The sequence below is a fragment of the Novipirellula artificiosorum genome, assembly GCF_007860135.1.
GTDB lineage: Bacteria > Planctomycetota > Planctomycetia > Pirellulales > Pirellulaceae > Novipirellula_A > Novipirellula_A artificiosorum.
In genome coordinates, this window is the sequence record NZ_SJPV01000001.1 from 810,007 (window position 1) to 867,677 (window position 57,671).

Consider the following 57,671-nt stretch of genomic DNA (forward strand, 5'->3'; position numbering starts at 1 on the left):
TCCGTAGCGTCATCTGCCTCCTTGCTGCGGTCTCGACCTGCCCCGCCCAAGATACCAGCGTAGGCATCCTGCCATTGCGAGTCGAATCGACTCCCATCAACGACGGCCCCACGGCACTCGATGAGTATGTTGCCGCACCCGACGACACCTATCAATGGCAGCTTGTCGCGAGCAAAAGAGTCGACGGTTTTCGATATCACGTCATTGATTTGAAGTCGCAAACCTGGCTCACACCCGCGGAAGTCGATCGACCGGTTTGGCAACATTGGCTTACCCTGATCATTCCAGATGCGGCAACGTCGGAGACCGCCATGATGATGATTGACGGTGGCAGCAATGGCAAAGCGGCCCCCGAAAAATGGAATCCGTTGGCAGCCCAAGTCGCCCTGGCCACACGCAGCATCGTCGCCACCGTCAGCATGATCCCAAACCAGCCGCTGGAGTTCTCAGGCGATGGCCAGCGCCGCTATGAAGACGATCTGATCGGTTACACATGGGACAAGTACATGAAAACCGACGACGCTCGGTGGCCAGCTCGTTTGCCGATGACCAAAGCAGTCGTACGGGCAATGGATACCGTCGAAGCGTTCACGGCGCAAGACAACATCGATGGTCCTGCGGTGACAAGTTTCGTTGTCACCGGGGCCTCCAAACGAGGTTGGACGACTTGGACGACCGCGGCCGTAGACGATCGAGTCAAAGCGATCGCCCCCATTGTGATTGATGTGTTGAACGTCAGCAAATCGATGGACCATCACTTCGCGGCCTATGGTTTCTGGGCTCCGGCGATCGGCAATTATGTTCAGCATAAGATCACGGATCGATTCTTTGATCCACAATGTAAAGCGTTGCTGCAGTTGGTGGACCCGTTCGCCTACCGTGATCGACTTACCATGCCAAAGCTGATCCTCAATGCTGCGGGAGACCAATTTTTCCTGCCAGACTCGTCCCAGTGTTATTTTGATGAACTGCTTGGCGAGAAACACCTGTGTTACGTCCCCAACGGTGACCATTCGCTTGGCGGAACCAACGCCTTGGAGAGTCTGATCGCATTTCACTACGCCATCCTTAACGAGATCGACCGCCCTGATCTTGCTTGGGAATCCTTAAACGCCTCGAGCACTCGTATCGAGCCGACCATGAAGCCGAGTCAAGTCACTCTGTGGCAAGCGACCAACCCGAACGCTCGTGATTTCCGAGTCGAGACAATCGGCCGAAGTTACCTCGCCTCCGAGATTCAACCATCCGCGGACGGAAGCTACCTTGCAGAAGTCGAGGTACCCGAACAGGGCTTCACAGCTTTCTTGGTCCAGTTCGAGTTTGATATTGGCGCACCGACGCCGCTACGGCTCACCACTCCCGTTCGTGTCATCCCCGACACTCTGCCCTTTGCGGACCACTTGGAACGCCGCGCTCGGGTTGACCAGCCGAGGCAAACCGATTCATGACCCAAGAGGCAAACGAAGGCCCGGTCGTGATGGTGACCGGCGGCTCGTCGGGGCTAGGTAAGGTCATTGCTCGAACGTTTCTTGACGCGGGATTCCGTGTCGTGATCGTAGGACGCAATCAAGAGCGACTCGACGCAGCGAAAAGAGAATGGGGCAAATTAGAACAGGTCAAGACTGCCGTTGCGGATGTCTCGACCCACGCGGGAGCGGCAAACGCAGTTGCCGTAACGAACGAACACTTTGGACGACTCGATGCCTTGGTCAATTGCGTCGGCAGCAGTGATCGTGGACTGGTTGAGAATCTGACACACCAGCGGCTGGATGAGTTGATTCAACAAAATGTCCACACCGCCCTGCTCTGCTCCGTCGCCGCCTTGCCACTGCTCGAAGTTTCATCGGGCGCGATCGTCAATATCGGCTCACTGGCGGGAAAGGTCGGCGCCCGCTACCTCGGTGGATACTGCGTGGCCAAACACGCCTTGTCGGGGTTGACTCAGCAGATGCGACTGGAACTAAAACCTCGCGGGGTTCACGTTGCCCTGGTTAGCCCAGGACCGATCCGACGCGATGACGCGGGTTCACGCTACACAGCACAGGTGGACGAGACGCTGCCTGCGGACGCGGCAAAGCCAGGTGGTGGCACCTCCGTCAAAGGCATCGCTCCAGAAAAAGTTGCTGCCGCAGTCCTCGATGCTGTCCGCCGGCGACGCCCCGATGTTGTGATGCCAGGATACCTTCGGCTGCTGATTGCGATCGGACATTTATCACCGCGCATCGGCGATTGGCTTCTACGAAAATTGACCTCATCCAAGGAACGGAAACCCTAATTCCGATCTCCCACCGAACGAAGTGTTGGCGTAAATCGAAGCGATCCAATTGGCTCCTGAGAAGGCGATGTCGATTGCGGACAGCCAACCCGATCAAGAAAAGTTGCCTACTTTGGCTGATCGAGCTTTCGCTTTGCCCAGGCTGCCGCGCCCATCGCTCCGGCATCATCCCCCAGTTTTGCAGCAACAACCTCGAAGACGTCCTTGTAGACCGACATCACGTTCGCTTTAGCAGTCTTTCGAACGGTATTGACGATCAAGTCTTCCATCGCCTCCACCAAACCGCCGCCCAGAACGATTTTGTCGGGGGCGAGCAGGTTGACGATGTTGGCCACCGAGATGCCGATGCTTCGCGCCGACTCTTCGACAAGCTCCTTGACGATCTTGTCCCCTTTTTCAATCGAAGCCGCAAGGGCACCACTACGGATCTCACGGAGGTCCGTGCCTGCTTCCTCGAGCAAGTGAGGGGCATCGCCACGCACGGCTGCCTTGGCAGCCTCTGCGGCAATCGTTAAGCGGCTCGCTTCGGCTTCAAGCGTCCCAGAGATTGCGGATCCGCTCGCTCTGCGATCGGCCGAAACGCGAGTGTGCCCGATCTCCATGCAGCTGTACTTGGCGCCTTGCAGGATTTGGCCATCGTAGACACAACCGCCTCCGACGCCGGTTCCGGGAAAAATCCCCACCGCGCATCGGGCGTCTTTGGCCGAACCAAATAGATACTCACCATACAACCCTGCATCAACGTCATTCAGCACGATCACGCCGCAATCAAAACGCTTCTTCAAAAAATCGCCCACATCGACGTTGTCCCAACCCAAGTTGGGGGTCATCAAGATACGACCTTTCACCAAATCGATCGGTCCTGGGCATCCAATCCCGATCCCTGCGATGTTGGCCTTATTGAGATCATTATCGCCAAGCAGTCTCTCAATCGTCGAAGCGATCCGCTCGATCCCGTTCTCGGACCCTTCGCTGCCTTTGGTTTTTCGGCGACGACGACCGAGTTCCTTCCAATCCTGATCGTAAGCAATGGCGAGCATTTTTGTACCGCCGAGGTCAAAGCCGATCCAAATCGTTTTTGTGTCGGATGCCATAAGTTGTCCAGCAAAGGAGTTGAATTGGAAGTCATCCCGCGACGACGTGTCAGGGGGCAAGACAATGTACCGCGAACCGCATTGCGGCAGGAACGAAAATCACGAGACGATGACGACTTAGATCTTTATCAGTGCTTCGCCCGTCATTTCTTTTGGAACCGGCAATCCCATCAACTCGAGCAACGTTGGCGCGATATCCGCCAACCGCCCCCCCTCTCGCAGCTGCTTGCCTTCCAAACCGGGCTCGACCACGATCAGCGGCACCGTGTAGGTTGTGTGCGCCGTATGCGGGCCGCCCGTTACCGGGTCAATCATCTGCTCGCAGTTGCCATGGTCGGCCGTCACGACCAGCGATCCACCTTTCGCAAGCGTCGCTTCAACGACTTGTCCGACGCAGCCATCGACGGTTTCAACGGCTTTGATCGCAGCTTCCAAAACGCCGGTGTGTCCCACCATATCCCCGTTGGCGTAATTCACGATCAACAAGTCTGCTTCACCCGATTCGATTTCTTTCAAAACCTTGTCCGTGATTTCGTGAGCCGACATTTCGGGGGCTTGATCGTAGGTCGACACTTTCCGCGTCGAGGGTGCCATTTCGCGATCTTCGTGGCTAAAGGGTTCGTCACGATAATCGTTGAAGAAGAAGGTCACGTGGGGGTATTTTTCGGTCTCGGCACAGCGAAATTGGCTCAGCCCAAGCGACTCGACATACTCGCCGAGAATGTTGGGCATTTTGGCTCGTTTTTCATAGATCACCTGTACCGGCAATCCCGTTTCGTAACCGGTCATCGTGGCGAAATACAAATCGTCAAGCTTTTTACCACGATCGAATCCTCCACCGTCAATGTTCTTCCATTTTTCGTCGTCAAACGTGAACGCCTTGGTAATTTCACGGGTACGATCGCCACGATAGTTGAAAAAGATCACGGCGTCGCCATCGGCAACGACCGTCGGTTTGCCGTTGTGCAAAATGGAGGTTGGCTCAATGAATTCGTCACCTGTCCGATTGGAATCGGTGGGGTGATCGTAGTAATTTTGGATCGCCTCACTGGCGGAGTTGGCAGTCGCTTCGGAACCCTGGGTCATCGTTTTGTAACACGCTTCCACGCGTTCCCAACGCAGATCGCGGTCCATTGCGTAAAACCGACCCATCACCGTGGCGACATAACCGACACCCTTTTCCTTCATCGCCGCTTCGAGTTGGCGGACATACTCCAACCCGCCTGTCGGTGACGTATCGCGACCATCGGTGATGGCATGCACGGCGAAGCGGTCGGAGTCCAAGTCGTGACGCTTCACCAAATCGACGATCGCGATCGCATGGTCCAAATCACTGTGAACTCGGCCGTCGGACATCAGGCCCAACAAATGTAGTTTGCCGCCAGTCTTCTTGACATGCTCGATCGACTCGAGCAACACCGGATTGGCGAAGAACGACTCGTCACGAATCGCTCGTGTGATTCGCATCACCTCTTGGTCGACAATTCGTCCCGCACCGATGTTTTGGTGCCCCACTTCGCTGTTGCCCATCACACCATCGGGAAGTCCAACATCTTCGCCCGAAGTCGCGATCAGGACATGGGGGTACTTTGCCATCAACGAATCGGCAACCGGCGTTTTGCCCAGATAAACCGCGTTGCAGTCGTTCCATTTCGAATCAGGATTCTGGCCCCATCCATCACGGATGATCAACACGACGGGCTTGCGGCGAACTTGGGTCAAGGCTCTATCTCTCTTATCAAGCGGGAGAATCAAAGGGATCGGGAATCCTAGTTTTAGCTAACCGAGGCGGTTTTCGGAACGGCCTGCCGAGCCGCTCGCCTATTTCGAACCTATCCGAAAAGGGGTCTGACCCTTTGTCGACCGACGTTTCGATTGCTCAAAAACTCGGTGTTTTCCAATGGAATCGCTACCGATACGCTCAGACCAAGAGAGGGTCTGACCCCTTTTCGGATAGGTTCTTATTGCGGATTGCCAGCAGACGCGAGTGCCAACCGTCTGCTGAATCGGCTAATCTGCTCACTCCAACCGACTTTTTCTCGTTTTTTGCTTGCCGCCTTTTATGAGCTTATTGGCTTTTGACGCTTCAGGATCCATTAACGCCGACTACGGTGTCAAAGAGCACCAACTCGACTCCGTTGCAGAGGAATTTGAGCGAATCCGTGCAAAGATTGCCGAGGCGAACCCGTTCCCCTGCGACAACTTGGCACAAAAAAGTGAGGACGAGTCTTCTCGTTTTTTTCGTCTTCCTGAAAAGGAATTGGCCGACTATGCCGAGCGCCGTGAAGGGTCGCTGCTCGGCCGCATCTTCAAAGTGGCCAACACGATCCATGAGCAGATCGATGCCGTGGTCGTGCTGGGCCGTTCCCAAATGATCGAGGGGCCGCGAGCGATCATGCAGGCATCATGCGAACCCTTTCACAACGAGTTATCCCGCGCCGAACGTGGTAGTCGGCCTCGGATGTATTTCGGTGGCAGCGACTTCGACAATGATACCCGTGCCGCTCTGCTGCAGCGACTGTCGTTGGGTGGTTACGTCGACACGCCCCCCGAAAAACGCTGGGCCTTGGTGATGATCGATAGCGATCGCCTGGACGCTTGCACCACCCTAGAAAGCCGCATGGCATTCCATCAAACGCTCAGGGAACTCGAAAAATCCAACTGGCTTGCAGATCCTTCGAAGAGCTCCAATTTCGTCATTCCCATTGCTCGACCCGATGGCCCTCTTGGCGACATCGCAAGATCGCTCGGCTGTGAAGACGTGTTTGAAATCTGCAACGATGTCCCCGATGCTTCGAGCGTTCTGTCGTCTGCGTCGCTAATGCCCGCTGCGCTGCTGGGCCTTGATTGCATGATGCTGCTCGAAGGCGCAGCGATGATGAACCACCATTTTTTGCAGTCGCCGTTTTCCGAGAACATCGTTCTCCAATACGCCGCAGTCCATCACCTGCTGCGGACCGATCGTCAGATCACCACGCGGACACAGAACGTTTGGTCGGGTGCCTTGGCCGCGTTAGGAAAATGGTACGAACGACTGATCGAGGACCAACTTGCCGGCATCATCCCGCTGACATGGATGCAGCGCCATGAGTTTCCTAATCACCATCAAGTCATAACCCAATGGGTCGTTGAGTCGCCGAGAATCGATCCGCTTGCGACCGTCCTCAGCGATCGACCGCTACCCCATTTTGCCTGCGAAGCCATCCAACACGCCAACCGCAGCGCCGGTGATCTTTGCTGCCCGACGATGACGATTTCGCTTTCTCACATCGACTCGCACACACTCGGACAGTTCTTCCAAATGTTGATGATCGCGACCTGGGTGGAACACACGATGGAGTCCCAGGCAGGAAGGGGGATGGGAAAGAACGCGGTTCACGGAGTAGGATGAAAGGTCGGTCATCGTTCCAAACACCACCTAACCCAACCTTCCCATGTCAGCGATTGATCAACTATTTACCGAGCTTCGTGGTGCCAAGCGAAAGGCGTTGATGCCATTTGTGACCGCAGGAGACCCTGAGATCGACACGACCGAAGCGATCCTTCGCTCGCTCGCCGGCGCCGGAGCGGACTTGTGCGAACTGGGGGTTCCCTACAGCGATCCGATCGCCGACGGGCCCGTCATTCAATCTTCATATCAACGTGCCTTGGAAAGTGGCTTCAAGTTGCAACAAGTGTTTGAGATGGGCAAGCGAATGGTCGGCGAGGTTGCAATGCCTCGCGTCACGATGGTCAGCTATTCGATCATCCACCGGGTTGGAGTCGAAGCGTATGTTCAAAAGGCCGTTGAAGCGGGTTACGCCGGCGCGATCGTTCCCGATTTGCTGGTTGAGGAGGCCACCGAATTCGCCCAAATATGTAAGGCCGCCGACTTTAGCCTGATACAACTCGTCACTCCCACGACCCCCAAGGAACGGCAAGTTCGGATTGCCAAATCGTCATCGGGGTTCCTGTACTACGTTTCGGTGACCGGCATTACCGGTGAACGGACCGCCCTGCCCTCGGACCTGGTCGACAAGGTGACATGGCTGCGAGGCGAAACCGATTTGCCGATCTGCATCGGCTTTGGGATCAGCAGTCCGGAAACGGCCGCGACCTTGGCCCCCGTTGCCGATGGATTGATCGTGGGATCGGCCATCGTCCGACGCATCGCCCAAGCAGAAGGCAAACAGGATGCCGTCGAAAAAGTCAGCAAATTTGTCCAACAGCTGCGGTCTGCGATTGACGCCGTCTAGCCCAGATTATTCGTTGGAGTGGTAGGCTTTAGCCGATTGCGGCTGGATCCTTGCTGAATCGGCTAAAGCCTACGACTCCAACGTGCGCAGTCTGTTTCTTACTCAATCGATGTAAGCTGATTGCATACAAAGGGTTACGGGGAAAAGGTTTGGACGGATGAATAATCCGGGCTAGCACTCCTTGGACAGCCGCATGCTGAGTAGAAATCGAGTGGACCTCGCCCCGATTATTTGAGCCTACCGGATAAAGAGAGACGGCGCGTGGTGTTCGGAAACACGAGTTTCCGATGACACTTATCGCACGATTCGCCAACAGCGATGAATCCGGCGATTTCGAAAATCCTCGGGCACCGTTTGATTGGAGATCTCGTGGACTTCACTGGCGGAGACCGATTCGACGTCAAACTTGAATCGCCGGAAATTCGTCGAGAAATAGATCACGCCTCCTTTGCGCACCAGTGGCATCAGTTCGTTGAGCAACGGGAGCGAATCGGTTTGCACATCCCAATCCTCTTCGGTTCGTTTGCTGTTGGAAAAGGTCGGCGGATCAAACACGACCAAGTCATACTTTTCGCCTGGGGGATGGTTGCGAAGGAACGTTTTGACATCTTCGGCGACAAACCGATGCTGATTGCCCAAGAACCCGTTCAGTCGCATATTCTGCCAACCCCAATCCAAGTAGGACTTCGATAAGTCGACACTTAAGGTGCTCTTCGCACCGCCAGCGGCCGCGTAGACCGAGAACGATCCGGTGTAGGCAAACAAATTCAAGAAATGCTTCCCGTCCGCCAACTCGCGCACCATTTGTCGCGTGATCCGGTGATCCAAGAATAGGCCCGTGTCAACGTAGTCCGCCAGATTCACCAAGAACTTGAGGCCGCCTTCATGGACTTCGATCTTTTGGTTCGTTTCATCCACCTTTTCGTGCTGTGTCTTGCCGCGTTGACGACCGCGACGTTTGAAAAACACATTTTGTTTGGGCACTTCGAGCGTCTTGCCAGCGGTTTCGGCCATCAGATCGAGCCAGTTGGCGTGTTGGGCCGGGTCGCGATCGTGAGGTCGCTCGTATTCCGTCAGATGCAAGTAGTCCTCGTAACGATCAACGATCAGCGGGATCTCGGGAATGTCACGCTCATACAAACGAAAACAGGTGATCCCGCGCCGCGTGGGCCAGCGGCGCAGATGTTTGGCTCGCTTACGAAGCCGGGTGGCGAACAGTTCCGCTTGCTCAAGCCCCTTGTCCGACAAATGCCCAAAGGCCGGTGTTCCGGATGCGTGAACGTAGGGCTTCGGCTTCACCCCGTCCGCAGTTGATGGTTTTGTCGGTGCCCCGGTTTCCAGTCCGGTTTCCGGCTCACGCGCCTCTCGCAGCCCGTTTGCATCGGCCTCCAACTCACCGGCCACCAGTTCGTCGTTCACCGGCGCGTCGTTGACCGGCTCGTCGTTCACCGGCTCGTCGTTCACCGGCTCGTCGTTCACCGGCTCGTCGTTCACCGGCTCGTCGATCGCCGGCTGATTGGTCGCCAGCGGATTGATCACCGGCTTTGGGCCGTGGAATTGATAATAGGTGCACTCGATCCGGCCGTTATACAATTTACGGCGTCGATCGGCCGACCGCCCAACGACGCGTTCAAACCGTGGATAAGCGGTCAACAAATAGTGTGACCAAGTCGGCAACTTGCGCAGGACATGCGGAATCGATTCGTACAGCGCATCGAGTTCGCGTTGTTCGCGATAGCTTTCGTTGCCAATTCGCAAGCCGTAAGGAGGGTTGGTGATCAAGCAACCGAATCGTCGTTTGCTGGTCAATTCGCTCAAGGGCTGAGCGTGAAAGTGAATGTCGTCGGCGACTGCGGCCCGCTCTGCATTCTCTCGAGCGGCACGCAAAACCCGACCGTCAAGATCGCTACCGATGATCCGCTCTTCGAGTGGCGGCAAGATCGCTGCCTGGGCAGTTGCCCGAGCGTCTTGCCAAAGCTCCGCGGGATAATCTTGCCACGCCTCGCAGGCAAACTCTCGCGTCAACCCCGGCGCGATGTTGCGTCCGATCCGTGCCGCTTCGATAGGGATCGTCCCGCTGCCACAGAACGGATCGATCATCGGGCGACCCGCTTTCCAGTAACTCAGCAACACCATCGCCGCAGCCAGTGTTTCTTTCAGTGGTGCTTTGGAGACATGGGTCCGGTAGCCGCGCCGATGCAAACTTCGTCCTGTCGTATCGATCGTGATCGTCGCGACGTCCTTCAACAGCGCGATATCCACTTTGTACTCGCAGCCCGTTTCCGGAAGTGTCTCGGTGGCGTGATCACGACGCAGCGCATCGACGATCGCCCGTTTAACGGTTCGCTGGCATGCCGGAACGCTGGTCAGCGCCGACTTCACCGACCGACCCGTGACCGGAAAACTGGCATCGACGGCAATCCATTTACCCCACTCGATTGCGCGCGTCGTGTCAAACAAGGCATCGAAATCAGCTGCCGGAAACTCGGCAATGCGAATCAAGATTCGATCCGCTGTCCGCAACCACAAATTGGCTTCAAGGATCGCTGCTCGGCCACCACGAAAATGGACTCGGCCCGCTTCGCCAATCGACGCATCGATTCCAAGCGATTCAAGTTCGCGGCGCACGATCGCCTCGAGCCCAAAGGCACACGCGGCAATCAGATCGTAGGACTCGTCGTTCAAGTTCGAACTCATGGAAGGAAACCGATCGGGAATGGGGTCGAGCGATCAGTCTACCGCGAAACCAACAAAACCACTATTCGGGCGGTTTTTCGTTGCCAAGGATCCACGTGTCCGCAACAATGGACCGCCATCCGGCCCCCTTTCGTGCGAAGCGGCTGAGCCAACTCACCATCCATTCGGAACACAAGATCCTTTCCATGAAGTTCAACTCGCTTTGCATGGCCTGTTTTGTGGCAGCCATCACACTCCACGGCACCGTTTCCGCACCGGCTCAGGATCATCTCGACTGGGCCCAAACGCCTCCGATGGGATGGAACAGTTTCGATTGTTTCGGCGCTGCGGTGAACGAAGACGAAATTCGCGGGAATGCCGAGATCATGGCGGCACATCTGAAGGATTTTGGCTGGCAGTATGTCGTTGTCGATTACTGCTGGTTCTATCCCCACGTTGCCGCCCTGAACAATCCGCCACAAACCGAAGACTTCAAACCTTCGCTGCCGATGGATACGTACGGTCGGTTGCTTCCGGCGGTCGATCGGTTTCCGTCGGCAACGGGCGACACCGGTTTCAAGGCTTTAGGAGACCATATTCATTCGCTCGGGCTGAAATTCGGCATTCACGTCATGCGTGGCATCCCACGCGAAGCGGTGGCGCGGAAGATGCCGATCAAGGGAACACAGTACACGGCCGACCAGGTCACGGACCAATCAACGTGTTCATGGCTCAACACGATGTACGGACTCGATATGGATCAACCGGGTGCCCAAGCCTACTACGATTCGCTATTGGAACTGTATGCGAGTTGGGGCGTCGACTATATCAAGGTCGATGACATCGCCAGTCCTTATTGTGACAAGGAAATCGAAGGCTACCGCAAAGCAATCGATCGTTGTGGGCGACAGATCGTGCTCAGCCTCTCACCTGGCAACGAAACACCCACGGAAATGGCCGAGCATGTCAAAGCCAATGCGAACCTGTGGCGGATCTCCTCCGATTTCTGGGACAACTGGGAATCGCTGGAAGCCCAGTTCGAAAAACTCCACACTTGGGAAAACTTCATTGGAGCCGGGCATTGGCCCGATGCAGACATGATCCCGTTCGGAGTCCTGAACCGGCGTGGCCCCCAAGATGGCTTGGAACGGGTCTCGCGGTTGACCGCCGCAGAACAACGGACCTTGATGACTCTATGGTGCATCGCCAGATCACCCTTGATGTATGGCGGTGACCTGATGCGGATGCGGCCGTCTGAATTGAAGCTCTTAACCAATCGCGACGTCCTGGCGGTTAATCAACACAGCACGAACAATCGACAGCTGTATCGCTCGTCCGGCCAAGTCGTCTGGGTCGCCGACGTGCCCGATTCAAACGACAAGTACATCGCACTTTTCAACACTCGCGACCACGGGGAATCAACCGTAGGTATGAGGTTGGCCGACATCAAGGTCAAAGACAACGCGACGATGCGCGACTTGTGGAACGGTCAGGAAATGCCTTTGGTCAATGCACTGTACGCGACGATCGAAGCTCACGGGGCCGGGCTGTATCGGATCCATCCCGAGTGATGCAGCGCACCGGTTTGTGGAGACGGGGTGGTCGTCGTATAATGGTGATCCCCGCCCATTGACCAGAATCCGCAGCGGCGTCGCTTGCGTTGTTGGTTCCTACCTACCGTTCCTCTCGCCGAAGCTCTCCGCCATGTTCATTCGCTCTGGACTCGCGTTGCTCGTTGCCCTTTCCCTGCCTACGTCCGCCCGTGCGGCGGAGTGGTTCGTCGAGGGTTCGATCGAGACCTCAGGTGACGGCTCGACAGCACGCCCGTTCAAGAAGATTGGTGAGGCGATCGATGCAATGCAGGGGGGTGACATCGTTACGGTTGGCAACGGCGTCTATCATGAATCATTGCGACTTTCCAAAGGGGGTTCACAAGACCAGCCCTCGACGATCCGAGCAGCCACCGGTAGCCGCGTGATCGTCAGCGGATTCAGCAAGATTGGCCAGTGGCAACCGTTCCGCGAAGGGGTCTATGCGACGACGGTGCCCGACAAGGTAACGAACTTGTACGTCGGCTACCGGCCGCAGCGAATTGCCTCGTCGCTGGATAAGGCCGATGCTTGGGTGCCCATTGTCTCGAGCGATGTCCCCGGCGGAATCGTCGATGTTGGCGACCAGCTGAACTCCCTTCCAGCTGCTGCGGAAATCGTCAGTACGCCAGCCAATGTTGCCGCGTTTGTCTTTTTCGGGCGTGGCAATGTCTTCAAGATCATCCCCGTCGATTCGATCGATTCGACTCGCGGGCGACTGGCCATGAATGCAAAAGAACTGCGAGGACTCGGTGCGAATGATCGATTGACCCTCTGTAATCACCACCTGCTGATCGATCGCGCGGGCGAATGGGCGTGTGAAAGTGAAGGTGACAAATGGAAGCTCTACTTCATGCCCGGCGACGCCGATGACTTACTGCGGACGCAAACCGTTAAGCAACCGCGACCGTTGTTGACGCTCGGGCATTGGAAGGACCCACAATCCGATTTCCGAGTCGAAGGCATCGAGTTTGCTGGTAGCGGATCGAGCGGTTTAAGTGCGGGCAAGGTCCAACGACTGACCGTCGACCGATGTATCGTTCATAACCACGCAAACAGCGGCGTCTCGGTTCGCAATTGCCAAGACATCCGCGTCGCCCACTCGATCGCATTTGCCAATCATACCGGTATCTCGATCGTGTCGACCCAGCGAGGCATGGTTGAACAAAACGAAGTGCTCGCCAACTACGTCGATGGAATCATTGTTGCCGGCGACATCTCGGGGAAGGATGCGGAACCGGAAACTCATGATGTGACCCTACGACAGAACTATGTCCATCATCATTTGCTGCACGGACACCCTGACAATTTCCAAACGTATCGTGGCGTGCATGGCATCCAGTTTCACGACAACTTGATCCTGTTGTCTGGCCAAGGATTAATGACCGAACAGACCTACGGCGGCGAACTTACCAACAATGTTTTTTTCGGAACCAGCGCTCGGTTGGTCATTTTCGGCCACCACAGTTCCAATGATTGGACCGTCACCCACAACACCTTTGGCTTCGGTGGCTGGGGCAGCATCGGGATGGATGGCAAAAATTACGTTATCTCGCAAAACCTGTTTCTCAACAACGTGCTAAACAGCGAAAGCGACTTTGAAGGTCAAGACAACCTGTTTTTGAATGACGCCGAGCGAGAGCAACCGATCCCGGGGAATCTGCCTCATCTTCAAGGTATCGCAACCGATCTGGATCAGTGCCGTGATGATCGACTTGCCTTGCGCGGTGTCGACGTCCAACAATCCTTTCGGGTTGGCGACCAGATTGAGATCAACGGTGACGGTAGAATCCGCACCGTCACGGAGGTTTCACCGTCCGGCATCGACTTCTCCCCTGCCCTGCCCGTCCGGCCTTGGCGAAATACGATCGTCTGGAATTGGAGGACGCAGACCGATTTCTCACTGGCCTTTTCAGCCGTCGAGTCCGACGGGGTGATCGGCGCGACGTTGGACGCCGCAGCCTACCGCGCCGGCGATTTTGATGGTGATGGCCAACGTGATCTCCCTGAAATGTCCGCTGACCTTCGCAGCAGCATTCCTGAAGCGAATGACCTGGTCGTGCTGTTGCATCTACCTTAAACGACGAGACAGGACATCGGATTCCCCCCCTGGCCGTCGACGCCGACGGTTTCTCCGGTTCCAAGCAAAACCTCCCTTCCCACCTTCGACTATGAAAACCCACCTTCGACTCGCCAGTGCAATCGCCCTAGCCTTCTTTGCAAGTGCCACGCTCGCTGCTGAGTTCTTTGTGGCTCCAAATGGCAACGCCAATCATCCCGGTACTGCCAACAAACCCTTTGCGACCATCGTGCAAGCTCGCGATGCGGTCCGCGTCTTGAAAGCGTCGCGTCCCTTGCAAGCCCCCGTGACCGTTTGGATTGCCGGCGGTACTTACACACTTGAAGAACCGATCTCGTTTGGTCCTCGAGACTCGGGCAGCGAGGAATTTCCAGTGCTCTTCAAGGCCGTCGATGGGCAACAACCGGTGATCGATGGAGGACGCAAGGTCTCTGGCTGGCAAAGACATGATCCGAATTTGTGGGTCGTCACGCTACCGGAATTTGCGAACCGCAAGCGGAGTTTTCACCAACTCTACATCAACGGCGAACAACGGACGCGGGCAAGAATTCCGAACGCAGGTTACTTGCGAGTGGCCGCATGTCCGGAGGGTACACCCAAGACAACCAATTATCACACGGATTGCAAGAGTTTCGAATTCAAGCCGGGTGACATCCGCTCGGATTGGACGAACCTCTGCGACGTTGAAACAATCGTCTACCACTTCTGGACCGATTCGCACTTGCCCATCCAAGAAGTCGACGAGCAAAAGAACCTCGTCACATTTGCCCATAAAGCAGGCAAGGTTTTCACCGATGACTTTACCGAAGACGGCGCCAGGTACATCGTTGAAAACGTTTTCGAAGGTTTGGACAGCCCCGGCGAATGGTATTTGAACCGTGAAACGGGCCAACTGTTCTATTTCCCGCTGCCCGGCGAAGACATGACGAACGTGCTAGCCGTGGTCCCAGTTGCGCCGTCGCTCATTGAAATCCACGGTGATCTTGCAAAGCATGAATTTGTCGAGCATCTGCAATTTGAGGGGTTAGCCTTCACTCACACGCAATTCGAACTACCGCGTGGCAACTCGAACGATCGTCAAGGCTCCGCCAGCGTTCCAGCGGCAGTGGCCTTGCATGCTGCCAAGCATTGTCGGTTTCAGAATTGCCTTTTTAGCGGCCTGGGAACCTGGGCCATCGATGTGACCGCAGGTTGTTCCGCAAACCAGTTCCTTGGTAACGAGATCGCAAACGTCGCAGCGGGTGGCATTCGCATCGACGGTGGGACGGAGAAGGATCCGCCCTGGCATCGCAGTAGCCACAATCAAATCACCGACAATCATCTTCACCACTACGGAGTCGACTATCCGTCGGCCGTCGGCATGCTGCTTGCCAACACCGAAAGCAACCGGGTGGCCCACAACGACATTCACCACGGCGGCTACACCGGCATCTCCGTCGGCTGGGTTTGGGGCTACCAGCGAAGCATCAGCCAGAATAATCAGATTGAGTACAACCATATCCATGACATCGGCGGCGTGCTATCCGACATGGGCGGCATTTATACCTTGGGCGTCTCGCCGGGCACGGTGATCCGCAACAACCACATTCACGATGTCACGGCCAACCACTATGGCGGATGGGGGATCTATCACGACGAAGGCTCGACCCATCTGTTAGTCGAAAACAACGTCGTCCACCATACCAAATTCGCGCCGTTTAACATTCACTATGCGAAAGAAGTGACGGTGCGTAACAATATCTTTGCGTACGGAATGCTCGAACAAATCAGCCGTGGCAAGAGTGAACCTCACAAGAGCGTTTTCTTTGAAAACAACCTTGTTTATTGGCGTGATGGCGAACTGCTAACCAAGAATTGGAAGGATGCTCCCTACACCTTCCACTTCCATCCCAAGCAGGAGTCGGGGACGCGAGAAGTCACCAGCACCTTTGAATTCGATTGGAATCTGTATTTCAACCCCAATATGCGAGTTGAGGAGGTCCGTTTTGCCGGCGATACTTGGAAAGAGTGGCAAGCACGAGGCAAAGACAAGCACTCGAGATACGCCGATCCTCTTTTCGCAGACCCTGCCTCGGGGGATTTCACGCTGTCGGCCGCCTCACCCGCATTCGAGTTAGGATTTCAGCCGATCGATTTGAGTGGCGTCGGGCCGAGGTGCGAGACAGGACCGTAGCAACCAGTGCGTTCCCGATTCGAACACGCAAGAGGAAAGGGGACGGGGGCAATTTCAAAGAGGAAAAGGTACGTTTCACATAAAGACCCCCGTCCCCTTTTTCCCCCGGCAAGCGATCATCGAGCAGTAGACCTGAATCTCAATCCCGTTGTCGCTGTGGCTGATCAAGTGCGCCCCGCCCATCAGCTGCTTGTAGAAGCGAAAGAAAATTGGCTCATCCGACGGAAGCGCGCGGAACCCAGACTCGAGGTTTTTTGGAGGTATGGCTCCGGTGTCCAATGCTCTCTTAGAAAAGAGTCCCCGACGGTCGGTCGTCCGCCGGGGACCGGTAGCACCCTTGGCGCACCGTCGACCGGGATATCCCTTGTCAAGTTGCACCTCTGCAGAGCTCCACTCCGTTTCTCCCGGCAACTGCACGATAACCAGTGAAAATAGCTCCTGCCAGCAATGATGGGACACCGGAGAGATGCCTCGAAAACCTCCTGCGCACGCTTCCGCCGGATGAGCCAGAAAATTTCAATCGTCCAGCGGTAAGAATAGATCAACGCAATGATTTCGGCGGGCACGTCCAATAGATCCGCAGCGAGTCCAGGGTCAGCGTTAGATCGTTCGTCCAACGAAGTTCACCCGCCTCTTCGAGTTCCACCATCAAACGCCGCGAAATCGCCGCGTTTGCCAAATCGATCAATTGTCCCACCACTCGATCATTGGCATTTCCAAGCTTTGTCTCGACATCACATTGGATGCGTGCTCTGCGACCGAACCCACAATAAAGAAGGGCCATGTTGAAGCCCTCCCTGCCTCAACATGGCCCATCAATGCTGGAACGATGACACCGATCGTTCCACCCTCCCAATCCATGGTGCTAATAACATCGGCAAGGTCGATCGATTCTCTACAACACTTTCGCGATCGATTCCCTTTTTTTGACTGAAAAACGAAACGCCGCAGTGATGGATGACTCCAACCTCTGCGGCGCACGCTAGACTTTAACGATTAGGCAGTTCTCACACACCGTCAGGTGGACTCCGACGAGTTGCTAATAGCGACAACTGTCACAGCCGGGATCCCTACATGCACACGGCGCACTTCCCGGCGACGCCCTCAGCAGCGAACAATCGAGCGGTTTATGGGCTGCCGAGCGCGCCGCACAATCGCACATCCCGTGGATGTGTTTGTGGTGCTTTGCACACTGCTTCGCACGTTCTTGGGCGTAGCCATCCCAAAGCCCCGTGTAACAGGCGTCGCTTCGGAAATACTGCAAGATCGACGAAGAGGGCAAGTTTGGCGTCCGGTGCGGGATCATTACATACTCTTCTTGCGGATGCCCGCACCCTCTTTGAGCACACGAACCGCACCCACAGGATGGACCGTCGCACGCGCGAGCGGATTGGCAAGCTCCACATCCGCACCCCGCGCCATACGCTTGCGGTACGGGCATCGCCGCAACTGGGTTCCGATTTCCATAGGCTTGTCCATTGGGGATGGGGGGATTCGGCGCGTAACCTGGTACGTTGGCCGGTGCATTGACAAACTGCTGAGCCGGTGGATCCGAAATCGGCTGCGGGGCCGATCGATTAGGGTTTTGAAGTTCATCGACTCGGGTGAACCGATCTTGAGAATCATCGGGCGGAGTGTTCCAAGCGGGTTCCCCTCGGTCAAACGTGGAGGATTCGGAAACCAATTGAGATGCTTGGTCGGGGACCGGTTGGACGTCAGCCATCAATTGTGGCTCATCGTAGGTGATCTCTTGGAGCAGTGAGTCCAAGTCGCCATCGGCCAATGCGCTGGAAACCACCAGTGCAGCGAGGCTAAAGAAAGCGATTGACAGTAGTTTATGCATAGAACGTACTTCCATGTGGAGAGGATGGTTGACTTAAGCAGAGCAGCCAAACTCGATCGTTGACGATGCATTGGTAAACAAATGGAGGAAATCGTGACCGCATCGTGCTGAACGAATCCGCTGGTTACTTAAGCATTCCCGCGCGTCAAGACATTTACAAATCTAGCGGCGCAATTCCGTGGAAAAATGTAGTCAGGACGCTGCAACAATGGTTGCGAGCGACCAAGTCTTCGCCACCGCTTTGGTTTACCTAACCCCTACTTCATCGCATCGAGCAGGGCCGCTTCGATGCTGGCTTGCCAGTCGGAGTCCATGATCTTGTTGCCATCACGATCGGAGACGTAAAAGACGTCAGCGACTTGATCAAGATGCGTATCAATTTTCGCGAAATGCAACACCACATTCTGCTGCACGAATGTCGAAGCGACACGATAGAGCAAACCGACTTCGTCATACGCAAAATAGGAAACGATCGTGAACCGCTCCACGGTATCATTGTCAAACGTTACCTTGGTCGGTAACACATTGACCTGCGACCCTTCCAGATGCTTCGAGGACCACGTCCGACGCTGTGGCGGTAGCGGTTTGTCAGGTGAATCCAACAATTGACGTACTCGCCCGCAGATCTCGTCGGTGCGACTTCGCGGAGGGCACTCGGGATAGTCGGGATCACTGATCCAAAAGTCGTCCCAAGCGACCTCATCCCCGACCGTTTCGATCTGAGCCCGAAGAATCGACAACCCCGCGGTGGTGAACGCTCCCGTCGCACGCGCGAAGGTTCCGATCGACTGTTTCGGCTCGCGGCGGACAACGGTGTACCGCATCGCCGACAGGACCGGATCGTACTGAGAGAGACAAATTGCCCCAGAATCCGCGTCCAACTCTTTGGCAACTTCTTGCAATTGATCGACCAACTGATCCGGTTCACTGCGAGTGAGCAGTGACAAGGGAAGGTTCTCAAGCAGTTCGAAACACGATCTCCGAGCAGCCTTGGCTTCCAAGCGAGCCGAAACCCGCTCATGGATCTTTTCAATCTCGGGATCGTCTTCGCTACCGGGCAAATGACCGGTATCGAAGTATCGCCGCGTCCTTTTGTAGAGATCCTCAATCAAACTCAACTTCCAATCGGTCAACACATCCGGACCGACGGCTTGTAGATCCGCTACGGCGTGAACGATCAATAACTCGAGCCGCCGGATCGACCCCACCTCCGCCGCGAATGACAGCACGATCTGCGGATCGCTGAGATCGTGTCGAAAGGCAACCACATTCACGATCAAGTGCTTTAGCACCAACCAGTGCAGCGTCTCGGTTGAAGCCGCATCCAACCCTAAACGCTCGGCTGTCTCCAACGCAATTCGAGCCCCAACGGCACAATGCTCTTCATCGTAGCCTTTGCCAACATCGTGAATCAGCAACGCCAAATGGAGGAGCCCTTTGTCTTTGAGCCGTCGATAGCGGCGTCCCATCGGCGACGAACCGTCGACCAATAACGTGGCCGCTTCCACGGCGCGGATGCAATGCACGTCCACAGTGTATTTGTGATACGCGTTGAATTGCAGCAATCCGCGTGTGCGTTTAAATGCGGGGATGAACTGCTCAATGATTCGCAACTCATGCAATCGCCGCAGCAGTTCTGCCAGACGACCGGGATGGCTTAACAGCGACAAAAATGCGCCAATCGAATCGGCATCCGGCAGCGTCGGCGGGCGTTCTTGCATCGCCAACCGAATCGCTTGCCACGTCCGATGCGAAATACGACGACGATTCTGGTTCGCCAAAAACATCAATCGCAACACATCCGGAAGACTCGACGCAAACGTCTTGAGTGCTCGGTCCGGCACCCAAATGTGCTTGGGTCCCATGCGGATGTTTTCGGAGACCTTTCGCGACAGCGATCGTTCGACCAACTGATGCAAAAAGGGCTGCGTTCGAGCATCATCGGCGAAGAAGCCGGATGCATAACGAACATTCCGCGTGTTGTCAAAATAGTCTTGCATGAACTGCTCGACCGGCAACTTGCCTTCTTCGCCAGGATAGCCCCACGCTTTGGCAATCTCCAATTGCATCGGACGATCCAACACATCCTGGCTTTTCTTTTCGCGAAAATGGATCTCATTGCGAAGCCGCAGCATGAACTCCGTGGCGCGACGCAGCACGCGATAATCCTCTTCCGGCAATCCTCCAAGCTTGACCAAACGTTCCAGATCGGTCTCGCCGTAAAGTGCGAAACCAATCCAACGGATCAATTGGATGTCACGGAGCCCACCGCGTGACCGTTTGACGTTCGGACGCAACAGATAATTGGTCTCGCCCCACTTTTTGCGTTCTTCTCGACGCGCGGCAATCACATCCGCAACAATCCGTTTTTGTCGTCGCATCGCTCCGTGGCGAAGCATATGAAAGTACTTGCTGTAAAGCTGCAAGCTACCCGAAAGCAAACGCGATTCGGTCAACGAGGAATAGATAACCGGATCCAGCCACGCTAACGAGCACGCTTCGTTAGCCAAACGGATCGAAAAGCCAACTTGGATCCCCGCGTCGACGAGATCACGCGTCAGATTCGCTGCTGCTTGCGTGGCTAAAGGTTCGGATTCGCGAGTGGTCAACAGCATCATGTCGGCATCCGAATAGGGCGCCAAATCTCGCCGTCCGAATCCACCATGAGCAACCAGCGCCAGACCGCCGAGGAGGGGGTCGTTTTGGAAGGATTCGATTGCACCATTCCAAACATCAAGCACGATGTCGTCGTACAAATCGGCTAATCGCGCGGAGACCAGAATTCCCTGCGAACCCGAATCATGTTGCAATTGAGCCTTTGCACGCCCCTCGCGAAGACGTTGGCGACATCGAAGGACGACGGGACGGAGGGTGCTAGCAGTCATGCAGAACGAGCGGTCTAGATGGCTTCTTCGCCGCGTTCGCCAGTGCGAATTCGGATCGAATCCTCAAGATTGGTTACGAAAATTTTCCCATCGCCGATCTGGCCAGTTTGGGCCGTCTGCACAATGGTATCGATCACCATCTTCAAATTCTCGTCGGCACAAATCACTTCGATCTTGACCTTGGGCACAAAATCGATCGCGTATTCGGTCCCACGATAGATTTCCGTATGCCCTTTCTGTCGGCCGAACCCGCGGACTTCACTGACGGTCATGCCATGAATTCCGTGATCCGTCAACGCGTTTTTCACGTCTTCCAGTTTAAAGTGACGGACAATGGCTTCAACTTTCTTCACAACGATACCTCAATTTTCTCGTCTGACGAACTCGATTCGGTAAACTCGATCGGTGAGAGCCTTTTCAGAATTCACGTGCCACCCGAAAACGCCCTCAACCCACGCGTGATCCTGAACCCATCAACCGAGTCCAAAATCCTCGAGACATTGTACACCCGCTATGCAACCCCACCAGCGGTCAGGCTCGAGAACGTTCGGATTCGCCCCAAACTGCCGGTTTGGTGATTTCGACGCCCCTACATCCGCGATTGGGAAAATTCTTGCAAACGCACCATGAAAACCTGCGACGTTTTTGTCCGCCGATGGCGGCTCGTCCCGCGCAGCGAAGCCGCCCTACGTGCTCGGCCTTTCCCAGTGAACTTCTGCTACCTGGGCATCTCGATTCGCGACTCGCGAAAGCACGAACAAAAGGTCGCTGAGCCGGTTGAGGTAGACGATCAGTTCCTCCGTCACACTCACCTCGTGTCGCCGGACCAAGGTCACCACTCGGCGTTCCGCTCGACGACAAACCGCTCGGCAAAGGTGCAGTTGGGTCGCTGCACTCGTCCCAGCCGGCAAGATAAAGTTCTTGAGCGGCGAAAGCGTTGCCTCATGCTCGTCAATCCACTGCTCCAACCGGGCGATGTGCGTCGCATTGATGATCCGCATCTCATGCTGGTCCGGCTCCGGCGTCGCCAATTCGGCACCGATCGAAAACAACTCGTTTTGGATCTGCTGCAATTGACCATCGACCTGCTCGGAAACGACCGTGGAACGAGCCGTGCCGATGCATGCATTCAACTCATCGACCGTTCCGTAAGCTTCAATTCGGTCATCATCCTTGGAAACGCGCGGACCCCCAAACAAGCCGGTACTGCCGCAATCGCCTGTGCGTGTGTAGATTTTCATAATCGATAACTAATCAAAATATGGGCCGCTGCACAATCCGTGTGCCCAAAACGCAGCTCGAGACCGCCTCCGAGAACGGCATGCACATCGAACCTGACCGAACCGTCCAAGCCGCTGGCTTACTGCTATTTCTCCGCGAACCCCAAACTGAGTTCTTGCTGATGCGTCATGCCAGACGCTGGGATCTTCCCAAGGGACACTGTGAACCGGGGGAATCGTATCGGGAAACGGCGCTGAGAGAAACAGCCGAAGAAACCGGGATCGAGGCCGCGGCAATTTCGCTCGATAGCGACTTTGCCTTCGAGATCTGTTATCCCGTGACTTACAAACGAACTGGCGACGAAGTGTTCATGAAAACAGTGAAGTATTTCCTCGGTTACCTTCAAGACAAGCCAAAGCTAAAGCTCACCGAGCACGAGTCGTCAAAATGGTTCCGCTGGGATCCACCTCACCGCATTCAAGACAAAACGATCGATCCACTGCTGGCCGCCGTGGCCAAGTATCTAAAAACCCAATCAAAAATCGACTCCACTCGGAGCGGGAGGATCTGCTAGGGCAGGTCCACCGCCAAATCCGCTGGGGCAGCATCCGCTTGATCTAGCATGTCGTTGAACTCGGGGATCTTGCGAAGCGGTTCGAAGTCCAAATCGGTGGTTCGCAAGGCATCGATGTCGGTCCAACCGAGTCGGATCAGTCGCTGCGTGAGGGCCACTGCTCGGTTTTCCGCATCGATTTTTTCCTTTCCTTGCAAGTGTTCCGAAATCAACCCAAGCCCGACCGCCGCGTATCCGGAATGCATCAACGAAGTTTCCTGTTTTGCAAATTGATTGGCGATCTCCATTGCCTGGTCGACTTGCCCACTTCGCGAAAGCACTTTCAACAAGCAACCTTGCCGATCAACGGTTCTCGATTCCTCAATCAGTGACCGCAGTACACTTGCCGCCCGGTCGTACGTTTCGCTTGAATCACGTCCCTCCGAGTCTTCGAATACCCCTTTCAAATAGAGGCAAGCTGCGATTTGATCATCGATTCGTCCTATCTTCGATCCGCTTGCTTTCAATGATTCAAGTGATGCCATTGCATCGCGGAGTAGCGGTTCGGCATCGGGATACAAGTCGGCAATCATGGATCGTTCGGCCAATTGCCGTTGCTTGAGCACCAAGTTGTAGGTCGTCGCCGGATGACGGTTTTGCGAAGCCAGCTTTTTGAAAAGCTCAAGCGATTCGGTTTCCGTTTGAATCATTTCGGCAATCCTCCCTTGACGCTCGTACAACTCACTCAGAGTCCCCAGCGATCCAGCATACTCACCCATTGCCTCGGATCGATTGGGCATCCTTTCAAACCCCTGCCGCCGCGCATCGACGCTGCGTTTGACAAACGGTTCCGCCTTGTCCGAATTCCCTTGTTCCAAATACAAACGTGCGAGACGGCCGTAGACTTCCGCCATGCTTTGCTCGACGACCAAATCATCAAATTGGTCATATTTTTCAAAGTGAGCCTCACGCTGTGTGATGTTTTTTAAATAGCACTTCTCGGCATCGTCGTAATGATCGAGTGCTCGATGAGCATCACCGATCCAAAACGTCAACCGCATCGCGCTGACGTCAGGACGATTCAGGTTCCCGCTGCCGCGAAGTTGGTTCAATCGACTTTCTGCGTCCAGCAATTTTTCAAGTGCCTGCTCTGCCTTGCCAACCTCGAGATAGATTTGTCCAAGTTGCGCGATCGCAGATGCACGAAAGGTCTCGTTGGTGGTGCTGTTTTCGTGCCGCTGATGCACTTTTTCGATCTCGGCCAGGATCTTATCGAGCACTTGTTCGCGAAGTGGATTGAGCTCGGGACGATTGTCAAAGAAGTCTCTCGTCTGGTACAAGACCGCTCGTGTCGTATCGCGCGCCACCAAGGCTTGATCTTCCGCCAATTCCGCATTGGCGATCGCTTCTTCCTTGGCATGCTTTTCCGCGACTTGCTGCTGATGAATCAGCACCGCCGAACCGACGCCACCCAGCAGCAAACAGAGCAGCAGCCCAGCAGCGATGCCACTCAGCGTGGCGACTTTTGGATTGCGGCGACACCACTTCCAACAACGCTCCGGCAGTGTGATCGGACGCGCTTGGATCGGTTTTCCATCGAGGACACATTGGATCTCATTTGCCAACTGTCCCGCCGTTCGATATCGTTTCTCAGGATCCTTCTCGAGACACTTCAAGCAGATCGTTTCCAAATCACGACTCATGTGCGGCTGTAACTTCGAGGGCGCCAACGGCTCTTCGGCGATCACTTGGCGGATCGTTTCGTAGGGCGTCGGTCCAATGAACGGAGCCCGACCCGTTAGGGCCGAGTAGAGAATCGCGCCGAGCGCGTAGACGTCCGCTTGTGCACCAATCGATTTGTCACCGCGTGCCTGTTCGGGAGCCATGAATCCCGGCGTTCCGACGATTTCTCCCGTCTTCGTTTGATCTTCGATATCCCCCTCCCCTGCTTCGGCCAGCCGTTTGGCAAGTCCGAAATCGGTGATCTTTGGCACCCCGTCATCGGTGATCAGAATGTTCTGCGGTTTCAGATCCCGATGCAGAATTCCCTGTTCATGCGAGTAATGAACTGCATGGCAAATCTGGACCATCCACTCCGACGCCTGTTGGCTGGTGAGCGACGCATCACGCAGTCGCCGAGACATCGTCGTGCCACGGACAAACTCCAATGACAGGAAGGGTAACCCATTGAACCGGCTCACCTCAAACACCGAAACGATATTCGGATGTGAAAGCTTGGCGACCGCTTGAGCTTCTTGTTCAAATCGTTTCTGTTGCGACTTTGATGCGTGGGCTCCCACCAAAATCATCTTGATCGCGACCAAACGATTCAACGGTCGGTGACGCGCCTTGTAGACAATCCCCATACCTCCTTTGCCGAGCACGCCAAGCTCTTCGTATTCTGGCGGCAGTACCGCATCCGCCGGCGGCGTTCGACTCGACCGGTCGGACTGGCCGACCGGGGTCCACTCTGCCGTAGCGGCCTCACCATCCACTGCATCGGAGGCAAAATCAAGCGTCTCCTTCGTGGCCTCTTGTAAGACTTCGCTTGCCCACTGCGAGCGACTCCCCGCTGCTGAGGCCGATTCCAAAGCGGTGTCCAACCGTCCCATTTCGGCCCGCAGCGTCGACTTGAACTGCTGCTCGATCTGGGACAACAACTCGATCGCCGAATTCGCATCCTCTGGCGCCGACGATTTTGCAGCGGCGTATTCCTGTGCAATCGAGCGCGCGAGCGTTGCGATCGCGGCGTTGATTCTGGGAGAATTACTCATGGGAACCCACCATTGGAGAAGAAAAGGCACTTCGCCAGCTTACAGGCAGTTCCAATGGGGGGCAAACAGAAAGATCCAGAAAGGGAACCCTGTCAACGTTGGAACCCAGGCGGAAGAATAGCGTCCAGCGAAGAAAGGGAAACAAAAAACGACATGGTTTCGTCTCACCCTGCTGAGCGAGAATCAAGTTAAGCGGGACACGTTTCTCCCGCCTGCTGCAATCGGTGCCTTTCCCGCGCCAGTTTGGCGCGCTCGAGCGAGAATTCAATTTCCGATTGACGGATTCTCTCTTCCCAATCGTCCTTGAGCAACCTCAACATCTCTCGTTCCTCTTGAATCAGCGGTGCTGCATCGAGTAGTTCGGCAATCGCTGCAGCACCGACGACCGCTTGACTTTCGATCGAACCGGGACGTTGCCGGAGCAGTTCCCGTAACTCGGCGATTTCACGATCGCGATCCTTGACCACTCGATCGGTTTCCGCAACCACATCGACCAACTTCGTTCGCTGGCGTGGATCGTAGGCATCTTCACGCTCGAGTTGATCCAAGATCAACCGTTTTCGTTCTTCCCAAGTCATCGAGGCAACCGACGGCGCAACGGATTCGTCAAAGCTGGCAAGCCGCTTGCGCTGCGAGGCAATCTCAGCCGCCAACGCTTCATTGGTTTGAAGCAACTCCGAACACCGTCGCTGTACCGAATCCAGTTCATGCAGCAGTTGTTTCAACTTTGCCTTCTTGACTTCGACCGCATCACTCGTGCTGCAACCGACTTGCTTCGCCTGCTTGCGAAGCTCGTTGCGTTGCCGCGTTCGACGGCGCAAGGTTGCAACCAACTTGCGAGCGCGGCGACGATTGATCTCGAGTGCATCTCGCAGGTTCGGTTCGATGGGTTCGCTCGCTTCACAACCCTCGTCGACTCCTTTCCAGGAATCGGCGAGCCGCTGCGAGATTTCGCAAAGCATCTCAAGATCCACAGATACCTGGCTGTCGCAAAGGACGCGTGACATAGGTTCACCCCGTCCAGTCAAGTGCGACTGGAGGCTTGAAGGTTTGAAAAGTTGAAAGAAAAGGATGCGGACCGCGCTACAAATAGGCTGCCCCCAACCTTATCTCTACGTCGCAAATCAAACGGAGTCAAAATAAATCGGATCGAAACGGATGCATTCCTGGTTTGCCCGAGAACAACCTGCTCATGTGTGCGCTGAAGTGTCTAGTAGCGAACGGCAGAGGGAACCACTTCGACTTCGTAGGCACCCAGGAAATCTAAAATGGGCACCAAGGCTTGATTGATGTTGGCTTCGCTCAGGTTGCTGGTCGCGAGCGTGATCCGGTCCGCGGCGGCAATGCCACCGGTGGTTGCGTCGAGCGGCAACCACTTGCCATCGACGTAGCCAAGCGTCCAAGCGTGGTAAACCAGTCGAGGCGAGCTCTTCTCTTCATATCGATATCCGAATGCAACCCGTGCGGGGATTCCTTTGGTACGTAACAACCCAGCCAACAAGACCGCATACGCGGTGCTGTCACCTTGACCATTGCGGGCAACATCCGACGAGCGCGGGAACAAGGTCGGCGTTACGTTCAGTTGTGTCATGCGGTTAATCGACCCAATTAACTCCAAGGCCAATTCGAGCTCATCATACTGCCCCGTCCCGCTGGAGGCTTGCGCAATCTGACGAACCATTGTTTCGCGTGAATCGATAATCTTGTTTGGCGTCGTGTCGACATCCAAGACCGGAAATTCGGCACTGACAAAACCATTTTTGGGCGCCTCATCCAGTCGCGTGACCAACACCAACCAAGCACCGTCGTCCATCGAACGAACGTACTGCCCCGGCTGAGGCTCGACCAGTGACGCGTTGGCATCGATCGGTTCTCGTAGCGGCACCAACTTGAAACCGACACGCTGCGTTTGATCCGCACGATCAAGTTCGTTCACCATTTTCACCGAGGCCAATGCCACCGACTCCTCTGCCTCAGCGATCCCTCGCGTCGCCGTCCGCATGTCCGTTCGATAGGTGACCAAATCAAGCTCAGGGTTGTAGGCACGTAAGACTTCACCCTCTTCCGATGTCCAGACGACCAAGTACTTGCGCAACCCATCCCCATGGTCAACTTGAACACTAATCTCACGCAGACTGTGGTCGGTTCCATCGAGCGACCGCACCGCCGAATTGCCGAGGCATTTCATGCGGACGGTACCAATTTTCTCTTGCATCGGCAAAATCATCGTAAAGGATCGCTCGTCTTCGGCGTTCATGGGGCTGCGGCGCAACGATTCCTCCACGGCAACAAGTCCTCGAACGTCGCGGTCCCAATCCATCTTTTTTGCGCTGCGCTGGTTCCCGCGCATCTTTGTCACCGAAAAATGGTCCTCTTCGACCATCCCCGTGCAACGAGTCACGACGGGGCCCACGGTCAACTCACACTCGTAGCTGATGAGCGTGCCATCGAGTTCTTCGCTACTGGATTGAAGCCGACGCTGTGTCAATTCGCCGTTCTTGCCTCGGTCCACCAACAAACAATCTTCAAACGAAAACTTCACGCGTTGCTTAGGTGCATCACCCTCTACCTTGGCGGTCAAATGCCCATAACCGACGTGCTCGTCACCGACATAATAGGCATCCCAAGCCTGCCATTCGCCCATGAAGGTCGTTTTCGGCTGCTTGGTTTGTTCGTCCCCGATCCCCGAAGTGCTGTTGTTTTGCCCCGTTCGCGATACGGAAGCTCGCTCAGGCCGCTCCAGCGGAGCGCGTTCCGGGATATCACAGCCGACGCAGAACGCCATCGATGCCCAACCAAGTAAAAACCACGGTAAAACCTTCGCGTGCGGTTTCTGGATCCGGTGGTCCGTCTTAGGGAATAAGAATTGCATATCGCTTTTTGATAGGTGTTCGAAGGATGCCCCGCTGAAAGAGAACGCTGTGAAGCATTTTTTGTGCTCACCCGGTCCCTGGGGTAACGGACATTGTAATCGCCCGCGACCGAATCGTCTCGAGCGTTTCTTCATCGTATCGAGCGGGTTTCGGCACCGCGACTCGGTCCGACTGTAACGGTTAGTGAAGGGATGCCGGATGCACGGACGTCTTTCGTGCTTGACGGCACCGGATGCGTAGTGAATCCCCTACCCGGCATCGAACGTGACCTAGCGTTGGGTGTACAGATCTCCGAGCGAGATTCCTGTCATGTGAATGTCATTTTTCGCACCTGTAGCCTCACGTAGTGAACGGGACTGGAAACCATTATGGGTTTTCTCAAACGCATCCTTCGAAACGCTGTCAGCGAAGACCCCTCGCGGGTAACCAGCAGCGGCAGTTTTGAAACCTTGACCGATGAAGAACTACAAACGCACATGGGAATCCATTCCTACGGCGTGTTTGATCTCACCGACGCGATCCGCCCGTCGTACGATTTGCAAATCGTGCCTCGTCAGGGCTTTCGCTATGACGAATACGTCGATGAGACCAACGGTTCCGCGACGCCGGTCATTTTGGCATCGGCAACGCGGCACCGATTGATGGATCTGTTCCTCGAACTGATCGATCCCCTCGGTCCCGTCGTCGACGTGGTCCTCGAAACCAGCCACCAGGGCAATTCGGATCACGAGGATCTGTACCGCGAACATATCGACGCGCCTGTTCTCAAGAGCACGTTGTTGGAATTCGAGGATCTACTGCTCAACGATGGTTGTACCGGCATTGCCGTGATCAATCCCGGAAAGCGGCAGGAGGTACAACTCGACGAGCACAAGTTGTTGATTGCCTACGGCAATCCGCTCGACGACTTTTCACAGGTGATGATCGATGGCGACGTCTATCCCGACGACGAAATTCGGTTCATTACCGAAGCCGAACATGTCCACAGCAGCAGCGAACGCTACTTTGATGAGTTCACCCAATTGCGAAATCGCCTGGGCATGGACGGAGACGAATTCGCCGGCGCATGGTGAACGTCACGATGTCGATCGCCGCCACGCTATGGGCCAAACGTCTGGTCCACCAACGTCCGCCGCTCATCGACTTCGTCCCCAAGTAGCCCTGCCTCATTCAGGCCTTCGGACAAAGCCAACGCGGCCTGAGCCGTCGCATCAAACGTCCGTGTGACCCGGACCTTCACCCCGGCTGAATCTCCTTTGGATTTCAACGCAGCTTGGACAATTTGCTCCAACGTCCGCATCTGCCGAACCCACTGATCGTCTTTTTTTTCGACGCCGACCCAGTACTCGTCACCGTCGATGATCACGTCCACCGGAGCATACGCATCGAACGGGGGCAACTGCGACGGCACCTCGCTGCTAAGTCGTGACGGGGCATCGGTCGTCGACCGCGACGTCAACTGGCTGCTGGGCTCCATCGATACCATGGGCGTTGGATTGGTATGCTCACTCGATTCGCCCACGCCAGGCACGTTGAAATTCAACAGCCCCATCAAGCTCATCACGACAAACGCGATTGCAGCGACAATGGCCGCCGGAACGACCTTGAAGCTGAGTGGAATTCGAAGTCGTTTCTTGTCAGCCATGGGTTCACCTTGATTGCTTGCTATCAGCCGAAGATTCTTGCTGCACCGCAAGATCTCGTTCTTTATCGGTCACCGCTCCAATCACAGCATACTCAAAACGAGTTTGTCCACCCGAATCCGTCCCAAGCCACTCGATTGCTGCCGGCATACCGTCAAGGACGGGCTGAAAATTGCCGGCCGTCGCCCGTGGATTGTAGGATACCAGAATCACAACCAACCCTTTGGGCTGGGGCAGTTGTGAATAAACGCTGCGGAGCCGATCGAGGAACTCCTGTTCCCGCTCGATTTGTGTCGCGGCCTCAAGTCGGAAACCTTGCGTTGGGGCGTTCGGGCTACTCGATTGCAGCTCAATATCGCCCCGATCCGAGACATGCAGCGTCCAAATTTCGGCTCGCTTCAGCAATTCCGCATAGCCTGCAAAAAAACGCAACAACTCGGTACCGTCCATGGATTGGAGCATTTCGGTCGTCTCGATCGCTCGGTCGAGGGTCTCCGTCGACTCGGCGGGCGAAAGTGCTTCGTCGAGGACATCGGCATTGAGTTTTAGCATGTTTTTCAGCAGTCCTTCACTCCGCTGTTGCCGAAGCGACGCAGCTTCAGCCATCGCGATCGCCTGCTGTTTCGCTTCACGAAGCCATTGGTTCTGTTGCATCAATTCCTCGTGCGTCTTGTTCAACAGAGAAACCTGATGTTGATATTCCTCTTCAAGCCTCTGACGCGTCGATGCAAGCTGATGTTGCGTTTGAATTTGCGTGACCTGTTTCGAACGCTGAACGTCCATGTACTGGGCAAAGACGATGATCAACAACAAATCCAACAACGACGTCAATTGAAATCGAATCGCCTGAGATTTTAAAAGTGCAACCGATTGCGTCATCATGTGGCATCGACTCCTCTGCAATCCGCAGCAATCAGTTCCCGCTTCACATCGGTCACCAACTCCCGAACGGCCCGTCGGTTCTCCAGCAGCCGTACGAACATCGTTTCACAGAAACTGTTGACCACGATCAGCACGATCGCCATCGCTAACCCCGCAAACGTGCTGTCGATCGCAAGTCCAAAGCGTTCCACAATCACGCCCACCGTGGCGGTCGCGTCACCGATCGGCTGCCGCATGGCTAACCACAATGCAAAAATTGTCCCCAAGACACCCAATAACGGGTAGATCTCGATACCGGAGCGTGCGACATTCCAGGCGGTTTCGAAGCGGTACGAATCCAAGTAGCTTCGCTGTTCATCCAAAATCGACATGCGACGGCCAATGGCATCTCGGTCGGTGGGATTTTTGACCGCCTCACGAACATCCTCCACAAAGGCGTCGATTTGATCGGTCAAATGGCCTCGCCAATCGAGCCGACTGCGATGGCCGATCCCATCGGTGAACCGCTCCAGCGATTGAGCCAGCGAGCGGAGATGGCGCTGAGCAGAGATCCGCAGGATCGCGTAGGCAAGTAGGTGAAAAACCCCCAGTAAACAGATAATGGGGGTGAACCACTTGGTCGCAAATTCGAGTAGCATTCGTCAAAGGCTCAGTTTTGTGTGCAATTCATGGGACGGTTGTACCGTATCGTAGCGGAAAACGCCAAGCCGTTTTGCAGCGTTCGGCTCGACAACAGCGGGTTAATTTGCGAGCATCTTTACGGTTTCAAAAGAAAAACGCCCACGGATCGCTTTGATGTTCGTAGTCCTCAGTGCCAGTTTACACCCCGACAGCCGCAGCCGAATTCTGGCTCACGCCTGTGCCGAAGCACTTCGCACAAGCGGTCGCGAAGTCACGCTGTTCGACTTAGCCGTCACACCGCTGCCCCCGTGTGACGGTGCCGCAGCCTACGCGGACGAAAATGTGCAGCGGCTTTCCAGTTTGATTGAGAATGCCGACGCCATCTTTGTCGCATCGCCGGTCTACAACTTCGACCTCAACGCAGCGGCCAAAAATGCGGTCGAACTAACCGGTCAAGCTTGGACGGGAAAGATCGTCAGCTTGATGTTGGCCGCCGGAGGTCAAGGGAGTTACATGTCGGCAATGGGGTTTGCCAACAGTTTGATGCTCGATTTCCGCTGCCTGATCGTGCCTCGCTTTATCTACGCAACCGGGGATGCTTTCGAAGGCAAATCACTCGCCGACGTCGACATTTCCAATCGCATCGAGGTGCTGGTCAACGAAACGACCAAGTTGGCGGATGCGATGAAGTTGATTGGCTAGATGCAAGTTGCGAGGCGAGGGTCGTGGATTCAAACGACGAAAGATTGCCGATCCGAACGATCCACTACTGCGAGCTTCACGACTGCGGCACGTAAAGATTCTTCGCGTCGATCAACGCCTCGACGCTGCGAGGGACTCGGTAGCGAATGCTTCTACCTTGGGCGACTCGCTCTCGAATCTCGCGGCTGGAAATCTCGATCACTGGCATCTTGATCGTATGCCGACCGATTTCCTCAATCCGCTGAGGGGTTGCGACCCGATCGAGAACCGAAAAATCGAGTTGCTCTTCGCCCCCCCGTTGGACGACCGCCAGCAGGATTTTTTCAAGTAGTTTCCTGGACTGGTACCATTGGCGTATCGTCGCGAGCGAATCGCTGCCAATGATCAAGTAGAAATCGTCGATGGGGAATTCGGATTGCAGCTGAACAACCGTGTCAACCGTATAGCTGACATCGCCTCGTCTGACTTCACGATCATCGATAACGTGTTTCTCACTTCCCGAAATCGCGAGCCGCAGCATTTCCAGTCGATCCTGGTCTGACGCGACGGGCCCGTTAGGTTTGAGGGGCGACAAGGCCGCGGGAATCCAACGGACTTGATCAAGCCCGAGCGATTCGATTGCCGATTCCGCAATCCACAAATGTCCTAAATGCACCGGATCAAACGATCCGCCAAACAGCCCAATTCTCATCAATGCCTGTCCCTAGCCTCGTCGCCGTAGAAGTCACGAATTTCTTAGCCATTGTAACAACAGAAAGTTTTGCCGTTCACTCGCCCACGGGGCGCACGATTTCACAAAAAGTCCGACGTCTTTTTCTGGCGATTGACCAGACTTGTCACGGGGACGGCAAAAAATAGAGCGACACCCCCCATTTCTCTCTATCGCGGATCATCCGGTATGCTAACAACGACCTGTCTCAATCTTAGCCTGCCAATTCTCGGCAATCGGACCATGGCCAACTTGGATCCTCCACAAAATCCCCTTCCGAATGACGATCTAAATCGTCATGACGATCCCTTATCGATTCCGGAGCCCCGGAAGTCTCAACAAGCGGAATTGTTCGAGACCGAACCGCCCCCTTGGGAATTGACGGTCCAGGATGACGTGGCGACGGCCAAAATCGTCTTCAGCGAAGCCCCATTTGGGCCGTACGACTATCGGATCCCCGACGAAGACCGCGATCGGGTGAAGCCAGGCATGCGGGTCCGCGTGCCACTCGGCCGGCGTCGCCAGCCGATGACCGGATGGTGCATCGAAACCCATCTCGGCCAAGTCCAACGCAGTGGCAAACTGCGGGACATCGTCGAGATTCTCGACGAGGAACCCCTTTGCGACGCTCACCTCGTTCGGCTCGTGTCTTGGATCAGCCACTATTACCAAACGCCGATGGGCCAGGTTTTCGACACACTGATCCCTTCGAGTGTTCGCGCCAACGCGGGGACTCGCGAGCGAACGTATCTGACGCCGTGCACGGGCAAATCGGATGAAAAAGCCATCGACTCCCTGCCGAAAAAGCAGCAAGTCGCCTTGCGATTCTTGATCGCTGCTGGCCGCCCAATGACGGCGTCGGAATTGATGGTGCATGCCGAATGCACGCGAGGACCGATCAGCGCACTGCAATCCAAAGGTTTTTTGGAGGTTGCGGTTCGCCGGGAAATGACCACGGGCATGCCGATGCGATGGGCCCAAGGAGACGGTGAAGAACAACAAACACACGTCCTTAGCAGCGAACAAACCACAGCGCTCCAACGCATCGATGCGGCGATCGATTCCGGAAAAGGCAAGACGCTCCTGCTGCACGGAGTGACGGGCAGTGGGAAGACGGAGGTCTACATCAAAGCGATTGAGCACGTGGTTCGGTTCGGCCGCGGTGCGATCGTGATGGTTCCCGAAATCAGTTTGACCCCACAAACTCGAGGTCGGTTTGAGCGGCGATTCGATAGCGTCGCGGTCTTGCACAGCCAAATGACGCCGGCCGAACGCCATTTTCAGTGGCAACGAATCCGCCGTGGCGAGGTGCAAGTGGTGGTTGGCCCCCGCAGCGCCGTGTTCGCCCCCCTGCCCCGCCTCGGTTTGATCGTGATCGATGAAGAACATGACGCCTCGTTCAAACAGGACACGCAGCCTCGATATCACGCTCGCAAAGTCGCTCACGCTCGCGCGATGTCTCTTGGTGTTCCACTGATCCTCGGTAGCGCTACCCCTTCGATGGAATCATGGCATGCGACCGCGACCGGTCACGCCGAATTGATCACCATGAACGATCGAATCAACCAGCGTCCGATGCCAAACGTGGAATTGGTCGATTTGCGTGTACGCGACGACCGGACGCGAGGAGCAATCAGCCGACAACTGCATCAAGCGGTCCAGGAAACGCTGACCGAAAACGGACAAGTGATCCTGCTGCTCAATCGACGTGGATTTGCAACCACGATCCAATGCCCCTCGTGTGGACATGTCGTGGCTTGTCCCGATTGTGACATGCCGTTGACCCACCATCGTGACGGAGGGAAAGCCGTTTGCCACTACTGTGACTACACGATCGCGACGCCACCATGGTGTCCGGCATGCCGATACGATGGCATTCGTTACGGAGGACTGGGTACGCAAAAATTGGAAGTCGAAGTGAAAGCTCGATTTCCTAATGCCAAGGTCGCTCGCATGGACAGCGACACGATGCGTCGTCCCGGAAGTCATCAACGCGTGCTTTCGTCCTTTCGCAGCGGCGAGCTGAACATTTTGCTCGGCACTCAAATGATCGCGAAAGGATTGGATTTTCCTAATGTGCTACTGGTTGGCGTGATCAATGCGGACTCCGCATTGCACTTCCCTGATTTCCGAGCCGCGGAACGAACCTTCCAACTTGTCACGCAAGTTGCTGGCCGTACCGGCCGTGGCGACCGCGGGGGACGTGTCGTCGTACAAACCTTTTCACCAGAGCATCCCGCGATTCAAGCAGCATCCCGGCATGACTACTTGCAGTTCGCCAACGACGAGATGGTCAATCGCAGAAAGTTTAACTACCCACCCCTCGGCAGCGTCGCGCGGATCATCATCCGTGGTATCGTCGAAGAAGTCACCGAAGCCGTCGCCGAGCAGCTACTGAGTCGGCTCGAAGCGGCGCGACTCGCATTGGGAGTGGAAGTCCGCCTGCTCGGGCCCGCACCGCCGCCGATCTCAAAGCTTCGCGGAAAGTATCGCTTTCATATCCTTCTGCAAGCCACCGAAGCTGCGATTCTGGGGAACACGATCCGGCGGGCGACCGATTCTTTCACGATCCCCGATAAAGATGACGTCCAGTACGTTGTCGACATTGATCCGATGGATATGCTGTAGCTTCCAGTACCAACTTGGCACTGCGACTCACGAAGACACGATTCAAGAACACTTCCCTGGCAACTCAGTCACCGTGCTGCGAGTCAAAACGTAGCCCCTCGATGTCGAGATACTTGACCGCGCCTGGGACAAACATCGGATCGTCGTGTGAACGGATCGATTCAAAACGGAATCCCTCGACATCGACGGTGACTTTTCCGAGGACAACATCACCCGATTGACTCGCCGCCGCCATCGCCAAAGGGCCAGCCGTACGCCCAAGTCCGATGAGCGTGATTTTGTTGGCCGGGACGATGCCTTGCGCGTACCGGATCATCGACAAGAGATCATGCGTCCGCTGGGCAAAGAGCGAGTGATTGTAGCCGTAGGTGTAACCCGAGAAACGCCGCCATCCAGTTTCATGATCCGACGGTTGATACCACATGCGCTGAGCATGCTCTGACAAACCGTACTTCAAGAATTCGCCTTGCCCAAATAGATCCGCTGACAACACCATGTTGCCACGATCGAGGAACTCTGCCAGCAATGGATTCAGGCGTTCCGAATCGAACAAGTCCGCTTTGCCAGCGTTGCCAACCCAAACCACAACTCCTTCGATCGACTCGGATTGGGGTCTCAATTGAAGTAACGGTATCTGCTCACCCTGCTCCGAATGGGTCAGCTTCCCCGCCTGTACTTTGACGCCGGATCGTTTCGTTTCGGCAGTGACTTCGAAGGTGACTTCGCCAACTTCATCCAAGCGACGACCAAGAATCGTTTCCCATCCAGCGCCAATGATTTGATGGAAATCGTCCGAACCGGGATCAAGTGTGCGGAGTCTTCGGTCGGAATCTTGCGTTGCGAGCTTCAAAAGTTCGACTTCATGAACCTCCCCGATCTGGTCGCCGCTGGGCCGCGGGTAAGTCTTGTTCCAGACCGTCGCTTCTTCGAGGGTCAACGGTACATAATCGCACTCTTCGATCTTTTCAAAACCGAGATCAAAATGACGATTGAAGAATTCATACATCGCATGGCGGTTGACTTGGTTGTAATTGTGTTTGAACTGAGTGTAAAACACGGCGCTAAGGGAATTCGTGGCCCCGAGCATTTGGTAAAGGTGTCGCAACTGAGGATAACCTTTGGTTTCAAGTTCAACCGTCCAGTCGTCGGCGGCCGTCAATCCCAGTGGCCTCGGAGCAATCGCCGCCGCGATATCCACATTACCTTGATCGATCCTCAGCAGCGGTGCATTCTCACAAGTGCAGCCACCTTGCATCGCGGTCGAGACCATCACGCAAGGCATCGCCGCCGTGATTCGATTGTCGATCGCCGCCACAATCATCGATTGCGTTCCTCCGCCGCTTGCACCGGTAACCCCAATACGGGCCGGATCGACGTCGTCGAGGCTGAGCAGAAAATCAATGCATCGAATGGAATTCCATGTCTGTAGCCCCATCATGTTCTGTAGACGCAAATCAGCTTGTACACTCATGAACCCCCAATCATCCGGTCGATCCAGATGACGCCAACGGTCTGGACGGTGGGCAATTTGAACCGAATCGGCAACACCGGTCATGTCATAGCAAAAGACGATGCACCCCATCCTCGCCAATTGAACGGCGCGAGCTTGGATAGGATGGCGGCCGCCGATGGCAAACGCCTCCGCTCCGCTCTCGATCTGTTTCGCCACCTCCTCCTCACCGGCGTCATACATGCGGCCCTGTTCCCAATGTCCATGTGGCGACAAGATCGCGGGACAGGGTCCGTTGCGATGTTTGGGGCGATAGAGGCTTCCCGTGACGAAGTGACCAGGGACACTCTCAAAGAAAACGCGATCAACAACATAGCCATCGCGGTCCACCCGCCCATGAACCACGGCATTCAAATCGGACCGGGTCGGCATCGGCCACAAGCCTTGTGAAACCAAAATCCGACGCCGAATGCGGTCGCGTCGCTCCCTCCACTGCTCGGCACGCTCTACAACCTGCATTGGAAAATAGCCGTTCAAGTTGCGGAGCTCACCGAGCCGAACATCCTGTGGAATTTGATCGGGCGAAAAGACATCTTGCGCCGTAGCACCGGTGATCGACGAAACCACCCCGAAAATCAACAGGACGACGAGAATTCGATACATGGAATGGATCTTGTGTTGGAGGGACGGGATCCGTTGCAGTTCAGCCATCGGGCTACGAGAGCAGTCGTCGACCAGGGCGAGAGGCGGAAGCCTGAACTCCAACCGCCCTGCCCTGCCCTGCCCTTATTTTCTTGGCACTGGTATTCTAGCCTATCAGAGCTCGCTTCCTTTCGCTGCATTCTTGGAACCCACGATGACTCGGATTCTCTTTCAAAACGCAAACCTTGTCCTTGCTGATTCGATCCGCGAAGGTTCCCTGGTCACCGAAGATGGAAAAATCGTTGACATCGATGCAGGATCCCATGTCCAGGCAGACGAAGTCCTTGATTGTCAGGGGCATCACATTCTGCCTGGCGTTATCGACGACCAAGTTCATTTCCGCGAACCAGGCTTGACGAAAAAGGAAGATCTTGAAACGGCATCCCGCGCCTGCGCCGCCGGTGGTGTAACCGCTTTCTTGGAAATGCCCAACACGAAACCACCCGCGATCACCATCGAAGGAGTGCGTGAAAAGGAAAAGATCGCCGCTCGGAAATCGCGAGTGAACTACGGCTTCTACATTGGGGCAACACCCGACAACGTCAGCGAACTGGCCCAAGCCAGCGAGGTTCCTGGAATCAAGATCTTTATCGGCAGCAGCACGGGAAACCTGCTGGTCGATCAACAGGAAGCACTGGAACGCATCTTCGCAGAGACGACGCTCCCCATCTGCGCTCACTGCGAAGACGAATCGACGGTACGGGCGAATGCGGAACGATTAGCGGGCACCACCAACGTGGCCGATCATTCGCGGATTCGGGATGAAAACGCCGCGGTCATTGCAACCACACGAGCTGTTGATTTGGCGCGACGACACCAACATCGGTTCCACGTGCTGCACGTCTCGACCGCAGCAGAACTGCCTCTACTCACCCACCCCGCACCTTACTTAACCGCCGAGATCTGTTTGCACCATTTGTTCTTCAATATTGACGACTATGCTCGGCTCGGCAGTCGGATCCAGATGAACCCCTCCATCAAGACCAAGGCTGACAACGAGGGATTGTGGCAAGGACTTCTCGAGGGAACCATTCAAGTGCTCGCCACGGATCATGCGCCGCATACGCTTGAAGAAAAGTCGCAGCCCTATCCCCAGAGCCCTTCCGGCTTGCCAGCTGTCGAGAATAGTTTGGCCTTGATGCTCGACCAAGTGAACGCGGGAAGATGTACTTTGAACCAAGTTGCATCGTGGATGAGTGATGCCCCAGCTCGGATTTGGGGAATGGTCGGCAAAGGCAGAATCGAAATCGGCTACGACGCAGACTTGGTCGTCGTCAACATGGACGAAAGTCGGACCATCCGTGATGACCAACAGCACAGCAAATGTCGATGGAGCCCTTGGGACGGCGAAACGCTCTGGGGTTGGCCCACAGCGACCTTTGTCGGCGGCCATTGCGTCTGGAATCAGGCCACCGGCTTCGACGAGACGTTTCGCGGATCCAAATTGCGATTTGATCACAGCCGCGGTGGGTTTTGGAACACTTCCGATGGAATTGGGACGTGATTACCCACTCGGGTTCAGTTACACTGATCAGGCCTTTGGGAATCCGTTGGACACTTCAACTTCCCAGAGGACCTCACGGTGCTTGCCTTCCGACCTTCCTTCCTCACTTCTTGAAAGCTATCTCCAATGAAACGCATTGCTATCGCCTCGCTCGTCTGCCTCGGTTTTTACGTCACGCTTTCGGCTCAAGACACCGCACCTGCTGGAAAGACCGCACCCGCCGGCGCCACGGTGCTGTTTGATGGGACCGATTTGAGCCAATGGAAGGGTCGAGACGATCTTTGGAGCGTGGAAGGTGGCCAAATTGTAGGCAAAACCTCGGATGAGAAGCCGATCGAAGCGAACACGTTCTTGATTTGGAAAGGGGACGCACCCGAAAACTTCGAGCTTGTGCTCTGGTTCAAAATCGAGGGCGGTAATTCTGGCATTCAATATCGCAGCAAGGTTGTCGACGAAGAACAATACATTGTCGGCGGCTACCAAGCCGACATTGATTTCGCTAATACCTTTGCCGGAATCCTCTATGAAGAACGGGGTCGAGGTATTTTGGCAAAACGTGGCGAAAACGTAACCATTGGAAGCGACGGCAAATTGAAGGTCGAAGCCTATGCCAAGGCAAAGGAACTCGGATCGGCGATTCATCCCGGCGAGTGGAATGAATTTCGCATTGTTGCCGACGGCAATCACTTACAGCACTTCATCAATGGAACGAAAACAGTTGACGTGACCGATGAACAAACCGAAAAAGCGGCGACGGACGGTGTGATCGCATTGCAGCTGCACCGAGGTCCGGCAATGACCGTGCGGTTTAAGAACATTTCACTCCTCAAAAAATAGCATGGCAAAATCGATTTGGCCCAGCGACGATCAAACGGAAACGCTGCTTGCTGCGGCGAAGAATGGCGATGCGGACGCAGTCAATCGACTCTTAGAGCGGCATCGCGACTCGGTGCATCGATTGGTCCAGATGCGGCTCGATCGAAAGGTACAACGTCGCGTCGATGTCAGTGATGTCGTACAAGATGTGCTTGTCGAGGCGAACGGACGGCTCGGCAAGTACCTCGACAATCCCGCGATGGCGTTCCATCTGTGGATTCGCCAAATCGCATGGGACCGGATCATCGATACCTATCGGCGACACCGCGTCAGTGCGAAACGAAACATGGATCGCGAACAGGCGATGTCCGTAGGGACCGGGCAAGATCAATCATCGGTCCAATTGGCGGCCCAGCTTTGCGATCCTGCGCTAACACCTGCCGCTGCGGCAACGCAACGAGAGATCGCGACGAAAGTCGAATCCGCGATCGAACAACTTGGGGATCAAGATCGCGAGATCGTCTTGATGCGTCATTACGAGCATTTATCGAATCTCGAAATCGCCGAAGTCTTGAACCTCAATCCGCCCGCAGCGAGCATGCGGTACCTGCGAGCCGTTCGCCGGCTACGTGAATTGCTTGACGAAGAGGCCAGCAGCGACGGTGCCTCGGCGTGACCGGCGACCGTCCCTCTGCCGAAGCGATGCCAACCGATCCGGCGAGCGATGACGAGAAAATCGCCGCCGTGTTGGCCCATCTGGCGGACGCGGTTTGCCGTGGTGAGATGGTGGATTTCGAGGCCGTTTGTCGGCAGCACCCCGAGCAAGCAACCGAGCTTCGGCGATTGTGGGGCGCGGTGCTCGTGACCGATACCGCCGGGGCGACGCGTGAAGAGCGGCCGTTGATCGGGTCCGATGATTCCTCGACGCGCTGGCGCAGCCTCGAACTTCCAACCCAGATCGGTGATTATGAACTCATCGAAGAAATCGGTCGTGGCGGCATGGGCGTCGTGTTTCGGGCCCGCCAAATTAGCCTGAATCGCGAAGTCGCGGTGAAGATGATCCTCCGCGGGCGACTCGCCAGCGACGCGGACTTGCAGCGATTCATGGATGAAGCGTCGGCGACGGCTCGACTCGAACACCCCGGGATCGTGCCCGTTTATGAGGTCGGCGATATCGACGGCCGACCGTTCTTCAGCATGAAGTACATTGCCGGCAAAACGCTCGCCCAGCTTGCGACCGATCGACCGATGAACCAGCGGGAAGCGGCACGGATCGTTTCCAACATCGCCAAAGCGATCGATTTCGCGCACCAAGGCGGTGTGCTGCACCGCGACATCAAACCGAGCAACGTGCTGTTGGGGGTCGATGGATCTCCCATGATCACCGACTTCGGCCTGGCCAAACGCACCGAATCGCGAAACGAATTGACACGTAGCGGCATGCTGGTCGGCACGCCCGCTTACATGTCACCCGAACAAGCAGGCAACCGGCGGGATCTGATTGCCGCAACCACGGACATCTATAGCCTCGGCTGCGTACTCTACTTCGCCCTTACCGGCCGTGCTCCCTTTGTCGCCGAAAATCCAATGGAATTGGTGATGATGGTGATCGAGCAGGACCCGAGTCCACCGCGAGTGCTGCGGCCGAGCATCGATCGCGATCTGGAAATGATCGTGGTGCGATGCCTGCAAAAGCCGATCGACCTTCGCTACGAAACGGCTGCGGCCCTGGCGGAAGATCTAGATTCGTACTTAAAGGACGAACCGATCGCGGCGAGAAGTGGTCGTTTCGGCCAAGTCATCGCACGGATGTTCCGCGAAACCCATCATGCTCCCGTACTCGAGAATTGGGGGTTGCTGTGGATGTGGCACTCCTTGGTGCTGCTGGTCGCCTGTTTATTCACGTGGCAACTCGATTACCATGGTGTCACCAACCGGATGGTCTACGAATCGGTTTGGATCATCGGCCTCGGGGCCTGGGCGACCGTGTTTTGGAAACTACGTCAACGGATGGGACCCGTAACCTTTATCGAACGCCAAGTGGCACACGTCTGGGGCGCCAGCATGATGGCAATCGGGATGCTGTTTCCACTGGAGTGGTGGCTCGAAATGCCGCCGCTCAGTTTGTCGCCAATGTTAGGCGTGATCACCGCGATGGTCTTTCTGATCAAGGCGGGGATGCTCACCGGAGCGTTCTACTATCAAGTCGCCGCGTTATTGCTGGCCTCGGTGCTGATGGCACTCTACCCGCCCTGGGCCCACTTGATTTTCGGCATCGTCGCAGCTGGCTCGTTCTTCATCCCCGGGTATCAATACGCCCGGCGAAGAAGAGTCAACCAATCGCTGCGATGATGACTACGCAGCCTTCGGTTGTTCGTTGCGTTCAATCAACCAAAGCAACACAGGGCTAGCAACGAAGATCGAACTGTACGTCCCGACCATCACGCCAATGACCAGCGAAAACGCGAACGCGTGAATCCCTTCGCCACCCAGTGCGTACAACAGCACGACCACCAACAACGTCGTCAACGAAGTCAACAACGTTCGGCTGAGCGTTTGGTTGATGCTATGGTTGACCATCTCGCTGGTCAGCTTCGGGGCCTTGCCTTTCGTCTCACGAATTCGGTCAAAGACCACAATCGTATCATTGAGCGAGTAACCGATGATGGTCAGTAGCGCCGCCACGACCGTCAAACTGATCTTGAAAGGATCGATCAGCAAGAAGCCAAGCGCGTCGGCCAACCAGTAGCTGATCGCGATCGCGCCCAAAGTGATCAAGACATCGTGAACCAAGGCAACCACCGCCGCCAGCCCGTACATGACGCGTTGGAACCGGAACCAAATGTAACCGATGATGCACAACAAACTGGCAAACAAAGCACCAAAGGCTCGACCGATCATGTCACCCGCCACTTGGCCGCCAACGCTGCTACTGCTGATCCATACCGGATCGCTGCCGAGCGTCTGCTTCACCTGCTCCATGACCTTGTCCGCTTGCTGATACTCCAGCGGCACCTTGACCTTCCATTTGCTAAAACCAAGCGACGACTCAGGACTCCAATCATCGACACCGTCGCCAAACGGAGTCAATTCGATGGAGCGATCGTTCAAGGGAACATTGACGGTCTCTGCCGCTTTCGTCAACGCTTCGACAAGCGTGCTCGCGTTGACCTTCGCTCCAGAGTCTTCGCCCTCAATACCAAGCTCGATCATGGACGTGCTAAACACCAATGTCTCGGCGGCGGACAGCTCACCGTTTTCGGAAGGGGCATCGGCCGCATCGCTTGTCGTCGCAGGGGCGAGTTGGGGCCGCATGACGGCCAACATGACCCCGTTTTCATCCGCCTCGGACCGTCGAATCCCGCGTGAGTTGAAGGAGGTATTCGGGTCCGCTGGGGTAATATCGATTTTGTAGGTCACCAAATTGACCGAGTCGCTGGCGGCAAATGCCTTTGCTATAGCGGCCTTGAGCTGGTCTACTTTTTCAAACGACGAATCCACTTTGTAAACCGTGTTGTCAGGGCTGGTGTCCATGCTGACGCCGTTGACGGTGTACTGGATCGCCTGCCCCTGGTCATCGACCATGGACGTACTGACGATTTGCCGAATCGTGTCCGTTTCGGTGGGTTGGTCAATTCGGAACTGCACCGAAGATCCTCCGGCAAAGTCAATGTCGAACATCGATTCACCACGAGCAAAAATCGAAGCGACTCCAATCGCAACCAACAATCCTGACGCCGCCAAGGCAAGCTTGCCTTTGCCCATGAAGTCAAAATCCCCTTCGCCCGCAAGCAGGGAGCGAAGCGAATTGACACCGTCGGACATGCTGAGGGTCAAGAAGCCTTTACGCTCTGCAAGATCGAAGAACGTGCGAGACATGTAGATCGCCGTGAACATCGAGTAAACGATCCCAAGGATCAAGGTGACGGCGAATCCACGAATCTGGTCGGTCCCGATCGCATACAACACGATCGCGGTGATCAGCGTCGTCAAGTTTGCATCGACAATCGTGACGGTGGCTTTCGCAAAGCCGTTCCGAATCGCCATCCGAGGCGCGGCTCCCTTCTTTAACTCTTCTCGAATCCGTTCAAAAATTAACACGTTTGCGTCGACGGACATGCCGACCGTCAAGACCAAGCCTGCCAAGCCCGGCAACGTTAACGGTTGATTGATCAACACCATCGTGGCAAGGATCATCGCGAGGTTCAGAATCAGCGCGATGCAGGCGACGATACCTGCGAACCGATAGTAGTAAAGGATGAACAGCAACACGATCAGCAAGGACGAACCGATCGCAAACACCCCTTTGTGAATCGTGTCCGCACCAAGCGTTGCATCGATTTGGTTTTCGGCAATCGGCTGGGGCGTCAGCGCCGCGGGCAATTGACCCGCCTTCAAAATTTGCACCAACTGATCGACTTCTTCGCGAGTGAAGTTGCCGGTGATTCGGCCTTCCTTGCGAATCGGCTGCAGGATATTCGGAGCCGACAACAGCGCGTCGTCCAACACAATCCCCAGTTGGCGCTGGCGGGTTCCCACCGGTGCATTGTTCGTGGTCAAGGCAAAGAACTTCCCCGAACCGGAATCGGTCAAATTAAACGCAACCGCAGGGGCCCCTTTCTGGTCAAACGTGCTCGCAGCGAACGCCAAATCTTCCCCTTTGACGTCCAAATCGGGATCGATGATCATCAACGTTTCGATGTTCTTCATCCCTTGGTCTTCAAGCCACTGAACGATCTTGAACTCACCATTCTCGCCACGCAGGTTCATCGGCAAATCGATCAGTTGGCCGGTCCGCGGATTGCGAACGATGGCATCGCCTACGTTGACTCGAAGCGGCCGGATGCCGTTGGTTTCGTTTTCTTCCCGGTCCACACGGACCCAAATTCCCGTGATTCGCCCGTCGACATCTTTGACATAGGAACGCACCCGATCGGCCTGAGCCGTCGATTCGGACTGTTCCGTGGCCAAGTCAATCATGCGTTGATGGTCGGCGCGGTTCGCAAGAATCGCGAAACGCAAAATCCCGGCCGTGTCGATCACCCCCTTGATGCGATCGACTTCACGCTGATCCACCTCGGGAACAATGATTTCAATCTGGCTTTCGCCATACGGGCGAATGACGATTTCCTGAGTACCACTCGGATTGATCCGTCGCGAAAGGGGCTCGATCAAATCTTCCGAAATGATCCGTTGACTGTTGACGCCATCCCCCGAAATGTTCTTACTCGAATCGATTTCGTAGACGAGAATCGTTCCCCCGCGTAGGTCAACGCCTAGACCCGGCAACTTGTTGAGCAGCACCACGGCGCTGGCGATGACGGCTAACAAGATGAAGCCAAATCGCGTGCCATAACTTGGCATTTTGAACGTTTTGGCGAGGAATCCGCCGAGCACAAAGGGCAGCACCAAAACGGCAAACGCAATCGCGATCGCTCCGTACTGCTGCCAGGAGATACCGCTGGTGACGCTTGAAGCCACCTCGCTGGTTTGGGCAAGAACCATGAAGCCATCGATCGCCTGAGGCAGGCTTTGGAGGGTTTGAGGAATAAAGGAGCAGTCCATCGTTTGTTTCTGCTGGTCAGGAGGAAATTAGTTCTTCGTCGAGGAATCCGCGTCCTTGCGGTCTGATTCCTTCGGATCTTTGACGACCGTCGAGATCGCCGTTCGATTGATTTTCAGTCTCGTGTTGCCGCTTTCGTCCACCCGAATGGTCACGACGTCGCTGTCAGGCGAAATCGAGACCACGGTGCCGTGGATTCCGCCCACGGTGACGATGCGGTCGTTTTTCTTCAAGGATGCCATCAACTTCGCTTCTTCGGCCTTGCGGCGTCGCTCGGGGGCGAGCAGCATCGTGTAGAAGAAAAAAATGATGACAATGATCGGCAATAGCGGATTGGCGAATAGTTTTTCGACAAACGTCAGCTCTTGGGCAGGCGCAGCCGCCTCCTGAGCCAACACGTTCGTGAGCAGGTAACCCAGCTCAACGCTGGGGGAGACAATCCGAGAAAATGCTTCGGCAATCAAAAATTCTGTGCCTTGCGTACTAGGCGTTTCGTTGCAACCCATGCCGGCACAACATCAGGACGGAGCCCACTTTAGGGCGCACCGGCGAATGGGGCATGATATGGAAGCGAAAAAAACGTCACAAGCCCAGCATCTTGACTTCCGAGCGGTTATCGTCGTTTATTGCCGGTTATTGATCGAAACCGATCCACGAAACGAGCTCGCTCTATGGAATCATCGCCGCTCGAACCCTTGATGTTGCCCAAATGGCCTCCGCAATCGGCTGAAATCGAATCCGCAGCCCTCGAATGCCTGAAAACCGGTGACTGGGGACGATATGACAGCAACGCCAAGCGAGAACTGATGGATCAGCTCTGCAACGCCTTTGCCGCAGAACATGTTCGACTTTGCTGTAGCGGCACCGCCGCAATCGAACTTTGTCTCCGCGCCGCCGGTGTCGGGCGTGGCGACGAGGTGATCATATCGGCATTCGATTACCCGGGAAATCTCCGCTCGGTCGAACTGCTGGGGGCTCGCCCCGTGCTGGTCAATGCGTCCAAAACGAATTTCGGCCCCGATTTGGAATCGGTTTCCCTCGTCGCTCATGATCGGGCCACAAACAGTGCCGTCCGCGCCGTGATCGCGTCGCATCTGTACGGTCACGCCAGCGAGATGGAGCATTTGAGACAAATCTGCGACGATCGGAACTGGACCCTGATCGAAGATGTTTGCCAGTGCCCAGGGATGGTCTACCCCAACCAAGCGGGGGATCCGGTGATCGCCAGCGCCTATGGCCACATCGCGACACTCAGCTTCGGAGGCAGCAAACCGCTTACCGCAGGCAACGGAGGAGCCATTCTGACCAGCGACCCACGATTGGCCGCTCGGCTAGCCTCCCTCGTCGACCGACCGAGCGACGCGTTTCCACTCAGCCCATTGCAAGCCGCGGTCCTAATCCCACAGATCAACCGGCTAATAGAAACTAATGTACACCGCCAGCGAGTGGCGCTTCGGATTGATGTCGAACTCAGACGGCGGGGGACCCCGATTCAGTGCCTGATCGAATCTGCCAGCGAGATCGAGCCCACGTATTACAAATTGGCGATGCTTGCCTCGTCTCGGTCCGACCGCGACGAGATCGTTCGCCGAGCGCATCAACAGGGAATGCCGATTGGCGAAAGCTTTCGCTCGATGTCCAAGGTCAGCGAGCGGCGTTGCCGCAAACCGGTACCGCTCGATCAGGCAGACGATTATTCGGATCGGCTCTGCCTGCTTGATCATCGGGCACTATTGATCGAGGAGGATCTCGTTCCACGGTTGGTGGACCGAATTGTGGCGGTCGTGGCAACATCAGTCGGGGATTAATGGAACCTGCCCCGTTCAAAGTGTCGCAGGGAAGTCACAAAAATCGCGGAAGGTCTTCACGACAACGCGATCGATGATTAAAACTGCGTACTTGTGAAGCCTCACCTCTATCCAGGTTGCCCTGCTATTGGGCTGCCGAATTCGAAGAGCTGGATACCCCCCAATGTTCTACCTGCTGATTTTGACCGTCGCTGCAAGTCGTTTTCTTCCTCATCCGCCGAATGTTGCCTGCGTCGCTGCCCTCGGCTTATTCGCGGGATGTTACATGCAGGGTCGACGAGCCTATTTGGTGCCGTTGGCGGTCATGCTATTGAGCGATCTTGCCGGCCAGATGCTGGGGATCCCTGGCCTGGGGTTCTACAACATGGTGACGATGTCGCTGGTCTACGCCGGTCTACTTGCCGCGGTGCCCATTGGACGCAAATTGGCAGGCTCGACCAACAAAAGCATGCTTTGGAAGGCTCCCTCCGCTTCCTTGCTGGCCACCACCCTATTCTTTCTGCTAAGCAACTTTGGCGTTTGGCTCGGAGGCTGGTATTCGCTGTCGGTCGCAGGTCTGGTCGCCTGCTACGTGAATGCGATTCCCTTTTACGGCCTCAGTGCTGCGGGGGACTTGTTCTTCACCGTTGCCTTGTTTGGCACCTATGAACTTTCGCGCCAGTGGAATGTCGCGAGCCTGCTTCGCCCCGCAACGGCTTAATCGACGGGCGTTCAGCTGCAGGTCACACGATTCGAAGTGTACTGGTTTTTGTCAGAGCTCACCTGTTCGGTGCTGCGACGGAGCAGACGCGTGAACTCCTAACACCGAGCGCACCCCTTGCGTTGTGCTCGATTGCCCAATCGTCAAAGTCATGCTTAACTTTGCGGGCTGTGTCGATTGCTCTCAATTCGCAGCCTCAATTCGTCTTCCGATCGTTCTAGATGTATCGACCAAACGGCCGATACCGCAAGTACCGCCGATGATCTTTCGCGCGATCAGCCACCCTGTGTGGATGACGAAAGACGGCATGGCGACACTTGCAATCGATCACAGTCATGCGACGAATGTTAAACGCAGCACCCCCCGCAACAAGTCGGCGCCGTGGCTTTTCTCTTCGTGCGACACGCCGAGCCTGCCTGCTTGCCGCCCTGATCAGCACGACGGGCTGTGGAGTCTTTGACCACATCAAACCGGGGCCCCACGATACCGTCGAGTCGTATCATGATGATTACGCGATGCGGATCGAATACCCCGAAGTCCACACCTGTTCAACGGCACCGTCCCAGGCGGCCCAGCAGACGACCGAACCGTTGTCGCTCGAAGACCCGTCAAAAATCCCCGCACTGGAAATGTCGCTCGACGAAGCGATCCAATTGGCGGTCCAACAAAGTTCCGTGCTGCGTTCCATCGGCGGCACCTTGGTGACCAACCCACAAACGGCGACCACCGTTTATGAACCAGCACTCGCGCACGCCAATCCGTTTTCAGGGACCGAAGCGGCTTTGTCCGCGTTTGACGCGCAGTGGACACAGCAACTGTTTTGGAACACCGTCGATCAGCCTCAGAACGTCAATTTTGATGGTGGGTTCGCCGGCCAATTCACACCTCGTGTTGCGCAGCAGACCCAAGCGACCTTCAACAGCGGACTCACCAAACAAACCGCACAAGGTGCCAGCTTCGCATTGCGTCATGTCATCAATTACGCATACAGCAACAATCCCCTTCGACGATTTCCAAGCGATTACGGCGGATACATCGAAGCCGAATGGCGCCAACCCTTACTGCAAGGTTCCGGTACAACCTACAACCGGATTGCAGGGCCCAATTCCGGGATCGGTCAATACAACGGCGTCTTGATCGCTCGAGTGAATGAAGATGTTGCACTGGCGGATTTTGAGCAAGCCGTCGTGACCCTCGTCTCCGATGTCGAAACCGCCTATTGGGATTTGGTCGTCGCGTATCGGATTCTTGAAGCCAACGTCAAAGGTCGTGATGCAGCACTGCAAACCTTCCAGTACCAACAAGTTCGACTCGAAGCTGGGGCGGGACGTAGCGATGAAGAAGCTCAAGCTCAATCGCAATACTTCCAATTCCGAGCAGCCGTTGAACAATCGCTCGGCGGGACATCCGGGCTTTATACTGCCGAACAGACTCTTCGCTATCTGATTGGATTACCGGCCACCGACGGCCGATTGATCAAACCAACCACCAAACCAACGGATGTCAAGGTGGTGTTTGATTGGGAGAGTGCCCTTGGCCAAGCGTTGACACGCCGAGTCGAGGTCCGTCGCCAGCGATTCAATTTGCAGCGTCGTGAAATGGAATTGACCGCTGCTCGCTTGAACCGCCGGCCCCTGCTCGACTTCCTCGGCAAATATCGGTGGCGTGGCCTCGGGGATGATCTGATTGGCGGCGGCGACAACGGCCAATTGGATAATTTGTACGACAGCATCACCAGTGGCGACTACCAAGAATGGCAAGCGGGCGTCGAATTCACCATGCCAGTTGGGCTGCGACAAGCGAGCGTTGCCTACGCTCACGCCAAGCTGAACTTGCAACGTGAGCGAGCCATTTTGGCGGAAACCGAATTGAGGGTCAGCCACGACCTCTCCGCTGCGGCACGCCAAATCACCTTAGCTCAGCAGTTGCTGGAAACCAATTACGATCGCTATCAATCCGACTTACGACAAGTCGATGTCTTGCGAAGACGCTACACCGACGGAACCGACAACATCAACTTCCTGCTGCAAGCACAACGTCAAGTCGTGATCAGCGAATCGTCTTTCTATCGTGCCTTAACCGATTACAACTTAGCCATTCGCGACTTCCATCGGCAAAAGGGCTCGCTATTGGCATACAACCAAGTCCAACTTGCTGAGGGCCAATGGGCTGCGGGTGCCTACCGCGATGCCTATGAAGTCGGCCGCTGTTTGACGCCACGTCTTCAACCGCAGGAAACCTGTGTTCCGAGACCGCTCACTCGCGGCCCGTTTGATCCATCGACTCCGCAACCGACCTCCGTTCCGCAAGGCATGCCCTATGTTCCAGACTCCATGCCGGCGGGCGACGAAGTCCTTCAAACGATGATGATCGATGAGAGCGAAACCACTTTGAAATAACTTTCACAAGCTGATTTGCGCAATCTTTCACAAGCAGAAACCCCAAAACGTGTTTGACTCTGTGTCAAATAACTTTAAGGTGAGTTGAACCGTGCAAGGGAATGCATGGACTTGCTCAATGGCAGGAAGCCCTTCCTCCTCTTGTGAACAAAGAGTTCTGTATGGTTGCTGTGAAGAGCGCTGCGGACTTCATGCGAAAGAAGTTAATCACGCTTGCACCGGAGTCCGATGTGATGGACAGCGTTGCACGCATGTTGAAAGACAACATTTCGGGCGCTCCCGTTGTCGACGCCGAGGGAAACTACTTAGGCGTATTTAGCGAAAAGTGTTGCATGAATGCCCTCACCCATGGCGTCGAAGTGGCCCACCATGCAGGCCTTCACTTGCCGCGTGTTCGAGAATTCATGACCTGCAAATTGGTAACCCTGACACCCGAAGTGGATGTTTTTGATGCCATCGATCACATCTTGAAGCGTCACATCTCCGGAGCTCCGGTCGTCGATGGCGCGGGCAAGTTTCTTGGGATCTTCTCGGAAAAAACAGCGATGCAAGTGCTGGTCGCTGCGCTGCATGATCGATTACCGGGCACGCACGTTCGATCGTACATGAACACCGACCAACAACGGATCGTTCACGAAGAGGACACACTGTTGCATGTCGCTCATCGGTTTCAAGAAACGCCGTACCGGCGACTCCCCGCTTTGAAAGGCGAAAAACTGGTCGGCCAAGTCAGTCGCCGAGATGTGTTGCGCGCCGAACATCGGATGGTGCTCGATGTGATTTCCCAGTCCCGCAAGTCGAGTGCGAGCGACGAATTGAAGCAGGCCGCCGAGCCACGACAAGTCGGGCCGTTTATGGACTGCGATGCGATGACGACCACACCCAACACCGACATGCTCGGGATCGCTCAGATGTTTCTCCATTCGCCCTACCGCCGCTTGCCGATTGTTGAAAAGGGGCGGTTGGTTGGCCAGGTGAGTCGCCGCGACCTGCTGGAAGCGGCGGCCGAGGTGCTGCGGCCCAAGCCTCAGCGGCGGGGAGCCGAAACCTTGTACCTCAGCGGTGTCGCGGGATCCGCACCACCATCCTTGGGGTAGCAGAACAGACGCCGACAGCGACCAATCGCCCCACGTCCGGTGTCGAACGGAGCGGGAGAGCGATATGCTAAAGGGATCCTTCCGGATCCCAAGTCCTGTTCCCCCATAGCATGGTCGTCATGTCCACTCGCGGTAAGATCGAAATCAGCACGGAGCTATTGCGGACGCTGCACCGAATCCATCGTCAATTGACCGATCTCCGCAGCCAGATTGCTCGTGGCCCCCGACAAATCCAAGCGGGCGAAACGATGGTCGCCAAAGCCGATGCGGACCGGCAAGCCGCTCATGACAAACTGCAAAAAGCAAAGATTGCCTCGGACGAGAAGCAGCTACAGCTGCAATCGCGAGAATTGAATATCGAAGAGCTCAAAGTCAAACTCAATGTCGCTGCCAGCAATCGTGAGTTTGCACTGCTGAAGGAACAAATTGCCGCGGATGAGCAGGCCAGCAGTGTGCTCAGCGATGAAATACTCGAAGGCCTCGAACGCATGGACCTGCTTGAAAAGTCGTTGGCGGACGCCCAGGAAGAACTTGAACGCCAACAGACCGAGCAGGCACAACGGGTCAGCGATGTGCAACAGAAGCTCAAGACGCTCCATAGCGAACGGGAGCGTGTCGAAGCGGAATTAGAAGTCTCCGAGCAACAGATTCCCGCCGTGATCAAGAGCGAATACAAACGCATCGCAGCCGCCAAAGGCGAAGATGCCCTCGCCCCCACCGAGGCCGATTCATGCGGGGGGTGCAACCAAACCTTGACGACCCAAGTCATGAGCACCCTGCACCTTTCGCAACTGGTGCGCTGCCCAAACTGCAATGCTTTTTTATACTTGCCTGAAGACCGACGCGTCCGCTAAGAGCCGTCGCAGCGAACCGAAGGGTGAACCACGGTGGTCGTCGGCGAAAAAAAACTCTTTTCCGCATAAATCGACAAAAAGTTTTCGGAGCACGCTTTGCCAGTCACTCCCCCCCTCAAGGTGCCAACGAACACGTCCATCCTCGTTTCGAACCGCTCCCAACGAGGCGGAAAAGAATGATTGTGGTCGGCATTGTGGGGGCACCGGCGGGCGGCAAATCAACCGTTGCAAAGTGCCTACAGGAACTCGGCGCGACTTGGATCAACGCGGACTTGGTCGCCCGCAACGTGCTGGAACAAGCACCGGTCCAAGCACAATTGCTCCGCCATTTCGGTCCACAAATTGCCGATGGGGATGGAAAAATCAACCGTTCCAAATTGGCTCAGCTCGTTTTCGGGGATGACGACGAAAGCCAGCGGGGGTTACAATACTTAGAGTCGGTGCTTCATCCGCCAACCCGGATCGAGATCACGCGAAGGCTTCGCGAAGCGGAATCCGCTGGGGTTCAGGTTGCCGTGTTAGACGTCCCGCTGCTTTTCGAATCGAAGTGGGACCGAAGCTGCGACGAGGTTTGGTGCGTCAAATCAACCTGGGCACACCGATTGCAGCGAGCACAACAACGAGGCTGGGATGAGGCCGAGCTTCGAAAACGAGAATCGAAACAGCTTGCGATGGAACAGAAATGCCGGCTCAGTCAGCGGGTTCTGACAAACGACCGAGGACTCGATGACCTTTGCTGCCAAGTTCGACAAAACTGGGACATATTGACTCACTCGGATGCTCACTATGTCACCGACGCACACTGCCAGGATCCTTAGCAAGACCGATGAGTTGAAAAGTTGCCGAGTTCAAACAGCGTTCGAAGCTGTTTTCGTCCCTGCAGCATTTTGAATAAGATTCCGCTTCCCAATTCCCCCCATCTCAACAACCAGCACTTCGCTCTTTTCCATCTCCCCCCCCTGCTCACTTCCCGCCATCACGTGGGACCTTACATCATGCAACCCAATCGGCCATCTCGCCCGCGAGATCAGCGTGGTTCGAGTGACAACAACGGACCGCGAGAGTATCGCAATTACCGACGTCAAAACGACCGACCTCGTCATCCCGACAAAGAGGTGGATCAGCGTATCCGTGAACTGGACGCGGAACGCGACCCGCTATCGCTGCCCGAAGAGATCGTCAGCGAAGCAAACAAGTGCGGCGAGAAAGTTGGCATTCCCAGTGCCGATCACGACACACCGCAGCTTAACATCGCTCAGTTGCAGCGGATGCCAATCGAAGAATTGAACGAGATCGCGGCCCGCGAGGGGATTGCCGAGGTCAAAGGGGGGAAACAGGAGCTGATCTTCAGCATCTTGAAGCACCGCATGAAGGCGGGCGGCTTGATGTTCGGCGAAGGCACGCTCGAAATCCTGCCGGATGGTTTCGGGTTCTTGCGTAGTGCCGACTACCACTATGTATCGTGCCCAGACGACATCTACGTTTCGCCGAGTCAGATCCGACGCTTCGGCTTGCAAACCGGCAGCCATGTTGCGGGTCAAATCCGGCCTCCGAAGGAAAACGAACGCTACTTCGCTCTGCTGCGAATCGAAGCGATCAACCGTTTGGATCCGATGCAGCGTCAGCACCAAAAGCCGTTCGATGAGTTGACGCCTTTGCATCCCAACAAGCGGATCATGATGGAGCATGACAGCAAAGAATGGAGCACACGTGTGGTCGACATGTTGACCCCGATCGGGTTTGGTCAACGCGGTTTGATTGTCAGCCCACCGCGAGCGGGCAAGACAATTCTGATGCAACAACTTGCTCGTGCCGTACTGGCCAACTATCCCGAAGCCTATGTCTTTGTGTTGCTGATTGACGAACGCCCCGAAGAGGTCACCGATATGGAGCGCGAAGTGCGCGGCCCCCAATGCGAGGTGATCAGTAGCACGTTCGATGAACCCGCCCAGCGGCACATCCAGGTCGCACAGATGGTGATTGAGAAAGCCAAGCGGATGGTCGAAGCAGGAACCGATGTCGTGATCTTCTTGGACTCGATCACACGACTCGCACGCGCGCACAACAGCGACGGCGAATCGACTGGCAAACTACTTAGCGGGGGGTTAGACGCGGGGGCGCTGCAAAAACCAAAGGCCCTGTTCGGATCGGCGAGAAAGGTCGAAGAAGGGGGGTCGCTGACGATCCTTGCAACCGCCTTGGTCGATACCGGCAGCCGTATGGACGACATCATCTTTGAAGAATTCAAGGGAACGGGGAACCTGGAAATCGTACTCGATCGTACCTTGGTGGATCGAAGGGTCTGGCCCGCGATTGACATTGGCAGCAGCGGAACGCGGCGAGAAGAAATGTTGATGGACCCCGAAGAGCATCGTCGCATTTCCGGTCTTCGCCGAGCAATCGCCGGGTTGGCACCAGCCGATGCGATGCAGAACCTGCTGACCCAACTTCGTAAGACGCAAAACAATGCCGAATTTTTGATGAGTTTGAAGGATGTCGATTGAACGAACGGGACTCGATGGCAAACTGCCAAAGGGACGAATCGCGATCATCGCAAGTCGCTACAACCCTGCAATTTGTGATTCGTTGGTCAAGGCCGCCGTCGCAACCCTCTGCGAAGCGGGCGTTGATTCGCAAAGCATCGTCGTCGTCAGGGTTCCTGGCGCCTGGGAATTGCCGCTGGTGGCTCGTAAAATGATCGACAAAGCAAAGGTGATCGGGGTGGTCACCCTGGGCTGTGTGATCAAAGGCGAAACGACCCACGATGAACACATCAACCGGGCAGTCAGCTTGTCACTGATGCAACTGTCGATCGAAACGCGGATCCCGATCGGATTTGGCCTCTTGACTTGCAACACCGTGGAACAAGCGTTGCAGCGAAGTGGTGGGAACGTTGGCAACAAGGGCGAAGAAGCCGCCGGAGCCGTGATCGAGATACTGCGGCTCGATAGCCAACTGTAAGCAACGTCTTTGCAGCGATCGTGGATTCTTGATGCCGATTCCGTTTGCCCCTAATCGGCGCGTGACCCGTTTGCTTCTAGAATCGTTGCACCGTCGAAGTTGCGCGGTGCTGATTCCCGTTTCCTCTGTTTGAAGTTGTTAGGTTCGAATGTCCACTCGCCGCCGCGCCCGCGAGATCGTATTGCAACTGCTGTACGAAGCGGACATCAATGACGCTCGTGAAGAGGACGCTGCGATGCAGTTCATCCGATCGCGACTTCAAGGCCGAAAAGCTTTAACGGTGTTTGCTCATCAGTTGCTCGTTGGAACGCTAAAAAACCGCGACGCCATTGATGTCCAGCTCTCTAAATTGGCGACCAACTGGACGCTACCACGGATGGCGGTGACCGATCGTAATGTGCTACGGCTGGGGGCATACGAAATCCTCTTCGCGGACACACCCGGCCGCGTCGCTGTCAACGAAGCGATCGTCCTCGCCAAACGTTACGGCGACAAGAACAGCCCTCGCTTCGTCAACGGGGTCCTCGACCGACTCTACAAGGATCTCGCGGGCCAGCCGCAAGCGGACAAGCCGACTTAGACGAGGTGCGAGCGGACGCCGGATCACTGACGGCCGGGACGCTCAAAAATCCAACACCATCTCGTCCTCGGCCAAGATGACTTCGGCGGCGCATTCTCGTCGTACCCCGTCGATGCCAATCGGATCCTCGGAGGTTTCCATCGGATTGATGTGGGTCAGCAACAACTTCTTTGGCAAAACCTGCTTCGCAATCTCCGCCACGCGACTGGTCCAACTATGTCCGGTCTTTTTCGCCCACTCGGCATGCGCATCTCGAAAATAGCATTCATGCATCAACAGATCACAGTGCTTGGACCATTCAATCGCCTCTTGCGTCCTGTCGCCCGTGGTATCGGAAACGTAAATCAACTTCTTCGCAGGCTGTGACCATTGAACCGCGTAGGCAACCGACCCGCCGGGGTGGGTTTGCGGACGCCAAGAGACGCGGGCGTCACCAATCGAAAACTCCACTTGATCGTCAATCGCGACCCACTCCGCATCGATTTGGGCGGGAAAGATCAACTCGCTAAAGAGATGCTTGCGGACCGCGTCGATCTTTTTCTGCTCCCCCCAAATCCGGCACCGTTTCACCGGACGTTGATGGAACACGTCCAACAAAAAGGTCAATCCGACGATGTGATCCAAATGGGCGTGACTGAGCAAAATATCGATCGAATCGGTCTCGATTAGCCCGGGCAATCGAAAAACCCCTGATCCGGCATCCAGCAGGATCCCCGATTCGGGCAAAAAATAGCAGGACGTGTGCCGCCGAGCGTTGGGATGATAGCCGACCGTGCCAAGGCAATGAAGTCGCATCGCTGTCGGTTCTCCGCAAGAAAAAGTCTAGATTTCGGCGCTCGGCCGACCCCATTGTAATCGCTCGGAGGATTGACCCCAATGCGGACTCACCCGTTTGCGGGGCACTTGCCAGAGAAGATAGTTTTGGATATTGTTTTTTTTCTCATCGCTAGCCAATCGACGCGGATGTGGCGGAATTGGCAGACGCGCTAGATTCAGGTTCTAGTGGCCGCAAGGTCGTGGAGGTTCAAGTCCTCTCATCCGCACTCGGTCTTTACGGGGTTTTCGCTCATTTGGCGAAGACCCCTTTTTTGATGCTTGGCGGGTTTTGATGCTTGGCGGGCACGTGAAGTGATTGTTCTTGCTTTACAAATGCGTTGCTAGCCGAACCATCGAGGTGGTTTCGCACGCAAGGGTGCCCAGAAGACTAAGTGAAAGGGATAGCAGAATCGTTGCTTTCAGTAAGGTGCATATTTTTCTCCGGATTCGTTCTTTGTAGGGGGCGAGTCGGAAAAGGCAATCAGTCTTTCTTGGTGGGATCGGTTACGCGTCCGACAAACAGGATTGAGCCGGACTGGCGATCTCGAATCAAGAAAGCGAAGGGATGATCAACGTTAAAAAGTGCCGGGGGTGGTTGAACGCTCGTCGCGCGAACCCCACCGATACCGGTGACTGCGGCGGCGACGGTCCCTTCTTCATCCACCTTAATGACAGCTTTATGGATCACCGTCGAAAGTTTGATTCGTTCATCATGGGTAAGACCGGAAAAGTCCGCGCCATCTGTAAATGCATTCGACAACCCCATTTTGGAAAGGTGTGGGATCAGATTGTAGTTGGTGTTTAATTCAAACTTTGGCAACGTCACGATGGTTGCGTGTTTACGCTTTGCCTTGGAAAGTAGACCGTTCAAGGTTTCGACATCCAATTGTTCGAGCATGGTTGCCAACCCGTCATTGGCGGTAGGCAACAGAATGACCATTTCGACTCGCTGGGTCTCTTTTCCG

General features: G+C 55.6%; 44 protein-coding genes and 1 tRNA gene (2 of these 45 only partly in view). 25 read left to right on the forward strand and 20 right to left on the reverse strand.

Going from position 1 to position 57,671, the window contains the following annotated elements:
- Both Poly41_RS02830 and Poly41_RS02835 read left to right on the forward strand, forming a co-directional pair.
- Positions 1-1,448, forward strand: the 3' portion of a protein-coding gene (locus Poly41_RS02830) for a PhoPQ-activated pathogenicity-related family protein (protein WP_197231021.1). It extends 28 nt beyond the left edge of the window; 1,448 of the gene's 1,476 nt are visible here — the last part of the coding sequence; its start codon lies off the left edge, out of view; its stop codon occupies positions 1,446-1,448.
- Positions 1,445-2,275: an SDR family NAD(P)-dependent oxidoreductase gene (locus Poly41_RS02835; protein ID WP_231615349.1), complete on the forward strand. Its 831-nt coding sequence runs from the start codon at positions 1,445-1,447 to the stop codon at positions 2,273-2,275. Before Poly41_RS02830 ends, Poly41_RS02835 begins: the two co-directional genes overlap by 4 nt.
- Before the next feature lie 107 nt (positions 2,276-2,382).
- Here Poly41_RS02835 and Poly41_RS02840 read toward each other — a convergent pair whose 3' ends face one another.
- Positions 2,383-3,369 (reverse strand): ROK family protein, encoded by a 987-nt coding sequence (locus Poly41_RS02840; RefSeq protein WP_146524384.1) that lies wholly within the window; start codon positions 3,367-3,369, stop codon positions 2,383-2,385.
- A gap of 117 nt (positions 3,370-3,486) precedes the next feature.
- Complete coding sequence (gene gpmI / locus Poly41_RS02845) at positions 3,487-5,091, reverse strand: 2,3-bisphosphoglycerate-independent phosphoglycerate mutase (protein WP_146524385.1); 1,605 nt, start codon at positions 5,089-5,091, stop codon at positions 3,487-3,489.
- Positions 5,092-5,431: 340 nt separating this feature from the next.
- On the opposite strand from gpmI, the gene Poly41_RS02850 reads away from it, so the two are divergent.
- Both Poly41_RS02850 and trpA read left to right on the forward strand, forming a co-directional pair.
- A complete protein-coding gene (locus Poly41_RS02850) occupies positions 5,432-6,760 on the forward strand; it encodes a glucose-6-phosphate isomerase (protein ID WP_146524386.1) in 1,329 nt (442 codons plus the stop codon).
- A 43-nt stretch (positions 6,761-6,803) separates the two neighbouring features.
- The gene (trpA, locus tag Poly41_RS02855; RefSeq protein ID WP_146524387.1) at positions 6,804-7,604 is read left to right on the forward strand and encodes a tryptophan synthase subunit alpha; all 801 of its coding nucleotides are present in this window, start codon (positions 6,804-6,806) and stop codon (positions 7,602-7,604) included.
- A 294-nt stretch (positions 7,605-7,898) separates the two neighbouring features.
- On the opposite strand, the gene rlmKL is transcribed toward trpA, so the two are convergent.
- Positions 7,899-10,301, reverse strand: coding sequence for a bifunctional 23S rRNA (guanine(2069)-N(7))-methyltransferase RlmK/23S rRNA (guanine(2445)-N(2))-methyltransferase RlmL (rlmKL, locus tag Poly41_RS02860; RefSeq protein ID WP_146524388.1), 2,403 nt, complete (start codon positions 10,299-10,301; stop codon positions 7,899-7,901).
- A gap of 95 nt (positions 10,302-10,396) precedes the next feature.
- On the opposite strand from rlmKL, the gene Poly41_RS02865 reads away from it, so the two are divergent.
- From Poly41_RS02865 to Poly41_RS02875, 3 genes are all read left to right on the forward strand, one after another.
- The gene (locus Poly41_RS02865; protein WP_197231022.1) at positions 10,397-11,851 is read left to right on the forward strand and encodes a glycoside hydrolase family 27 protein; all 1,455 of its coding nucleotides are present in this window, start codon (positions 10,397-10,399) and stop codon (positions 11,849-11,851) included.
- Between the two features lie 133 nt (positions 11,852-11,984).
- Positions 11,985-13,949 carry a right-handed parallel beta-helix repeat-containing protein gene (locus Poly41_RS02870; RefSeq protein ID WP_197231023.1) on the forward strand — a complete coding sequence of 655 codons (1,965 nt, stop codon included), beginning with the start codon at positions 11,985-11,987 and terminating at the stop codon, positions 13,947-13,949.
- Between the two features lie 91 nt (positions 13,950-14,040).
- Positions 14,041-16,122 (forward strand): right-handed parallel beta-helix repeat-containing protein, encoded by a 2,082-nt coding sequence (locus Poly41_RS02875; RefSeq protein WP_197231024.1) that lies wholly within the window; start codon positions 14,041-14,043, stop codon positions 16,120-16,122.
- 541 nt (positions 16,123-16,663) lie between these two features.
- On the opposite strand, the gene Poly41_RS33800 is transcribed toward Poly41_RS02875, so the two are convergent.
- The 5 genes from Poly41_RS33800 to Poly41_RS02905 form a co-directional block, all read right to left on the reverse strand.
- Positions 16,664-16,906, reverse strand: a complete 243-nt coding sequence (locus Poly41_RS33800) for a hypothetical protein (RefSeq protein ID WP_197231025.1) — start codon at positions 16,904-16,906, stop codon at positions 16,664-16,666.
- Between the two features lie 255 nt (positions 16,907-17,161).
- On the reverse strand, positions 17,162-17,965 hold the full coding sequence (locus Poly41_RS02890; RefSeq protein WP_146524394.1) for a hypothetical protein: 804 nt from the start codon (positions 17,963-17,965) through the stop codon (positions 17,162-17,164).
- Between the two features lie 257 nt (positions 17,966-18,222).
- Positions 18,223-20,850, reverse strand: coding sequence for a [protein-PII] uridylyltransferase (gene glnD / locus Poly41_RS02895; RefSeq protein ID WP_146524395.1), 2,628 nt, complete (start codon positions 20,848-20,850; stop codon positions 18,223-18,225).
- 14 nt (positions 20,851-20,864) lie between these two features.
- Positions 20,865-21,203, reverse strand: a complete 339-nt coding sequence (locus Poly41_RS02900; RefSeq protein ID WP_146524396.1) for a P-II family nitrogen regulator — start codon at positions 21,201-21,203, stop codon at positions 20,865-20,867.
- A 333-nt stretch (positions 21,204-21,536) separates the two neighbouring features.
- Complete coding sequence (locus Poly41_RS02905) at positions 21,537-22,091, reverse strand: cob(I)yrinic acid a,c-diamide adenosyltransferase (protein ID WP_146524397.1); 555 nt, start codon at positions 22,089-22,091, stop codon at positions 21,537-21,539.
- Positions 22,092-22,171: 80 nt separating this feature from the next.
- Between Poly41_RS02905 and Poly41_RS02910 the strand changes: the two genes are divergently transcribed.
- Complete coding sequence (locus tag Poly41_RS02910) at positions 22,172-22,645, forward strand: bis(5'-nucleosyl)-tetraphosphatase (RefSeq protein ID WP_146524398.1); 474 nt, start codon at positions 22,172-22,174, stop codon at positions 22,643-22,645.
- On the opposite strand, the gene Poly41_RS02915 is transcribed toward Poly41_RS02910, so the two are convergent.
- The 3 genes from Poly41_RS02915 to Poly41_RS02925 all read right to left on the reverse strand — a co-directional run bounded on the left by Poly41_RS02915 (position 22,642) and on the right by Poly41_RS02925 (position 28,183).
- The gene (locus tag Poly41_RS02915) at positions 22,642-25,398 is read right to left on the reverse strand and encodes a serine/threonine-protein kinase (RefSeq protein ID WP_146524399.1); all 2,757 of its coding nucleotides are present in this window, start codon (positions 25,396-25,398) and stop codon (positions 22,642-22,644) included. The two genes, Poly41_RS02910 and Poly41_RS02915, sit on opposite strands and share 4 nt — an antisense overlap.
- Before the next feature lie 188 nt (positions 25,399-25,586).
- Entirely contained in the window at positions 25,587-26,405 is an 819-nt protein-coding gene (locus Poly41_RS02920; protein WP_146524400.1) for a coiled-coil domain-containing protein, read from the reverse strand.
- A gap of 203 nt (positions 26,406-26,608) precedes the next feature.
- Positions 26,609-28,183 (reverse strand): transglutaminase domain-containing protein, encoded by a 1,575-nt coding sequence (locus Poly41_RS02925; protein ID WP_231615350.1) that lies wholly within the window; start codon positions 28,181-28,183, stop codon positions 26,609-26,611.
- Between the two features lie 456 nt (positions 28,184-28,639).
- On the opposite strand from Poly41_RS02925, the gene Poly41_RS02930 reads away from it, so the two are divergent.
- Positions 28,640-29,344: a hypothetical protein gene (locus Poly41_RS02930; protein ID WP_146524402.1), complete on the forward strand. Its 705-nt coding sequence runs from the start codon at positions 28,640-28,642 to the stop codon at positions 29,342-29,344.
- A gap of 26 nt (positions 29,345-29,370) precedes the next feature.
- Here Poly41_RS02930 and Poly41_RS02935 read toward each other — a convergent pair whose 3' ends face one another.
- Genes Poly41_RS02935 through Poly41_RS02945 form a run of 3 tightly spaced genes read right to left on the reverse strand, consistent with a single transcriptional unit; the run spans position 29,371 to position 31,434 of the window.
- The gene (locus Poly41_RS02935; RefSeq protein WP_146524403.1) at positions 29,371-29,916 is read right to left on the reverse strand and encodes a hypothetical protein; all 546 of its coding nucleotides are present in this window, start codon (positions 29,914-29,916) and stop codon (positions 29,371-29,373) included.
- Between the two features lie 4 nt (positions 29,917-29,920).
- Positions 29,921-30,796, reverse strand: coding sequence for a hypothetical protein (locus Poly41_RS02940; RefSeq protein WP_146524404.1), 876 nt, complete (start codon positions 30,794-30,796; stop codon positions 29,921-29,923).
- On the reverse strand, positions 30,793-31,434 hold the full coding sequence (locus tag Poly41_RS02945; RefSeq protein ID WP_146524405.1) for a MotA/TolQ/ExbB proton channel family protein: 642 nt from the start codon (positions 31,432-31,434) through the stop codon (positions 30,793-30,795). The genes Poly41_RS02940 and Poly41_RS02945 overlap by 4 nt, the downstream gene beginning before the upstream one ends.
- A gap of 157 nt (positions 31,435-31,591) precedes the next feature.
- On the opposite strand from Poly41_RS02945, the gene Poly41_RS02950 reads away from it, so the two are divergent.
- Positions 31,592-32,119 (forward strand): NADPH-dependent FMN reductase, encoded by a 528-nt coding sequence (locus Poly41_RS02950; RefSeq protein ID WP_146524406.1) that lies wholly within the window; start codon positions 31,592-31,594, stop codon positions 32,117-32,119.
- 76 nt (positions 32,120-32,195) lie between these two features.
- Here Poly41_RS02950 and nadD read toward each other — a convergent pair whose 3' ends face one another.
- The gene (gene nadD, locus Poly41_RS02955) at positions 32,196-32,810 is read right to left on the reverse strand and encodes a nicotinate (nicotinamide) nucleotide adenylyltransferase (protein ID WP_146524407.1); all 615 of its coding nucleotides are present in this window, start codon (positions 32,808-32,810) and stop codon (positions 32,196-32,198) included.
- Positions 32,811-33,017: 207 nt separating this feature from the next.
- On the opposite strand from nadD, the gene priA reads away from it, so the two are divergent.
- Positions 33,018-35,456: a replication restart helicase PriA gene (gene priA / locus Poly41_RS02960; RefSeq protein ID WP_231615351.1), complete on the forward strand. Its 2,439-nt coding sequence runs from the start codon at positions 33,018-33,020 to the stop codon at positions 35,454-35,456.
- Between the two features lie 64 nt (positions 35,457-35,520).
- Here the strand turns inward: priA and Poly41_RS02965 are convergent, their stop codons facing one another.
- Complete coding sequence (locus Poly41_RS02965) at positions 35,521-37,569, reverse strand: acetylxylan esterase (RefSeq protein ID WP_197231027.1); 2,049 nt, start codon at positions 37,567-37,569, stop codon at positions 35,521-35,523.
- Positions 37,570-37,762: 193 nt separating this feature from the next.
- Here Poly41_RS02965 and Poly41_RS02970 point away from each other — a divergent pair, with 193 nt between their 5' ends.
- From Poly41_RS02970 to Poly41_RS02985, 4 genes are all read left to right on the forward strand, one after another.
- Positions 37,763-39,112 carry a dihydroorotase gene (locus Poly41_RS02970; protein WP_146524409.1) on the forward strand — a complete coding sequence of 450 codons (1,350 nt, stop codon included), beginning with the start codon at positions 37,763-37,765 and terminating at the stop codon, positions 39,110-39,112.
- 126 nt (positions 39,113-39,238) lie between these two features.
- On the forward strand, positions 39,239-39,949 hold the full coding sequence (locus tag Poly41_RS02975; protein WP_146524410.1) for a 3-keto-disaccharide hydrolase: 711 nt from the start codon (positions 39,239-39,241) through the stop codon (positions 39,947-39,949).
- A gap of 1 nt (position 39,950) precedes the next feature.
- On the forward strand, positions 39,951-40,604 hold the full coding sequence (locus Poly41_RS02980) for a sigma-70 family RNA polymerase sigma factor (protein ID WP_146524411.1): 654 nt from the start codon (positions 39,951-39,953) through the stop codon (positions 40,602-40,604).
- Positions 40,605-40,630: 26 nt separating this feature from the next.
- Positions 40,631-42,280, forward strand: coding sequence for a serine/threonine-protein kinase (locus Poly41_RS02985; RefSeq protein WP_146524951.1), 1,650 nt, complete (start codon positions 40,631-40,633; stop codon positions 42,278-42,280).
- A gap of 3 nt (positions 42,281-42,283) precedes the next feature.
- Here Poly41_RS02985 and secD read toward each other — a convergent pair whose 3' ends face one another.
- On the reverse strand, positions 42,284-45,493 hold the full coding sequence (gene secD, locus Poly41_RS02990; RefSeq protein WP_146524412.1) for a protein translocase subunit SecD: 3,210 nt from the start codon (positions 45,491-45,493) through the stop codon (positions 42,284-42,286).
- Positions 45,494-45,520: 27 nt separating this feature from the next.
- Positions 45,521-45,955, reverse strand: a complete 435-nt coding sequence (gene yajC / locus Poly41_RS02995; protein ID WP_231615352.1) for a preprotein translocase subunit YajC — start codon at positions 45,953-45,955, stop codon at positions 45,521-45,523.
- A 207-nt stretch (positions 45,956-46,162) separates the two neighbouring features.
- Here yajC and Poly41_RS03000 point away from each other — a divergent pair, with 207 nt between their 5' ends.
- The 9 genes from Poly41_RS03000 to nusB all read left to right on the forward strand — a co-directional run bounded on the left by Poly41_RS03000 (position 46,163) and on the right by nusB (position 55,890).
- Complete coding sequence (locus Poly41_RS03000; RefSeq protein ID WP_146524414.1) at positions 46,163-47,299, forward strand: DegT/DnrJ/EryC1/StrS family aminotransferase; 1,137 nt, start codon at positions 46,163-46,165, stop codon at positions 47,297-47,299.
- A gap of 163 nt (positions 47,300-47,462) precedes the next feature.
- A complete protein-coding gene (locus Poly41_RS03005) occupies positions 47,463-47,999 on the forward strand; it encodes a DUF6580 family putative transport protein (protein WP_146524415.1) in 537 nt (178 codons plus the stop codon).
- Between the two features lie 335 nt (positions 48,000-48,334).
- Positions 48,335-50,398 carry a TolC family protein gene (locus Poly41_RS03010; protein WP_231615353.1) on the forward strand — a complete coding sequence of 688 codons (2,064 nt, stop codon included), beginning with the start codon at positions 48,335-48,337 and terminating at the stop codon, positions 50,396-50,398.
- 161 nt (positions 50,399-50,559) lie between these two features.
- The gene (locus tag Poly41_RS03015) at positions 50,560-51,495 is read left to right on the forward strand and encodes a CBS domain-containing protein (RefSeq protein WP_197231028.1); all 936 of its coding nucleotides are present in this window, start codon (positions 50,560-50,562) and stop codon (positions 51,493-51,495) included.
- Between the two features lie 119 nt (positions 51,496-51,614).
- Entirely contained in the window at positions 51,615-52,349 is a 735-nt protein-coding gene (locus tag Poly41_RS03020) for a zinc ribbon domain-containing protein (RefSeq protein WP_197231029.1), read from the forward strand.
- Positions 52,350-52,525: 176 nt separating this feature from the next.
- The gene (gene coaE, locus Poly41_RS03025) at positions 52,526-53,167 is read left to right on the forward strand and encodes a dephospho-CoA kinase (protein WP_146524418.1); all 642 of its coding nucleotides are present in this window, start codon (positions 52,526-52,528) and stop codon (positions 53,165-53,167) included.
- 177 nt (positions 53,168-53,344) lie between these two features.
- The gene (rho, locus tag Poly41_RS03030; RefSeq protein ID WP_146524419.1) at positions 53,345-54,853 is read left to right on the forward strand and encodes a transcription termination factor Rho; all 1,509 of its coding nucleotides are present in this window, start codon (positions 53,345-53,347) and stop codon (positions 54,851-54,853) included.
- On the forward strand, positions 54,843-55,310 hold the full coding sequence (ribH, locus tag Poly41_RS03035; protein WP_146524420.1) for a 6,7-dimethyl-8-ribityllumazine synthase: 468 nt from the start codon (positions 54,843-54,845) through the stop codon (positions 55,308-55,310). Before rho ends, ribH begins: the two co-directional genes overlap by 11 nt.
- A 148-nt stretch (positions 55,311-55,458) precedes the next feature.
- Positions 55,459-55,890, forward strand: coding sequence for a transcription antitermination factor NusB (gene nusB / locus Poly41_RS03040; RefSeq protein ID WP_146524421.1), 432 nt, complete (start codon positions 55,459-55,461; stop codon positions 55,888-55,890).
- Positions 55,891-55,932: 42 nt separating this feature from the next.
- Here the strand turns inward: nusB and Poly41_RS03045 are convergent, their stop codons facing one another.
- The gene (locus Poly41_RS03045; RefSeq protein ID WP_146524422.1) at positions 55,933-56,685 is read right to left on the reverse strand and encodes an MBL fold metallo-hydrolase; all 753 of its coding nucleotides are present in this window, start codon (positions 56,683-56,685) and stop codon (positions 55,933-55,935) included.
- Between the two features lie 164 nt (positions 56,686-56,849).
- Here Poly41_RS03045 and Poly41_RS03050 point away from each other — a divergent pair.
- Positions 56,850-56,933, forward strand: a tRNA-Leu gene (locus tag Poly41_RS03050).
- A gap of 254 nt (positions 56,934-57,187) precedes the next feature.
- On the opposite strand, the gene Poly41_RS03055 is transcribed toward Poly41_RS03050, so the two are convergent.
- Positions 57,188-57,671 carry the end of a serpin family protein gene (locus Poly41_RS03055; protein WP_146524423.1) on the reverse strand. 797 nt of this gene lie beyond the right edge of the window, so only the last 484 of its 1,281 coding nucleotides appear in the window; its start codon lies off the right edge, out of view; its stop codon occupies positions 57,188-57,190.

Coding starts and splice junctions, on each gene's coding strand:
- Poly41_RS02835 (WP_231615349.1), top strand. CDS start 1,445: ATGACCCAAGAGGCAAACGAAGGCCCGGTCGTGATGGTGACCGGCGGC.
- Poly41_RS02840 (WP_146524384.1), bottom strand. CDS start 3,369: ATGGCATCCGACACAAAAACGATTTGGATCGGCTTTGACCTCGGCGGT.
- Poly41_RS02850 (WP_146524386.1), top strand. CDS start 5,432: ATGAGCTTATTGGCTTTTGACGCTTCAGGATCCATTAACGCCGACTAC.
- trpA (WP_146524387.1), top strand. CDS start 6,804: ATGTCAGCGATTGATCAACTATTTACCGAGCTTCGTGGTGCCAAGCGA.
- rlmKL (WP_146524388.1), bottom strand. CDS start 10,301: ATGAGTTCGAACTTGAACGACGAGTCCTACGATCTGATTGCCGCGTGT.
- Poly41_RS02870 (WP_197231023.1), top strand. CDS start 11,985: ATGTTCATTCGCTCTGGACTCGCGTTGCTCGTTGCCCTTTCCCTGCCT.
- Poly41_RS02875 (WP_197231024.1), top strand. CDS start 14,041: ATGAAAACCCACCTTCGACTCGCCAGTGCAATCGCCCTAGCCTTCTTT.
- Poly41_RS33800 (WP_197231025.1), bottom strand. CDS start 16,906: ATGGCCCTTCTTTATTGTGGGTTCGGTCGCAGAGCACGCATCCAATGT.
- Poly41_RS02890 (WP_146524394.1), bottom strand. CDS start 17,965: ATGCATAAACTACTGTCAATCGCTTTCTTTAGCCTCGCTGCACTGGTG.
- glnD (WP_146524395.1), bottom strand. CDS start 20,850: ATGACTGCTAGCACCCTCCGTCCCGTCGTCCTTCGATGTCGCCAACGT.
- Poly41_RS02905 (WP_146524397.1), bottom strand. CDS start 22,091: ATGAAAATCTACACACGCACAGGCGATTGCGGCAGTACCGGCTTGTTT.
- Poly41_RS02910 (WP_146524398.1), top strand. CDS start 22,172: ATGCACATCGAACCTGACCGAACCGTCCAAGCCGCTGGCTTACTGCTA.
- Poly41_RS02915 (WP_146524399.1), bottom strand. CDS start 25,398: ATGAGTAATTCTCCCAGAATCAACGCCGCGATCGCAACGCTCGCGCGC.
- Poly41_RS02920 (WP_146524400.1), bottom strand. CDS start 26,405: ATGTCACGCGTCCTTTGCGACAGCCAGGTATCTGTGGATCTTGAGATG.
- Poly41_RS02925 (WP_231615350.1), bottom strand. CDS start 28,183: ATGGCGTTCTGCGTCGGCTGTGATATCCCGGAACGCGCTCCGCTGGAG.
- Poly41_RS02930 (WP_146524402.1), top strand. CDS start 28,640: ATGGGTTTTCTCAAACGCATCCTTCGAAACGCTGTCAGCGAAGACCCC.
- Poly41_RS02935 (WP_146524403.1), bottom strand. CDS start 29,916: ATGGCTGACAAGAAACGACTTCGAATTCCACTCAGCTTCAAGGTCGTT.
- Poly41_RS02940 (WP_146524404.1), bottom strand. CDS start 30,796: ATGATGACGCAATCGGTTGCACTTTTAAAATCTCAGGCGATTCGATTT.
- Poly41_RS02945 (WP_146524405.1), bottom strand. CDS start 31,434: ATGCTACTCGAATTTGCGACCAAGTGGTTCACCCCCATTATCTGTTTA.
- Poly41_RS02950 (WP_146524406.1), top strand. CDS start 31,592: ATGTTCGTAGTCCTCAGTGCCAGTTTACACCCCGACAGCCGCAGCCGA.
- nadD (WP_146524407.1), bottom strand. CDS start 32,810: ATGAGAATTGGGCTGTTTGGCGGATCGTTTGATCCGGTGCATTTAGGA.
- priA (WP_231615351.1), top strand. CDS start 33,018: ATGCTAACAACGACCTGTCTCAATCTTAGCCTGCCAATTCTCGGCAAT.
- Poly41_RS02965 (WP_197231027.1), bottom strand. CDS start 37,569: ATGTATCGAATTCTCGTCGTCCTGTTGATTTTCGGGGTGGTTTCGTCG.
- Poly41_RS02970 (WP_146524409.1), top strand. CDS start 37,763: ATGACTCGGATTCTCTTTCAAAACGCAAACCTTGTCCTTGCTGATTCG.
- Poly41_RS02975 (WP_146524410.1), top strand. CDS start 39,239: ATGAAACGCATTGCTATCGCCTCGCTCGTCTGCCTCGGTTTTTACGTC.
- Poly41_RS02980 (WP_146524411.1), top strand. CDS start 39,951: ATGGCAAAATCGATTTGGCCCAGCGACGATCAAACGGAAACGCTGCTT.
- Poly41_RS02985 (WP_146524951.1), top strand. CDS start 40,631: ATGCCAACCGATCCGGCGAGCGATGACGAGAAAATCGCCGCCGTGTTG.
- secD (WP_146524412.1), bottom strand. CDS start 45,493: ATGGACTGCTCCTTTATTCCTCAAACCCTCCAAAGCCTGCCTCAGGCG.
- Poly41_RS03000 (WP_146524414.1), top strand. CDS start 46,163: ATGGAATCATCGCCGCTCGAACCCTTGATGTTGCCCAAATGGCCTCCG.
- Poly41_RS03005 (WP_146524415.1), top strand. CDS start 47,463: ATGTTCTACCTGCTGATTTTGACCGTCGCTGCAAGTCGTTTTCTTCCT.
- Poly41_RS03010 (WP_231615353.1), top strand. CDS start 48,335: ATGCGACGAATGTTAAACGCAGCACCCCCCGCAACAAGTCGGCGCCGT.
- Poly41_RS03015 (WP_197231028.1), top strand. CDS start 50,560: ATGGTTGCTGTGAAGAGCGCTGCGGACTTCATGCGAAAGAAGTTAATC.
- Poly41_RS03020 (WP_197231029.1), top strand. CDS start 51,615: ATGTCCACTCGCGGTAAGATCGAAATCAGCACGGAGCTATTGCGGACG.
- coaE (WP_146524418.1), top strand. CDS start 52,526: ATGATTGTGGTCGGCATTGTGGGGGCACCGGCGGGCGGCAAATCAACC.
- rho (WP_146524419.1), top strand. CDS start 53,345: ATGCAACCCAATCGGCCATCTCGCCCGCGAGATCAGCGTGGTTCGAGT.
- ribH (WP_146524420.1), top strand. CDS start 54,843: ATGTCGATTGAACGAACGGGACTCGATGGCAAACTGCCAAAGGGACGA.
- nusB (WP_146524421.1), top strand. CDS start 55,459: ATGTCCACTCGCCGCCGCGCCCGCGAGATCGTATTGCAACTGCTGTAC.
- Poly41_RS03045 (WP_146524422.1), bottom strand. CDS start 56,685: ATGCGACTTCATTGCCTTGGCACGGTCGGCTATCATCCCAACGCTCGG.